The following is a 57,671-nucleotide window of genomic DNA, read 5'->3' as shown; positions in this document are numbered from 1 at the left end:
AGTCGCGGCCGGCGGCGGATTCACCTGCCCCGGCCGCGTCCAAGCACCCGGGCGCGGTTCCCGAGGCCGACCGGCCCGCTCTGCTCGGCAAGGGTTGGAAGTCCTCCCAGGACGTCGCCTGGACCACCAGTGGCGACGCGGACGGTTTCCATCTGCTGTCCGCGGCCGGCTCGGCGGGCTACGCCTGGAAGAACCTGGCCACCCTTGCCGAGCCCGGATTCGACGCCGATTCCTGGATCGGCAACGCCTGTGTGACCGGGACCGGCCGCTACGCCGTCGTCGTCTACGCGCCGCGTACCTTCACCAACAAGTCCGAACTCATGGCCCGCGGAGGATTCACCGCCGTGGTCAACATGGCCTCCGGTGCGGTCCGCAAGCTGCCCGTTCTCACTTCTCTGTCCTACTACAACCCGGGCTGCGGCAGCGGGGACACCGCGGTTCTCACCCAGTCCGGCACCGAGGAGCGGCCCGGTACCCGCCTGCTGCGTCTGGACGCCCGTACCGGACGCACCCAGGACCCCGTCCGCGTCGAGGGACAGGTCACCTCGGCCGTCCCCGGGCCCGGAGGCACCACCCTGGCCGCCCGCGGTGCCCAGGTCGTCTCGCTCGACACGAGCGGCCGGGCACGCACCGTGACCCGCACCGACGGCGTCCCCTTCCGGCTCACCCCGGACGCACACGGCGGCCTGCTCTGGCTCGACCGCCGCGGCCAGGACGCGACGGCCCGTCACCTCGGCGCCGGTGCGCTGGCCCGCCCCGACGCGGGGAAGGCCCGGCCGGCCACCGTCGCCACCGGCCCGCTCAGCCGGCTCGGTGTCACGCGCAGCAGCACCACGGTCTACGTCACCGGCCCGAGCACCGCCCCGCCGAGCACCGCCCCGGCCGGCGTGGGACGCCTCCCGGACGCGGGCAAGGACGCCCAGGTCTCCACCCTGGGTACCGCGCTCGTCTCCCACCAGCGCTGGGCCGACGGCAAGGGCACCCTGCTGCAGCCCGGCGAGTCCGGCACCGCGCGCCCGGTCGACCTGGACCTCACCGTGCGCACCTCCGGCAGCCGCACCACCTTGCGGGCCGTCACCGAGACGGTCTCCTCCCGGCACGCGGCCCAGGGACGAGCCCAGTCCCCCGGCCTGCACGCCGCCGCGCCCGGGGCCAGTGGCAAGAAGGCGGCCGTGAGCGCCCTCGCGAGTTCCCCGACCGATCCGGTCGAGGACGAGCGGACCTGCTCGGTGCCGCGCAACGACCCGGCCAACCAGGCGATGCAGCCCAAGCCCCGGCAGGTGGAGTGGGCCGTGGACCAGGCGGTCCAGGGCTATCTGAACACCCACATATCCCGGCCCGCGAACTGGAAGAACCTCGGTATGCCGGCGTACTCGCCGCAGAGCCTCTTCCTGAACCCCGCTCTGGAGGGCGGTGGCCGGGCCATGGCCCAGGTCATGCTCGGCGTGACCACGCAGGAGTCGAACATGTGGCAGGCCGGCCGTGAGGCCGTGCCCGGTGTCACCGCCAACCCGCTCATCGGCAACTTCTACGGCATCGACCTCTACGACGGCGACAGCTCCAACGACTGGGACATCGACTTCGCCGACGCCGACTGCGGTTACGGCATCACACAGGTCACCGACCACATGCGGATGGCCGGCCGCGAGGACGGCCACGGCGGGGCCGCCTGGGACTACCAGAAGCAGCGCGCCGCGGCCCTCGACTACACGGCCAACATCGCTGCCGGTCTGCAGATCCTGGTCTCCAAGTGGAACGAGACCCGTGCGGCGGGCATGATCGCCAACCACGGGACCAACGGCCGTCCGGAGAACTGGTACTTCGCCCTGTGGGCGTACAACTCGGGCTTCCACCCCGACCAGGGCGACGGCAGCCCCTGGGGCCTGGGCTGGGCCAACAACCCCGCCAACCCCGAGTGGGACGCCGGACGGCTGCCCTTCATGGAGAACGCCGCGGGCGGCGAGGACGCCAGCGCCGCCGCGCACCCGCAGAACTGGCCCTACCAGGAGAAGGTCCTGGGCTTCGCCGCCCACCCGCCGTCCTTCCTGGAGTCGCCCGGTGTGATGGTGCCCGCCTTCCGGCCCGCCACCTGGAACGGCACGGAGGAGAGCGTCTCCACGAAGGGCAGCGCCCTCTACAACCGGGCGCACCTCAAGGCCCCGGAGGACGCGTTCTGCGAACCGACCTCCAACGACTGCTTCCCCGGACGGATCTCCGACTCCGCCGGCAACGACAACGGATCCTCGGGCCCGTGCGGGCGCGAGGACTTCATGTGCTGGTGGCACAAGCCCGTCACCTGGAAGACCGACTGCGCCGACACCTGCGGCTACGAGTTCCTGCGCTTCTCCACCAGCATGGGCGAAGAACCCGACGGCACCGCCTACCCGCCCGCCTGTACCGTCTCGGGCCTGCCCTCCGGCGCCGAGATCGTCGACGACGTGCCCCGCGGAACCGCCGTGCACCGGCCCGGCTGTGACAACAGCGGCTGGACCGACAGCGGAAGCTTCTCCTTCGACTTCGGGAACAACGGCAGCGAGAGCGTTTATCCGTCCAAGGTCGACCTCCACCAGCTCGGCGCCGGATTCGGCGGCCACTTCTGGTTCGGCCACACCCGTCAGGACGATGCCAAGGGCAAGCGCCTGAAGATCACCGGAACCTGGAAACTGGACCACACCCTGGACAAGGACGCCCGGGTCTGGGTCCATCTTCCCGACCACGGCGCCCAGACGACCAAGGCCGAGTACCAGATAAAGACGAAGAACGGCTGGTCCACGAAGACGGTGTCCCAGCCCGGCAGCAGCAACCGCTGGGTCAACCTGGGCGCCTTCAGGACCAAGGGCATCACACCGGAAGTGAAGCTCAGCACCGTGACCGCGGACGGCACGGGGGACCAGGACGTCGCCTTCGACGCCGTTGCCTTCGAGCCGGGCAACTGGAAGACGGTGCCCGAGCTCGTCATCCCGGAGGCGGACGAGAACGCGCCCGACCCCGAGTGGCTGGACACCGACCGCGAGAAGCAGCCGTCACCCGACGGCGTCATCTCCACGGCCGCACGGTCCGCGCTGCCGAAGGAGGACTGCCGCAGCACCGACCGCCCGGGCGTCACGCAGTGCATCACCCTCGACCCGGACATCGACCAGTACGCGAGTCGTGACCAGCAGCGGTCTCTCGACCGGGCCGCCGCGCTGGACACCCCGCTGGTGTCCTGGTGCGACGACCCCGACGTCTCCGGCTACACCATCACGCGCCGTGAGGGCTGCCACAAACTGGCCGTCCTGATCAACTGGGTGGTCGACGGCAAGCCCTTCGGGACCGCCGTCTTCCTGGTGCGTCAGGAGATGCTCCTGGAGAACAAGGGGAGCTGGCGCGAGAAGCTGTTCGTGAGCGCCCTCTCCGTGGACGCCACTCTCGGTCCGGTCACCCTGGAGTACTGGGACTCGACCTGCAGCCCGAACTGTGACACCGCCTTCGGGACATGGACGGCCCCGAACGTCTGGGAACCCGTCATCGACACGCACGTCACGTCTGCCCAGCGCACCTTCACGTGGAAGACGCCGACCTCCGGCACCTCCGAGGAGTTCGACCGGGGCGTCTTCCTCGGGTTCGGTGCCGCCGCTCCCGAGGCTGCCGGAGCGGTGAAGACCAAGGACCCCAGCTGGGTGTTCTGGGAACAGGTCCGGTGCGACAACGGCGTGGTCATCAAGAACTCGACCGGCTGCGTCTTCGCCAAGCACATCCCCGTATGGCAGACGAACACCAAGCGCTATCCGGCCGCGGCCGCGTACTACTGGCTGCTCCGCGAGGAACTGGCGTCCCACCCGGGCAGCCAGGCCCGCAAGTCCCCCATGCACCGGCTCACCGACACGGCGGCGCAGGCACACAACCGCGACACCGTCTGCAACAAGACCGGTGAGGGCAAGTGGACCATCCACGACGACGCGACCGGAGACACCCAGGGCCGTCAGTGCGACGAGTTCCCCTTCGCCGCCACGAGGGAGAGCGGAGGCCAGTGGCTGCCTGTCACCAACGGCGGAGTCTGCGCACAGCTGTACGCCAAGCAGCAGCCGGACAAGACCTGGCGGCTGTTGGACGACGACCGCTACGACCCGCCGACCTGGACCGAACCGTGCGGACGGGCGACCATGCCCGGAAAGCAGAACGGTGACGCGGGACGCGGTCCGGGGCTCAGCGGCTTCTACACCAAGGCCCGTCTCGCCGACGGGGACCCCTTCTACATGGAGGTTCCCGGCGTCGAGGGCTGCACCCTGACCGACGTCTGCACCATCCGCTCCTCCTGACCCGTACGCCCACGAGCGCGCCGGCGGTCCCGCACCACGCGGGGCCGCCGGCGTCGTCGTGCGGTCAGCCGAAGCGGAGGTCCCAGACGACGTGCGGCAGAGCGTCCCCGGGTTCCTCGACACGTGGCACGGTCTTCACCCCGCTGCCGGTCACGAGAGCCGATCCCGTCCGCAACGCCTCCAGGACCGCACCGAACATGTGGGACAGGCTGTCCCACCGCTTCACCCCGTTCACCCCGACCGACGGGTCCACCTCCAGGACCGACCCGTAGTCCCCGCCCGGCCGGTGATCGACGACGAGCCGGCCCCCGGTGTGGTTCATCGCCACCGGCAGCCATCGCTCGTCCGCCTCCAGACCGACGATGAACTCCTCGTCGCCGTCCTCGACGGCCCGCTCGACCTCCTCCACCATGTCCGCCAGCCCCTGCGCCATGCCGGACACGCCGAGGAGCGGGAAGTCGTGGGGGACGAAGGCGCCCGCCGCCGGGACCGGATCACGCTGTGAGCCGTCGTGCACGGACAGCCAGACCAGTACGTCCTCGTGGACGGGGAAGCGCCCGGCGGCCAGGGCGGCGGCCCGCTCCGGATCCGCCGGGGGCATCAACTGCCGGTGGTCGCCCGGAGCGTGCTCCGCCAGCCACAGATCGAGGTCGGCCAGGATGCTGCGCAGTTCCACGGGTTGTGTCCTTTCGTCGGGAGCGTGCCGGAGCGCGGACGCTCTTCGCGTGGCGGCCCGGTGCCCCAGTCTCCCGGAGGCGCCGGCGGCCCGGTCCGGCCGACTCCATTGATCACGGAAATAGCTACACTCGGTCGTGATGATCGGAGGTGCCTATCAGTGGCCCAGAGCAATCAGGGCAACCGCCCCAAACAGCCCAGCCTCTCGCAGCTGCGCGCCTTCGCGGCCGTGGCGGAACATCTGCACTTCCGGGACGCGGCGGCAGCAATCGGGATGAGTCAGCCCGCGCTCTCCGGGGCCGTCTCCGCGCTGGAGGAGGCACTGAGTGTCCAGCTGATCGAGCGCACGACGCGCAAGGTGCTGCTCTCGCCCGCCGGGGAACGGCTCGCGGTCCGGGCCCGGGCCGTGCTGGAGGCCGTCGGCGAGCTGATGGAGGAGGCCGAGGCCGTCCGGGCGCCCTTCACCGGAGTGCTCAGGCTCGGCGTGATCCCGACCGTCGCCCCGTATCTGCTGCCGGCCGTGCTGCGCCTGGTCCATGAGCGCTACCCGGACCTCGACCTCCAGGTGCACGAGGAGCAGACGTCCTCGCTGCTGGAGGGGCTGGCCGCCGGACGGCTGGACCTGCTGCTGCTCGCGGTGCCGCTCGGGGTGCCCGGCGTCACCGAGCTGCCGCTCTTCGACGAGGACTTCGTCCTGGTCATGGAGCGCAGCCACTGGCTCGGCGGCCGGGCCGACATTCCGCGCGAGGCGCTGCGGGAGCTGCCGCTGCTGCTGCTCGACGAGGGGCACTGCCTGCGCGACCAGGCGCTCGACATCTGCCGCGAGGCCGGGCGTACGGAGGGCGCTCCGGTCACCACGACCGCCGCCGGGCTCTCCACACTGGTGCAGCTGGTGGCCGGCGGGCTCGGGGTGACGCTGCTGCCGCGCACCGCGGTGACGGTCGAGACCGCCCGCAACGACGCGCTGACCACGGGGTACTTCGCGGATCCGGCGCCCGCGCGGCGGGTGGCGCTGGGCATGCGGACCGGGGCGGCGCGGCACGAGGAGTTCGAGGAGTTCGCGGCGGCCCTGCGCGAGGCGATGGGGGCGCTGCCGGTCCGCGTGGCGACGGCCGGCCGGAGCTGATCGGGGGTCCGGCCGGCCGTCGGGTGAGGGGCGCTACTCGCTCCGCAGCCCGTCGGGGCGCATCATGCGCCACAGCAGGGGCAGCGAGAGCAGGGTGACCAGGAGGATGACGGCCGCCCCTGCCCCCGCCAGGGGCAGGAACAGCAGCCAGTCGGACACCTGCTTGCCGACCATCCAGCACAGCGTGGCGCCGAGGGCGAGCCCGCCGGCCACTGCCACCGCGAGCCCGATGACCACCGGGACCGCGGTCTGCCACAGCACCGACCAGCCGAGCGTGGTCCGCCGGGTGCCGAAGGCGACCAGGACCGACAGCAGCCGCTTGCGCTCGCGCAGCTGCTCCAGCTGGGAGACCAGCATGGACGCGGCGATCAGCAGCAGGGTGGCGGTCGCCCCGGCCCGCAGCCCGGTCTGGATGCTCGCGTACTGGCGGTCGCGCTCCACCGAGTTCATGGTGACCAGCCGCATGCCGGGGTCGAGCCGCGCGGCCGTGTTGCGTACGTACTCGGCGGCGTCGGGGACGCTGTCGTCGATGCGGATCTGCGAGACGGTGGCCGCGCCGGGCAGGGTGCTCGCGTCGATCGCGCCCGGGGTGACCATGATCCCCCAGCGGTTCTCGCCGAGCGGGTCACGGCGGCTGACGACCGTCCGGGAGTCGGCCGGCAGCGTCCAGCGCAGCGACCTGCTCCCGTCGCCCGAGTCGAACTGCACTTCCTTGCCCTTGCGGGCGGCCTTGTCCATCCAGTCGCTCATCTCCTTGTCGCCCGCGGGGTGCACCACGAAGGTGTCCCCGTCCCGGCAGGAGCCGATCCGGGCGACCTCGCGCAGGGTTGCGCAGTCCCCGACGCTGAGCGAGGTGGTGGGCGGGATCTCGTCGGCCGTGTACTTGCCCGGCTTGGTGACGTAGGCCTCGACCATGCCGATCACCTTGGTGACGCCCTTGGTGGCGCGGAACTCCTCGATCGTCCGCAGGGCCGCGTCCCCGGTGACGTGCTCGGACGAGGCGTAGAACTGGGCGCGGTCGGTGTCCTGCCCGGTGACCCTGTTGAAGTCGGCGTTCATCGCGGCGAACAGCATCTGGAGGGCCACCGCCCCGGCGACGGCGACGGTGACGCCGCTGACCGCGCGGGAGGCCGCCCCGCTGTTCAGCTGGAGCCTGCGGACGGCCAGCTGCCAGGGCACCGGGCCGCCGCGCAGCCCCTTCACACAGGCCTCGACCAGCCAGGGCAGCAGCAGGGCGAGCCCGACCAGGACCAGCACCGCGCCGATGGCGATGGGGTACGGATTGACGCCGTACGGACCGACCTTGCCGGTGATCCCGAACACGGCGAGCCCCGCGACCGGCAGCAGCAGCCGCCACCACAGCCGCCGCGTGCGGCCGCGGCCGGCGCGTACGACCCCGAGCGGTTCGATCACCACGGAGCGCATCGCGGCCAGGGTGACGAGCACCGCGGTGAGCGGCACCGCCACGGCGATGAGCACGCACAGCCGTACGTCGGGGGCGAGGTCGGCGGGGAAGGCGCTGACGTCCCACACCTCGACGTGGCCGATGAAGTGGCGTCCCGTCAGGAAGAGGACCAGTCCGATGAGGAGGCCGAGCACGGCGCCGAAGAGTGCCTCGCCCGCCGCGATCCGCCGGGTCATCCGGATGTCCGTACCCACCAGCCGCAGCGCGGCCAGGCGGCGGTCCCGGCGGTCGCCGCCGAAGCGCACGGCGGTGGCGATGAAGATGGCGACCGGGGCCAGCAGCACCACGCAGACCATGATGACCAGCACGATGAGCAGCGGCGAGAGGGGCGGGGCCGGGTCGGGGTCGCCGTAGCCGACCACCCGGTGGCCGCCCGCGGCCGTGGTCAGGGTGTCGCTGCCGCCGTAGAACCAGAGTTCTCCGGGGGAGAGCAGGCCGGCGTCCGAGATCGTCCCGGTCACCTTGTACGGCAGCCGCTCCTTGAGCAGGGCGTTGGCCGGGGAGTCCAGGAGGTCCTTGAGCGCGGGGGAGACCACCATCTCACCGGGGGCGGGGAGGGAGTCGAGCCCCGGCGGGAGCACCGGGTGCGCGCCGTCCGCGCGCATCAGATAGCCCCTGATGGAGCGGTCGTGGTACTCGGTCTCCGCGTTGATCCGCAGGACCGTGGTGTCCGACTTCTTCGCCTGGGTGTCGGGGAAGTCGGAGATCCGGGTCTCGCTGCGTGCCTGGTCCCGCTCGGACCGGGTGTGCACCAGATGCGGGACGGAGGCGGCGAGGAGCAGGAGCGTCACGCCGAGGCCCACCCCGACGGCGGTGAGCAGGGTGCGGGTCCAGCCCTCGCGGCCGCCGGCGGCGGCGAAGCGGATGCCGAGCCCGAGGTCGCGCAGCCAGGCGGGTGTGCGGGAGGGGCGGGGCTGCGGCACGGCAGGACCGGCCGGGGCCCGCTTCTGGTCGAGCAGCGTCATACGGAGTGCTCCAGGTCGTGGGCCCGGCCGTCGCGCACGGTGACGTCGCGGTCGGAGTAGGCGGCGACCCGGGCCTCGTGGGTCACCAGGACCACGGCGACGTTGGCCGACCGGGCGGCCTCGGTGAGCAGCTGCATGACCCGCTCGCCGTTGAGGGAGTCGAGGGCGCCGGTCGGCTCGTCCGCGAAGATCACCTTCGGGGAGGCGGCCAGCGCACGGGCCACGGCGACGCGCTGGCCCTGGCCGCCGGAGACCTCGCCGGGGCGCTGGGCGCCGATGTCGTCGACCTCCAGACGCTCCATCCAGGCCAGGGCGGTGCGCTCGGCGTCCTTGCGGCGGGTGCCGTTCAGCCGGAGCGGCAGCGCGACGTTCTCCGTGCACGTCAGTTCGGGCACGAGCTGGCCGAACTGGAAGACGAAGCCGAACTCGCTGCGGCGCAGGGCGCTGCGCTCGGCGTCGGACATCGCGGACAGCTCGCGGCCCGCGTAGGTGATGGTCCCGGAGTCGGGGGTGATGATCCCGGCGAGGCAGTGCAGCAGGGTGGACTTGCCGGAGCCGGAGGGGCCCATCACGGCGACGACCTCGCCGGGGTGGACGGAGAACGAGGCACCGTCCAGCGCGGGCGTCGTCCCGTAGGTCTTGCGCAGGTCGTGGGCGGCGAGCAGGGAGCCGGCGGGGGTCACGGGGCCACCACCTTCGCGAGCTGGCCGAGTCGCGCGGCGGTCAGTTCCAGCCAGCGCAGGTCCGCCTCCAGGTGGAACAGGGCGTGGTCGCAGATCAGCTGGTCGGCGAGGTCGCCCCGGCGCTTGCGGTCGGTGAGGATGCGCATCAGGCGCAGGTGCTCGGAGCGCTGGGCGTCCAGCACATCGGCGGCGCTGCGGCCGGTCATCATGGCCAGGACGACCTTGGTGTACAGGGTCGACTGGAGGTACGGCTCGGGCTTCTCGGGCTGGGCGAGCCAGGCGGCGACATCGGTGATGCCGGCGTCGGTGATGGCGTAGCGCTTGCGTTCGGGGCCGCCGCCGCTCTCCACGCCGTCGACCTCGACCAGGCCGTTCTTGAGCAGCCGGGACATGGTCGAGTAGACCTGTCCGTAGTGCAGGGGACGGTCGTGACCGAACTTCTCGTCGAAGGTCCGCTTGAGGTCGTAGCCGTGGCGGGGGCCGGACTCCAGGAGCCCGAGCAGGGTGTGGCCGATAGACATGCGAGCACTCTACATGGTGTGTATACCTCGCATGTATACCCGGGTGCGCACCCCCCGGGGAGGGCCCCGGGGGTGCGGTCAGCCGGTGTCCTGCGGCTCCGGGCCGGGGGCCGGGTCCGGAGCCTTCGGCGGGCGCCCCCGGCGGGCGATCGGCGCCGCCCCGCCCGGCAGCCGCCCCGCCTCCGCGAGCGCCCGCCGCAGCAGGAACTCGATCTGCGCGTTCGCGCTGCGCAGTTCGTCCGAGGCCCAGCGGGCCAGCGCGTCGTGCACCGCGGGGTCCAGCCGCAGCAGCATCTGCTTGCGCTGCTGCGGCCGGGACCGCGGTGCCCCGCCCCGGGGGGCTTCCTCCGTCACTGGTAGAGCGTGCCCGTATTGAGGACCGGCTGCGCGGCGCGGTCACCGCACAGGACCACCATCAGATTGCTCACCATGGCGGCCTTCCGCTCGGAGTCCAGCTCGACGATGTCCTGCTCGGCGATCCGGGTCAGCGCCATCTCGACCATGCCGACCGCTCCTTCCACGATCTGCTGCCGGGCCGCGACCACCGCACCGGCCTGCTGGCGCTGGAGCATCGCCGAGGCGATCTCGGGGGCGTACGCGAGGTGGCTGAAGCGGGACTCGATGATCCGGACGCCCGCCGCCTGCACCCGTGCCGTGAGCTCCGCGGCCAGCTTCTCGGTGATCTCCTCGGCGTTGCCGCGCAGCGAGAGACCGCCCTCCTCGTGGGCGTCGTACGGGTACTCGATCGCGATGTGCCGGACCGCCGACTCGGTCTGGGTGGCGACGAACTCCAGGAAGTCGTCGACCTCGAACAGGGCCTGCGCGGTGTCCTCCACCTTCCACACCACGATCGCCGCCAGCTCGATCGGGTTGCCGTAGGCGTCGTTGACCTTCAGGACGGCGGTCTCGTGGTTGCGGACCCGGGTGGAGATCTTGCGGCTGGAGGTCAGCGGGTTGACCCAGCGCAGCCCGTCCGCGCGGATCGTGCCGACGTACCGGCCGAACAGCTGGATGACCCTCGCCTCGCCCGGTGCGACCATCTTCACACCGCCCATGCAGAAGAACGAGGCGATGGCGAGCAGCACGCCCAGGATGCAGACCGGGACGCCCACCGCGTTGTTCCCGCCGCTCCCTATGACGCCTCCGACGATGGCGAGAGCGATGCCGACGATCACGCCGAGCACGGTCAGCAGCAGGCCGAGCCCGCCCCCGATGCTGTGCGCCGTCGTCTCGCGGACCTGCGGTTCCGGCATCTGCGGGGCATCCGGGACGAGGTCGGCCGCCGACTGCGCCGGAGTGTTCTGGTTGAGCGGTTCGGTCATGGAATCCCCCGTTACGTGTGGCTAGCGCGTCGCTAGCAATGTGATTACACATTAACCCTTCCGGCAACCCTGCGCACCTCTCGTGAGTCGGTTCCTTCAGGAACGGGTGCTGATTGTCACGTCCGGAAAACGTCGGATCGCCTGCTTTTTGGCCTTGTCAACGGTGTTAGCTGGCAGGTCCGAGCGGATCCGGTCGAGCAGAGAAACGGGAGCAACCAAGCGATGGGTCGAGCGGAAGCGCGACGAGCCCAGCGGCGGGCCGAGAAGAGCGGCATACGCAGGCTCTTCACCTGGCGGAAGATGCTGGGCACGGCGTTCGGGATCTGCCTGCTGGGCATGGGCGCCTTCGCCGTGCTCTACATGGTCGTCCAGGTGCCCGAGGGCAACGCCCAGGCCAGGCTGCAGGCCAACGTCTACAAGTACTCCGACGGCAGCCTGCTGGCCAGGACCGGCAAGGTCAACCGGGAGATCGTGGGCCTCGCGGAGATCCCGAAGGAGGTGCAGGACACCTTCGTCGCCGCCGAGAACAAGTCCTTCTACAGCGACAAGGGCGTCGACTTCAAGGGCACCGCGCGCGGTCTGATCAACACCGTGTCCGGCAAGGGCAAGCAGGGTGGTTCGACCATCACCCAGCAGTACGTCAAGAACTACTACCTCGACCAGGACCAGACGGTCACCCGGAAGCTCAAGGAACTGGTCATCTCGCTCAAGGTCGACCAGAAGAAGAGCAAGAAGGAGATCCTCGCCGGGTACATCAACACCAGCTACTACGGCCGGGGCGCGTACGGCATCCAGGCCGCGGCGCAGGCGTACTACGGCGTGGACGCCAAGGACCTCGACGTGGCGCAGGGCGCCTACCTCGCCGCGCTGCTCCAGGCGCCGAGCCAGTACGACTGGGCCGTCGCGGGCCCGAGGGGGAAGGCGCTCGTCAAGGAGCGCTGGAACTACGTGCTGAACAACATGGTCGAGGAGGACTGGCTGGACTCCGCGAAGCGCCAGAAGCTGAAGTTCCCCGTCCCGCGCGACCCCAAGCCGCTCAACGGGGTCGCCGGCCAGAAGGGCTACATCGTCGACGCGGCCCGCCAGGCCGTGCTGAAGCAGCTGGGCATCAGCGGCGAGCAGTTCGACCTCGGCGGCTGGACGATCACGGTCAACATCGACAAGAAGAAGCAGCAGCAGCTGGAGAAGTCGGTCGAGACCAAGCTGATCGACAAGCTGGACACCAAGCGGCGCAAGCTCGACAAGGACGTCCAGGCCGGCGCCGTGTCGGTGAACCCGAAGAACGGCGCGGTGCTCGCCCTGTACGGCGGACGCGGACAGAGCGAGCACTGGACGTCGAACGCCACCCGGCGTGACTACCAGCCCGCCTCCACCTTCAAGCCGGTCATCCTCGCCGCCGCACTCGACCAGAGGTCGCAGACCCAGGACGACGAGCCGATCACGGCCAGTACCCGCTACGACGGCACCAGCAAGCGCCCGGTCGTGGGTGGTGACAGGTACTTCGCCCCGGAGAACGAGGACGACCAGAACTACGGTCAGGTCACCGTCCAGACGGCGATGAACAAGTCCATCAACTCCGTCTTCGCGCAGATGGGCGTCGACGTCGGCATGGACAAGGTGATGCAGACCGCCGGAAAGCTCGGCATGGACGTGGAGGGGCTTCCGGCCGCGCCGGCGCAGACCCTCGGTTCCATGGGCGCCAGCCCGATGGAGATGGCCGGGATCTACGCCACGCTCGACAACCACGGCAAGAAGGTCACCCCGCAGATCGTGAAGTCGGCCGTGCACCAGGGCGACGAGCCGGTGAAGATGCCCGACGCGATCGGCGGCCAGGTGATCACCCGGCAGGCGGCGGACTCGGTGACCTCCGTGCTGACCGGTGTGGTCGACGACGGTACGGCCCATGGCGCGGTCCGCAACGCCGAGGGACTCTCCAAGCAGCAGATCGCGGGCAAGACCGGTACCTCGGACGACAACAAGTCGGCCTGGTTCAGCGGCTACACCCCCGACCTGGTCACCTCGGTCGGGCTGTTCGGTGAGGCCGCCTTCGACCGCACCGACGACGACGGCAAGAAGGTGAAGATGAACGCGCAGGTGCCCCTGAAGGGCGCGGGCGGGGGCGGCCGTGTCAACGGTGGTGGCTTCCCCGCCGAGATCTGGGCCGACTTCACCTCGCACGCCATGGGTGCGCCCAACGAGTTCGACCTCGACACCGACATGGGTGCCGCGGTCAGCCCGCCGCCGGACACCGGCTCGCCGTCCCCGAGCACCTCGCCCACCGCGGACCCGTCGCCCTCCGACGACCCGTCCACGCCGCCGCCCTCGTCCGAGCCGCCCTCCTCCAGCGAGCCGCCGGTGAGCCCGCCGCCGTCCTCGCCCTCGGGCGACCCGTCGAGCGAGCCGCCCACCGGCCCGTCGACGGAACCGGGGCCCTCGGCCACGATCGAGCTGCCGGACGTCTCCGGGGACCGGCGGCCGGAGAACGAGAACGACCAGTCGCGCTGACCGGCCGGCAACGGAACGGGCGGTGTGCGGGGAAGAGCCCCGCACACCGCCCGTTCCCGTACCCGGGACCCGCTGGAAATCGGCCATTCCGTCGGTCGCGGTGACGACCGATCCGTCGCTCTTCAGGGAAACCGCACAGGTTGTCACTGGTAGGCGCACAGATCCGTCTCCGAGAGAGCGCTTGCAGAAGTGGTCAATTTCCGCCTTCGTATATCTATGGAATATGCGTTCGACGTAGGGTCTGGACCAGTCCCACCAGGCTGAACCACCCGCGACGGTCCTTTCGGGAGCCGACCGACGAGGGTGCTCTTGTCATGCCCGTAACCAACAGGGGATTTTCACTTGAGAGCGTCCAGACATGCTCGTCGCGTGATCGCCGGCTTCGCGGCCACCGCGGTCCTGAGCGGGCTCATCCAGGCAGTCGCTGCCGCTGACAGCCCCCGCGCCTCATCGGCCATCGATGTGCCGCAGACCTCCGCGCCGAAGCCGGCCGCGCCGTCGGCGGTGCCCGGTGGTCAGCGTGCCCAGGTGCTGGGCAAGCAGTGGCGCCAGGCCGCAGACCGTGCCTGGACCACGAGTTCGGATGCGCAGGGGTTCCACATTCTGGTGGCCGAGAAGAGCAGCGGCTACGCCTGGAAGACCGCGGCCTCGCTGTCCGAACCCGGATTCGAGGCGGACGCGTGGATCGGCAACGCCTGCGTCACCGCCTCCGGCGATCGGGCGGTCGTGGTCTACGCCCCCCGCACGTTCACGAACAAGCCGGAGCTGATGACCCGAGGTGCGTTCACCGCCGTGGTCGACCTGAACACCGGTGGCGTGACCAAGCTGTCGGTGCATTCCTCTCTCGCCTACTTCTCACCGGGCTGCGGCCGCGACGAGCGGGCCGTCGTCTCGCAGTTCACCGACGACTCGTCCAGCGAGAACGCCACCCGGCTGGTCGCCATCGACGCCGAGGCCAAGAAGGCGCAAGCCTCGCTGAAGCTCGACGGCCAGGTGACGTCCGCTGTCCCGTACCAGGGAGGCATCGCCGCTGCGGACGGCTACAGCGTCGTGAAGATCGATTCCAAGGGGAAGCGGACCCGGCTCGCCGACACCACCGGCATCGCGTTCCAGCTCCGCACCGACCACGACGGTGGCCTGGTCTTCCTGGACCGGCGCAGTCAGGGCAAGGCCGCGGTCCGGCGATTCGTGGATTCCAGGAGCAGCACGCTGGCCACAGGCCGTATGGCGGACGTGGACCTGACGGCTTCGTCGGACGGCACGGTGTACATCACCGGTCAGGCGAAGAGCTCCGGCCGCCTGCCCGCCGCCGTGAAGAACCCCGGCGTCGCCAAGGAAGCCGTCGCCACCACTTCCGGGCAGGCTCTCGTCACGTCCAACTGGGCGAACGCCAAGACGTCTCCGGCAGATGCCGACGCCCTGTCGGCCCGGCCCGTGGCGGCGGAGATCACCACACTCTCCACCGGTCGCACCGCTCGCCTGGAAACGACCCCCGGCGAGGTCGCCCTCTCGCGGGGGAGGATCGACCAGGGCCGGGCCGCCTCCCCCGCCCTCGCCCCTGCCGAGGCGTCCCCGGCCCGTACGCCGAGCAGTGCGGCGGCTGCGGATCCGAACAATCCGGTCGAGGACGAGCGGACCTGCGCGGTCCCGCGCAATGACGTACGCAAGCAGGCCCTGCAGCCCACGCCCCGGCAGGTCGAATGGGCGGTCGACCAGGCCGTCACCGACAACCTGGACCAGTGGATCTCCCGTCCGGCGAACTGGAACGGCACCGGTGTGACCGCCTACAGCCCGCAGGTGCTCTTTCCGCTGCGCGCTCTGGAGGGCGACCCCAACGGGGTCCCGGACGGCAACGACGACTGGTACATCCCCTCGCAGATCCTGCTCGGCATCACCGCGCAGGAGTCCAATATGTGGCAGGCCACCCGGTACGCCGTCCCCGGCGTCACCGCGAACCCGCTCATAGGCAACTACTACGGCATCAAATACGCGGCCGACGGCGATCAAGGCGACGCGTGGGCGATCGACTGGACCAAGGCCGATTGCGGCTACGGCATCACCCAGGTCACCGACGGCATGCGCAAGAGCGACACCCAGCTGACGACCGCCCAGAAGGAAGCGGCTGCCCTCGACTACACGGCCAACATCGCCTACGGCGCCGACATCCTGGCATCGAAATGGAATGAGACCAGCAAAGCGGGCATGACGGTCAATGAGGGGCAGCCGAAGTACATCGAGAGCTGGTTCTTCGCCCTGTGGGCCTACAACTCCGGTTTCCACCCGCAGTCCGAGGCTTCGAGCAACAGCGGCAAGTGGGGGGTCGGCTGGACGAACAACCCGGCCAACCCGCTGTGGAAGGAGAGCCGCACTCCCTTCCTGGAGAACGCGAGCGGCGCGGACGACTACTCACACGCCGCGCACCCGCAGGACTGGCCTTACCAGGAGAAGGTCATCGGCTGGGCTGCCCGGCCGATCTCGGCCCTGTTCAAACCCGGTGACATGCAGGCGGGATACCGGGCCGCCTGGTGGAACAGCAACGCGTACCGCACGTCCGCGAAGCCGCCCACGATCCTCTTCTGCACCGAGGCCAACGACTGCGACCACACCAAGGTTCATGACGGCTCGTCGAACAAGACCGGCGAGGGGCCGTGCAAGCTTCCCGGCGACCCGGACGAGAAGGACCCGCTCTACCTGAAGTGCTGGTGGCACGACAGCGTCAAGTGGAAATTCTGTGATGCCGGCCAGTGCGGCAATCCCGTTCACCGGTTCAACAGCGCCGACTATCCGGAGCAGCCCAACGAGAACTCCTCCTATCCACCGGTCTGCGACGCGGGCCTTCCCTCGGGAACCCTGGTGGTCGACGACGTGGCCAACGGAACCGCGCCGGCCGGCCAGAGCGGGCACAAATGTGATGTCTCCAGATCGGCAGGTACGTTCTCCTTCACCTTCGCCAGTCACAACGCCACCTATCCGGGCAAGATCGATCTGCACCAGTTGGGTGCCGCCTACGGCGACCACTTCTGGTTCTCCCACACCCGCAAGGCATCGGACACCGACGGAGCCCGTCTCCTGACCACCGGCACCTGGTCCCTGGGCTCGGGTCTGAACGACTGGGTACGCATCCTGGTCCATCTGCCTGATCACGGAGCCCACACCCAGCAGGCGATGTACGAGATCGACACGGGCAGCGGCACCTTCACCCGCACCCGCTACATCAGCCAGGAACGCAAGGCCAACGAGTGGGTCTCGCTCGGTTCGTACAAGGTCAGCGGGAAGCCCCGCGTCCGGCTCGCGAACACCACCCAGGACGGCACCGGGGACGAGGACGTGGCCTGGGATGCCGTGGCCTTCCAGCCGCTGGGAGGCAAGCCCAAGCACGTGGTTGCCGTGCTCGGTGACTCCTACACCTCCGGCGAGGGTGCCGGCGACTACCTTCCGGAGACCAACAAGGACCATGGCACCAAGCAGTGGAACGCCTGCCGTCGCAGCAAGAACGCCTGGGCTCGCAAGATGGTGCTCCCCGGCATGTCACAGCCGGTCGGCACCAGCGTGGACCATTTCAGCAGCGACGTGGAACTCGGATTCGCCGCCTGCTCAGGAGCGATGACCAAGAACGTCGCCTACGTTCCGTCCGGCAACTCGCCGCAGAAGTTCGGCGAAGGCCAGTTCAACGAGGTGCTGCAAGTCGACTCCGGGGTGCTCAGCAACGACACCACCCTGGTCATGCTGACCCTCGGCGGGAATGACGAGGGCGGCTTCGCGAACGCCATGTCGCAGTGCATATTGCCCACCGACTGCGCCACGGACAGCTTCCTGCCGGAGAAGAAGGCCATCATCGACCGTATGATCCCGGATCTGACCTCGGTTCTGGAGAGCATCGCGACGAAGGCGCCCAACGCGCAGATCGTCCTGATGGGGTATCCCGAACTGCTGAGCCGGACGGTCAAGTGCACAGGCTCCCTGTGGCTCGACATGACCGAGGTGGAGGCCCTGGCCACCCTGGTCAACTACGCCGATGCCGAGCAGAAGAAGGCGGTGGACACGCTGCGGACCGGCTCCCAGAAGCTCAAGGTGGAGTACGCCAACCCGGTCGACGCGTTTGTCGGCCATGGTGGCTGCGACGACCCGGAGTGGATCAACAAGGTGGTCACCGGGCCCAACGGCGATGGTGACTTCCACGACGGCGACCCCGCTGCGCAACCCGGGGTGTGCCTGTGGGGCGTCGGCGACGGGGTGTGCATCAGCCGCGAGTCCTTCCACCCCAAGGGCGCCGGCACCACCGGTTACGCGGATGTCATGCGCAAGCGGCTCGGCGAGATCGGATATACGGGATCCTGACCGGATGAGCCAGGATTCCACACCGCGCACCCGGTCACGCGTGACCGGGTGCGCGGTCGCCGCGGCCGCCACTGTCGTGGCCGTGATAGCCGCAGCCCTCTGGATGGCGTTCGCCGTGTCCAGCTTCCTCGACGAACCGGAAATCCCGGCCCCGGAAAAGCTCGGCAAGCAGGTCGGCCTGACGGAGTACCGCCTTCAGCAGGCGTTGAGCGACGGAAAGGTGACCGACCAGGAGATCGCGAAGGCGGCAGGGGGCCCCTGGACGGTCACACGGAACGATGCCGGGACCCGGGTCGTCGTGGGCTACGAGCCGGGACCGGCGTGCTACCAGTTCGAACTGCCACCCTCACCGGGCCCGACGGCGACCGTGCGGCGTTCCCCGGTCGACCACTGTCCGGCTCTCATCAACAAGCCGGAATAGCCGGATCGTCGCCAGACGTGGACTGCCACACAAGGCGACCCGGCTCAGCCGCCGTTGACCTTCTTCGCGACCCGGTCGCCGAGGTCCTGGTCCACGTTGCGCCAGTACTGCAGCGCCCGGTCCAGAACCGGACGGCTCACCCCGTCCAGGAGATGGCCGGAAATGTTCGACACCAGCCGCTCGCGCGCCGCGTCGTCCAGGACCTCGCGCACCATCGTGCCCGCCTGGCCCCAGTCGTCGTCGTCCCGGCGCAGGGTGTACGCCTCGTGCACCATCTCGCCCGCCGTCGACCAGCCCGCCGGCTCGCCGAAGCGCGCGAGGTCCGCCTCCGGACCACCGTACGAGTTCGGGGCGTAGACGGCCCCCGTACGCGACGGCTCGTACCGCATCGGGCCGTCCTTGGAGTACGAGTTGCGCGAGAAGCGCGGCCGGTTCGGCGGCAGCTGCGCGTAGTTCGCGCCGATCCGGTACCGGTGGGTGTCCGGGTACGAGAAGAGCCGGCCGAGCAGCATCTTGTCGGGCGACGGACCGATGCCGGGCACCAGGTTCGACGGCTCGAAGGACGCCTGTTCGATGTGGACGAAGAAGTCCTCGGGGTTCTCGTTCAGCGTCATCCGGCCGACCTCGGTCAGCGGGTAGTCGCCGTGCGGCCAGACCTTCGTCAGGTCGAACGGGTTGAACCGGTAGTCCGGGGCGTCGTCGAACGGCATGATCTGCACGGACAGCGTCCAGCTGGGGTGGTCGCCGCGCTTGATCGAGTCGAACAGGTCGCGGCGGTGTACGTCACCGTCCGTCCCGGCCATCGCGTCGGCCTCGTCCTGCGTGTAGAAGTCGATGCCCTGGTCGGTCTTGAAGTGGTACTTCACCCAGAAGCGCTCGCCGCCGGCGTTCACCCACATATAGGTGTGCGAGCTGAAGCCGTCCATGTTGCGGTAGGTCTTCGGGATGCCCCGGTCACCCATCAGCCAGGTCACCTGGTGGGCGGACTCGGGGGACAGCGTCCAGAAGTCCCACTGCATGTCGTGGTCGCGGACCCCGCTGTCCGGTCGGCGCTTCTGCGAGCGGATGAAGTCCTGGAACTTCATCGGGTCCCGTACGAAGAAGACCGGCGTGTTGTTGCCGACCATGTCGTAGTTGCCCTGCTCGGTGTAGAACTTCAGCGCGAAGCCGCGCGGGTCGCGCCAGGTGTCGGGGGAGCCCTGCTCACCGGCGACCGTGGAGAAGCGGGCGAGCATCGCGGTCTGCTTGCCCGGCTGGAAGAGGTCGGCCTTGGTGAACTGACTGACGTCGTTGGTCACCTGGAAGATGCCGTAGGCGCCCGAGCCCTTGGCATGGACCACCCGCTCGGGGACCCGTTCACGGTTGAACTGGGCCATCTTCTCGATGAGGTAGTGGTCCTGGAGCAGAATCGGGCCGTCGGCTCCGACGGTGAGCGAGTGTGCGTCGCTCTCCACCGGGATCCCTGCGTTGGTGGTGGTGTAGGGGGCGTTCCTGGTCCTGGGTTCCTCGGTCACGAGCGTCCTCCCGTCGGTGGGGGTTTCGGTCAGGTCGCGTCATGCACGACTGAAGTCAACTCCGCGCGAAGGAGGACGGCAACATTTGGTCACCGTCCGTGACGGCCCGGCGACCGCCCGGCCGGGCCGTCCTCGGTCATTGCCCCCGGGTCGGCATCTCGAACCAGACGACCTTGCCGGTCGACAGCCGGGTCGCACCCCAGCGCCGGGCCAGCCGGTTGACCAGGAACAGCCCCCGGCCACCCTCGTCCATGTCCCGGGCCCGGCGCTGCCGGGGCAGCTGCGGGGCGTCGTCGCCGACCTCGCAGCGCAGGATGTCGGTGCGCAGCAGCCGCAGCGTCACCGGCCGCTCCGCGTACCGCACGGCATTGGTCACCACCTCGCTGACCAGCAGCTCGACCGAGTCCGAGAGGTCGTCGAGCCCCCACCGGCTGAGCGCCCTGCGGGCCAGCCTGCGGGCCCGCCCGGGGGCGGAGTCCTCCGGTTCCAGGAACCAGTACGCCACGTCGCTCGGGGCGATCCCGTCGAAGCGGGCGGCGAGCAGCGCGATGTCGTCGTCCCGGTCGCCGGGACCGAGCATGTCCAGCACGTCGTCGCAGAGGGCCTCCAGCGGCGGCGAGTGGTCGGGGCCGGTCAGCCGGGCGGTGGTGGCGAGCCGCTCGCGCAGCTGCTCGATGCCGGTCCAGACGTCCCGCAGCCGCGACTCCACCAGACCGTCGGTGTAGAGGAGGAGCGTGGCGCCCGCCGGGGCATCCAGCTCGACGGCCTCGAAGTCGACCCCGCCGACCCCGATGGGGGCGCCGGGCGGGACCCGCAGCACCTCGGCGTGGCCGCCGAGGTGGAGCAGGACGGGCGGCGGGTGGCCGGCGTTGGCGATGGTGATGCGGTGCGCGACGGGGTCGTACACCGCGTACAGGCAGGTCGCCATGCGGTCGCTGCCGAGCCGCTGGGCCTGCTCGTCGAGGTGGTGCAGGACCTCCTGGGGCGGCAGGTCGAGCCCGGCCAGGGTCTGGGCGGTGGTGCGCAGCTGGCCCATGATCGCGGCGGAGGTCATGGAGTGGCCCATGACATCGCCGACGACCAGGGCGACCCGGCTGCCGGGCAGCGGGATCGCGTCGTACCAGTCGCCGCCGACCCGGGCCGTCTCGGCGGCCGGGAGATAGCGGGAGGCGAGCCGGACCCCGGTGGGCTGGGGGAGCGAGTCGGGCAGCATGGTCCGCTGGAGCTCGTCGGCGATGTAGGCCTCGCGCCCGTAGAGCACGGCCTTGTCGATGCCGAGGGCGGTGTGCGTCGCCAGCTGGGCCGCGACCAGCAGGTCGTTGGCCTCGAACGGCGGGCGCTCGGTGCCGCGCAGGAAGACCGCGGCGCCGATCACCCGGCGCCTGCCGCGCAGCGGGGCCAGGATCGCCCGGTGGCCCGAGGGCACCGTACGGTCCGCGCCGAGCAGCTCCGGCAGGGCGACCCGGGCGGCGGCGGAGTCGCCGAAGACCGGCCGCACCCCGCGCAGCACCTCGGCCAGCGCACCGCCGGCCCGGACCTCGCACAGCTCGGCGGCGGGCGTCAGATCGGCCTGCGGGTCGAGGGCGGGCAGCCGCAGCCGCTCGCTCTCCGGGAGGTTCTCGGTCTCCTCGTCGGTCAGCCGCAGCCGGTCCGAGCGGCGCAGCCGCAGCACGAACGGGTTGACGGGCCGCTCGTCGCCGACCGGCAGCGGGTCGCGGAGGTAGACGAGTATGGCGTCGGAGAACGTCGGCACACTGGCCCGGCACAGTCCCAGCACGATCTCGTCCAGGTCTATGCCCCGGGCGATCCGCCGGGTCGCTGCCCCCACGAAGCGCAGCCGGTCGCCCTCGCGACGGGCAGCCGCCTGCGGGTCCTGGCCCGCCGCGGGGCCGGTGCCGGCCACGGCCGGATTCGGTCCCTTGGCCGGGGCCGGGATCGCCGCGGAGGCGGCGGCAGCCGCCGAGGCGGCATCCCGCTGCCGGGGCCGGGTGCGTTCCTGCGACCGGGCGGCGAGTGGCTGCCGGCCTTCGTGGGAGGTGGGGTGCTCCGTCACGCGTGGGGTTCCGTCCGTCCGGGCCGGTTGTATGAGGCAATCACCTCGTGGGGCGCTACTGTGCCCCGCCAAGAGCGGCAATAACAACGGCTGACTCCGCCTGCCCCGGCCAACGGGGCCGAAACCGGATGTCTGCGCGGGGTGTCGGTGACAACGTTTCCGGAGGCGTGGCGGCGGACAGCGAGCACGTCTCCACCCCCTCGTAGTGGCTCATGCGATGCGGGCAACTCGTGCTGCTCGTACGGCTGATGCGGTCCATGAAGCGTGCGGCGGGTGCGACGACCCGGTGACTCGCGGTCAGGTCGTGTGCCGCACCGGCCGGTTGGGGATCGGCCGCCTTCCTCGGGACGATCCTACGTTTGCCCCCCTGGGGTGCATCAAGGGTCTCATGACGTCATGGCGGAGGGGGTACGGTCCCAGTCATCCGGCAGCCGGTTCCAGTCGTCGGGCAGGACGGGCACGCGCCAGTGCGGATCGGGCCGCCAGTCCTCCCAGCCGTCCCGGAACGGCGTCCCCCAGTCGCGGATGACGCCGACCGCCGCGCGCCCCGCCGCCCGTACCTGCCGTGCGACCTCGGGCGTGATCAGCCCGACCCGCTGGGCCTGGTCGAACTCGTCCTCGTCGCGCCAGAGCCAGCTGCGGTCCGGGTAGACGGAGATGTCGAGGAAGTGGTCCTCGGAGTCGATGCCGCCGGCCCAGCGGGTGCGCGGCTCCTCCAGGTTCACGTACCAGCTGCGGAACTGCCAGCCGCGCTCCCAGAACAGCCAGACCGACCAGGGCTCGCCGGGCCGGGCCAGCTTCAGCACCCCGTTGCCCAGCCAGGGCGAGCGGGCGGTGGTGCGCGGGGCGGTGTACCGGGTGGCGAGCGGCTCGGCGTGCACGTCGGTGCCGTTCGCCAGCACCGGCTTCACGCACTCGGTGCCGGGCGCCACCCAGACGGCGAGCAGTTCCTCGGTGTCCTGGACGACCGTGACCGGACGGCAGATGTGGAACGGATACGGAGTCCCGCCGGCCCCGGGGCCGCGCCCGCGCGGTCCGTTGCCGCGGTAGCGCCACAGGATCTGATCACCCGGCGCCCAGCGCTCGGTCCCTCCGGTACCTGTCATGGAGAGATCTTAGAGGGGCCTGCAATCGGGGGGCGGCCCCTCCGGGCGAGCGCGCCGCCCCGTCGCAGCGGCGCACGTCACGGGCGGGTCATACGCAACACGTCCAGGGCCTCGTCCAGCTGCTCCACCGTGAGGTCGCCGCGTTCGACGTACCCCGACTCCAGCACCACCTCGCGGATCGTCTTCCGCTCGGCGAGGGACTTCTTGGCGACCTTCGCCGCCTCCTCGTAGCCGATGTACTTGTTCAGCGGGGTGACGACGGACGGGGAGGACTCCGCGTACTCCCTGGCCCGCTCCACGTGCGCGGTGATCCCGTCGACCGTGCGGTCCGCGAGCAGCCGGGAGACGTTGGCGAGCAGCCGGACCGACTCCAGCAGGTTCTTCGCGATGACCGGGAGCATCACGTTCAGCTCGAAGTTGCCGGCGGCGCCCGCGGCGGCCACCGTCGCGTCGTTCCCCGTCACCTGCGCGGCGACCATGAGGACGGCCTCGGGAATGACCGGATTCACCTTCCCCGGCATGATCGACGAGCCCGGCTGGAGGTCGGGGAGGCTGATCTCGGCCAGTCCGGTGCGCGGGCCCGAGGCCATCCAGCGCAGATCGTTGGAGATCTTGGTCAGCGAGACCGCGATCGTCCGGAGCTGGCCGGAGGTCTCCACCAGGCCGTCCCGCGCGCCCTGCGCCTCGAAGTGGTCGCGCGCCTCGGTGAGCGGCAGCCCGGTGACCCGGGCGACCTCGGCGATGACGGCGGCCGAGAAGCCGGGCGGGGTGTTGATGCCGGTGCCCACCGCCGTACCGCCCAGCGGCAGCTCGGCGAGGCGGGGGAGCGAGGCGTACAGCCGCTCGATGCCGTAGCGGATCTGCGCGGCGTACCCGCCGAACTCCTGGCCGAGAGTGACCGGTGTGGCGTCCATCAGATGGGTGCGGCCCGACTTCACGACCGCGGCGAACTCGACGGACTTGCGCTCCAGCGAGGCCGCCAGATGGTCCAGGGCGGGGATCAGGTCGCCCGTCACGGCGCCGGTCGCGGCGATGTGGATGGAGGAGGGGAAGACGTCGTTGGAGGACTGCGAGGCGTTGACGTGGTCGTTGGGGTGGACCTCGCGGCCGAGGCGCTCGGTCGCCAGCGTCGCGATCACCTCGTTGGTGTTCATGTTCGACGAGGTGCCCGAGCCGGTCTGGAAGACGTCGATCGGGAAGTGCGCGTCCCAGCGGCCCCCCGCGACCTCCGCCGCCGCGTCCTGGACGGCGTCCGCGATCTCCGGGTCGAGGACCTTCAGCTCGGCGTTGACCTTGGCGGCGGCCGCCTTGATCCGGGCCAGGGCCTCGATGTGGGCCCGCTCAAGGCGCTGCCCTGAGATGGGGAAGTTCTCCACGGCCCGCTGGGTCTGGGCCCGCCACTTCGCGCCGGCCGGGACCTTCACCTCGCCCATCGAGTCGTGCTCGACCCGGTAGTCCCCGCCGGCCGCGATGTCGTCGTTCCGGACCGTTTCGTCACTCATGTGCGTTCAACCTCCTGAAAAAGATGAGCACTTGTCTTGTTCTATGTATTCCCAAGTGGCCTACCGACCAGTAAATACCGGGGGTAACCACAACCGCGGGAGGCGCAATGAGGCGCACGAGATACCGACTGAGATGTACGGTCGCGGCCGCCGCCGCCATGGCGGCCGCGCTCGGCGGGACGGCCGCCGCCGGACCGGCGACAGCCGCACAGCCCGGTACCACCAGTACCGCATCCACCGCCCTGCCGCCGGAGCTGGAGGCCGTCCGCGCCGCGGAGGCCACCCGGCTGTACGGCGACCCGGCCGAGCGCCCGCTCGCCGAGCGCAAGACCGGACTCATCTCGCTCGGCGACAGCGAGATCTCCGGCGAGGGCGTCGGCACGTACGAGGCGGGCACCAACGGGCCCGACAACTGGTGCCACCGCTCGCCCGACGCCGCCATCCACCGCACCGGGATCCCGGCCGACGTCACGTACAACGTCTCCTGCTCGGGCGCGTACACCGGAAACATCGTCATCGGCGGCTCCAAGCAGTACGCCGACGAGCTGGTGCAGAGCGACAGCCTGGCCATCAAGGCGCGCAACACCCGCATCAAGATGATCGTGCTGGTGGCGGGTGCCAACGACGACCTCCAGTTCGGCCCGGTCATGACGGACTGCGTCGAGCGCTGGGTCCTCATCCAGGGGACCTGCCGGCCCAAGTACGAGGGCGGCTGGCAGGCCCGCGTCGACGGACTCGTCCCCAAGGTCGAGAAGACCGTGCGCGACCTGCGCACGGTGATGACCGGCGCCGGTTACGCCGACAGCGACTACAAGCTCGTCGTCATGGGCTACCCGAGCCCCATCGGCCCGGACTTCTACGACAACCCGAACTTCCCCGGCAAGCTTCCCGGCGGCTGCGCCGGATACGACTCCGACGCCGCCTGGGGCCGCAACACCGCCGTCCCCGCCTTCGAGCGCGGCATGCGCAGGGCGGCCGCCGACACCGGAGCCGTCTACCTCGACAACTCGCGCCTCTTCCACGGCCACGAGGTGTGCAGCGAGTCCACCTGGGCCCGCGGTCTCTACATCGACCTGTCGCACTTCCCGCCGGACTCCAACTCGGTGCGCCAGTCCTTCCACCCGAACGCGGCCGGCCACGGCGCCTTCGCCGCCTGCCTGACCCAGATCTACAACTCGGGCCTGCGCGAGGCGAGCTGCGCCGACCCGGCGAGCACCGGCAAGCCGGTCCTCCAGCCCGCCGCCTGGGACGACCTCTTCGAGCCCGTACGCGGCGAGGCGACGGGCAGCTGCCTGGACGCACCCGCCTCCGTCACCCGCAACAACACCGGCGTCACCGGGTGGGAGTGCCACGGCGGCCGCAACCAGGGCTGGTGGTACGACTCCGCCACCAGGACGCTGCGCACGCAGCTGAGCCACGACCGCTGCCTGGACGTCCCGGGCGCCGACTACCGGGCCGGCGCCGCCCTGATCCTCTACAACTGCTCGGGCGCCGCCAACCAGCAGTTCGTCCAGCAGTCGGGCACCCTGCGCCCGGCCGCCTCGACCGGGCTCTGCGCGACCCTGGCGGGGGCCCATGACCCGCTGCGGCTCCAGCCCTGCGACGGCAGCGCGAAGCAGCGCTTCGCGTAACCGCTCAGGCGTGACGGGGAGGGGCGCACGCCCCTCCCCGTCACGCCCCCTCAGCCGGACGTCACGAAGGCGCCCAGGATCGCCGCCAGGTGCCCCGGGTCGTCCGCCCCGCACAGCTCGCGCGCGGAGTGCATCGAGAGCCCCGGCACGCCCACGTCGACGGTCTGCACGCCCAGCCGGGCCGCCGTCAGCGGGCCGATCGAGGTGCCGCACGGCATCGCGTTGTTGGAGACGAACGGCTGCCAGGGCGCGCCCGCCCGCTCGCAGGCCGACGCGAACACCGCGATCCCGGTCGAGTCCGTCGCGTAGCGCTGGTTGACGTTGACCTTGACCGTGGGGCCGCAGTTGGGCAGCGGCTGGTGGCCGGGATCGTGGCGCTCCGCGTAGTTGGGGTGCACCGCGTGCGACATGTCGGCCGAGACGCAGAAGGCGCCGGCCAGCGCCCGCGACCAGTCCTCGGAGCTGCCGCCCCGGGCCGTGACGGACCGGCTCAGGACCCGCTCCAGCATCGGGCTCTGCGCGCCCGTGTCCGAGCCGCTGCCGACCTCCTCGTGGTCGAAGGCCGCCAGGACCGGGACGTACGCGGGCTCCTCGGCGGCCGTCGCGGCGGCGACCAGGGCGGTGACCCCGGCGTGCACCGACACCAGGTTGTCCAGCCGGGGCGCGACCACGAACTCCCGCTCCGCGCCCAGGTACCCGGGCGGCTGGATGTCATGGAGCATCAGGTCCCAGCCCAGCACCTCGTCCGGGTCGGCCTCCGCCGCCGCCGCGACCCGGCGCAGCAGCGCCCCCTCCTCGGCGTCGCCGAGCGACCAGATGGGCGCGATGTGGCGCTGGCGGTCCAGCGCCAGACCCTCGTTGACGGAACGGTCGAGGTGGATCGCCAGCTGCGGCACCCGCAGCAGCGGTTCGTCGATCTGGATGAGCCGGGAGTCGGTCCTGCCGCCGGGGCCGCGCAGCGCGAGCCGGCCCGAAATGCCCAGGTCGCGGTCGAGCCAGGTGTTCAGCGGCACTCCGCCGTAGATCTCCACCGCGATCTGCCGCCAGCCCGCCGATCCGGTGTCCGGGGTGGGCTTGATCCGCAGGTTCGGCGAGTCGGTGTGGGTGCCGACGATCCGGAACGGCGTGTGCGCCGGCGCGGACTCGGGGGCGTACCAGGCGATCAGCGCGCCCCCGTGGACGACGAAGCTGCCGCCGGTGGTGCCCGTCCAGTCGTCGGTGCCCCGCAGTTCGCGGAAGCCCGCCTTCTCCAGCCGCTGGGCGGCGCTCGCCACGGCGTGGTAGGGGGAGGGGCTGGCCCTGATGAACGAGAGCAGGTCGTCTGCGTGGCTGCGGTGGGGAACCGGCGTCATGCGGTGTCCGCCTTTCCGGAGTGGAACGGTGAGGGTGGGCTGCCGTACGGGATCGGACGGCGGGTACGACGGGGGTCGACCGGTACGACGTGGCCGGGGGGTGCGACGGGTGCGCCCGGGAACGGCGGCTGCGCGAGAATGGCTGGATTCCGTCGTACGCGGAATGCCCGGCCCCGGCCCGTCACGGCGGCGGGGGCGTCGGCCGCGCCCGGCGCGGCGCCGCCGTCCGGACCAGGAAGACGGCGGCGACCACCAGGGCCGCACCGTGCGACCAGCCGACGACCGTCAACGGGCTGTAGTGGTCGAGCGCCGCCGCGACGAGGATCATCCCGGCGCCGAAGCCGAGGTTCTCCACCGTCGCCGACAGTCCGAAGGCATGGGCCCGCGGCCCGGCCGGCAGGGTCTGCAGATGCGAGGTGTACGCGACCTCGGTGAGCCCGTCGGCGGCCCCGGCGACCAGGGCGATCACGGCGGTGGCCACCAGCGGGAAGCCCGCGAACGCCAGGATGAAGGCCCCGGACATGACACAGGTGCCGTACCCGAAGCCGCGCGCCCCGACGGACCGGCCCGTGCGCCGCCCGTACCGCTGGATCACCTGTTGCGCCGCGATGTTGCCGAGCGCCCACAGACACCAGAAGGCGCTGACGAACACGGCGGGCCGCGCGGCGTCCAGCTCGCTGGAGTGGACCGGCAGCGCCGCGTTGTGCGAGGAGGAGCCGAGCGCGTCCACCCCGCGCAGCACCACCATCAGCGCGAGCCCGGGGACAGCGGCCAGCGCGACGAACGCGACCGGCATCCGCCGCCGCGCCCTCTCCGTCCCGCCGCGCGCCTCCTCGTCGGCCCGCCCCTTTCCGCCGCCCGCGATCGGCAGCAGGGCCACCGTCACCGCGCAGGCGGCGAAGGTGCCCAGGTCCACCACGAACGCGGCGGTGTACCCGACCAGCGAGACGACGACACCCGCCGACGCGAAACCGGCGACCATGGCCAGCGAACGGCCGGTGATGGACAGCGAGTTGGCCCAGGAGCGCCGCTCCTCACCCACCATCTCCGGGATCGAGCTGCGCAGCGCCACCATGAACAGCGTCCCGCAGGAGCCGACCACCACGGACACGGCGACCAGCGAGGCCGTGCGCAGCCCGGCCGGCGCGAAAACCAGCAGCAGCATCACGGCGGCCTGCGCGATATTCGTCCACAGCATCACGCTCTTTGCCGAGAACCGGGCGAGCAGACCGCCCGCGCCCAGCCCGGCGACAAATCCGGATCCCAGCCGGACGGCCATGAACAGCCCCATCGCCAGCGCCCGGCCCGTCGTTTCGTAGACGAACAGATTGAGCGCCACCATATTCAGGAACGTGCCGTACGAAGAGACGGCGTAGCCGGCCACCAGGAATCGGTAATACCGCTCCCCGCGGGGGGAGTCGGCCGATTCGCCGGGCGGCCGCCCGAGGGAGTGGTCGGTGCCGTGAGTCACCTGTTCATGGTCGCCGGGATACCCGAACTCTCCGCCGTCCTCCCGTATGCACAAAGGTAATCTGCATACTTGTGAAGGACGATCATTCCAGCCCACCGCCCTGTGATTGCCGCGAATCGTCGTCGAACGGCCAAGAGGGGGGAGACCGCCCGCCGGACCAGCCGTGCAGGACGGCGCTCGCCTCCTACCGGCGTGCGCTGGTCGCGGGGGGCCTCCCGCGCGAGGAGGTGGCCGGCTGTCTGCGGGCCCTCCATCTGATGGTGACCGACCGCGACTCACCGGGCTTCATGGTCCCCGTCCCGCCGGAGACGGCCTCCTACGCCGCGCTCGCCCCGCTCCAGGAGGCGATACTCGAACGGCGCCGCACCCTGCGCGCCACCCGCACCACCCTCGCCGCCTTCGAGGCGCTGTACGCCGACGTGCACCGGCAGGAACAGCCCGCGCTCACCCGGCTCTCCGGGGAGGCCGTCATCAGCAAGGCGCTGGAGGCCGGGGTGGCCGGCTGCCGGGAGCAGATCCGCACCGCCCAGCCCGGCGGCAGCCGCCCGGCCGGGGTGCTCCGGGAGGCGCTGACCCGGGACCTGGGCAACCTGCGGCGCGGCATCCGCCAGCGGACCGTCTATCAGCACACCGTCCGCTCGGACCGCACCACGCTCTCCTACATCGAGCAGGTCACCGCGGCCGGGGCCGAGATCAGGACGCTCGCCGAGGTGACCGACCGGGTGATCGTCGTCGACCTCGACCTCGCCTTCGTGCCCTTCTCCGACGAGCCGCACCAGGCGCTGCTCGTCCAGCACCCGGCGCTGGTGCGCTTCCTGGCCCGCGGCTTCGACGAGGCCTGGGCCCGCGCGGTGCCGGTCCGGCCCGAACGGGCGCCGCTGCGCACCCCCGTCGTCACCTCCGACCTGCAACGCGCCATTCTGCAGGCGGTGGTCAACGGTGAGACGGACGCCTCGATCGCCCGGCGGATCGGGATGAGCCGGCGCAGCGTCGCCGAGCACATGCGCAAGGTCTCCGAGCAGCTGGGCAGCACCAGCCGCGCCCAACTGGGCTATCTCGTCGCGACGTCGGGGCTGCTCGACGGCTGAACCCCGGCCGGAGGACGCCCGGCCGGGGTTCAGCCGGGACGGGTCAGCCGAGGCCGGGACCGCGCACCGGGATGCTGGTGAACGTCGGCGCCGGGGCGGGCTCGGTGAAGAAGTCGTTGCCCTTGTCGTCGACGACGACGAACGCGGGGAAGTCCTCCACCTCGATCTTCCAGACCGCCTCCATGCCGAGCTCCTCGTACTCGACGACCTCGACCTTCTTGATGCAGTCCTGGGCGAGCCGGGCCGCGGGACCGCCGATCGAACCGAGGTAGAAGCCGCCGTGCGCGTCGCAGGCGTCGGTGACCTGCTTGGACCGGTTGCCCTTCGCCAGCATCACCTTGGAGCCGCCCGCCGCCTGGAACTGCGCGACATAGCTGTCCATCCGGCCGGCCGTCGTCGGGCCGAACGAACCGGAGGCGTACCCCTCGGGCGTCTTGGCCGGACCCGCGTAGTACACCGGGTGGTCCTTCAGGTACTGCGGCATCTCCTCGCCCGCGTCCAGCCGCTCCTTGATCTTGGCGTGCGCGATGTCGCGCGCCACGACCAGCGGGCCGGTCAGCGAGAGCCGGGTCTTGACCGGGTACTTGGTCAGCTCGGCGAGGATCTCGTCCATCGGGCGGTTGAGGTCGATGCGCACGACGTCACCCGCCTCGTCGAGGTGCTCGTCGGTGGTGTCCGGCAGGAAGCGGGCCGGGTCCTTCTCCAGCTGCTCCAGGAAGACGCCCTCGGCGGTGATCTTCGCGGTGGCCTGGCGGTCGGCCGAGCAGGACACGGCGATGGCGACGGGCAGCGAGGCGCCGTGCCGGGGCAGCCGCACCACGCGCACGTCGTGGCAGAAGTACTTGCCGCCGAACTGCGCCCCGATGCCGATCTTCTGCGTCAGCTCGAAGACCTTCTCCTCCAGCTCCTTGTCCCGGAAGCCGTGCCCGGTCGGCGAACCCTCGGCGGGCAGCTCGTCCAGGTAGTGCGCGGAGGCGTACTTCGCGGTCTTCAGCGCGAACTCGGCGGACGTACCGCCGACGACGATCGCCAGGTGGTACGGCGGGCAGGCCGCGGTCCCCAGCGAACGGATCTTCTCCTCCAGGAACTTCATCATGGAGGCCTCGTTGAGGACCGCCTTGGTCTCCTGGAAGAGGAACGACTTGTTGGCCGAGCCGCCGCCCTTGGCCATGAAGAGGAACTTGTACGCGCCGCCGTCGGTCGCGTACAGCTCGATCTGGGCCGGGAGGTTGGAGCCGGTGTTCTTCTCCTCCCACATGTTCAGCGGGGCCATCTGCGAGTAGCGCAGGTTGAGCTTGGTGTACGCGTCGAAGATGCCGCGCGACAGCGCCTCCTCGTCACCGCCCGAGGTCAGCACGTTCTGCCCGCGCTTGCCCATGACGATCGCCGTACCGGTGTCCTGGCACATGGGCAGCACACCCGCGGCCGCGATGTTCGCGTTCTTCAGCAGGTCGAGCGCGACGAACTTGTCGTTGGACGACGCCTCGGGGTCGTCCACGATCCGCCGCAGCTGCGCCAGGTGGGCGGGCCGCAGATAGTGCGAGATGTCGTGCATGGCCTCGGCGGCCAGGGTGCGCAGCGCCTCCGGCTCGACCTTGAGGAACGTACGCCCGTCGGCCTCGAAGGTGGACACACCCTCGGCGGTGACCAGACGGTACGGCGTGGTGTCCTCTCCCAGGGGGAGCAGATCGGAGTACGCAAACTCTGGCATTACGGCCATTCCTCACTCGGCAGACAGCGGCTGACCACCCTTGGGCAGCGCACCCACCAGGGTAGGACCCCGCACCGGCGCCGACCCTGTGAGGTAAGGCTCACCCGGTTCTCGCGCCCCGGAGCCCCGCCGCGCGCCGCCGCCCCCTAGTCGCGATCTATCGCGTTTGGGTACGCTGGGCCGGTGGACCTCGAAAAGCACCCCCAGCAGCCCACCGCAGCGGCGGAACCCGACGGCATCCGCGCCTCCGACGCGGACCGCGACCGGATCGCGGACATCCTGCGGGAAGCGATGGCCGAGGGCCGGCTCACCGCCGACGAGCACGCGGAGCGGGTCGATTCCGTCTACCGCGCCAAGACCGTCGGCGAACTCGAACCGCTGGTACGGGACCTGCCGGCGCCGGGCGGCAGCACACGGCCGGCCGTCGGTGCCCCGTACGCGCACACCCCCGCCGAGACGTCCGGCCCCGCCGACAACCTGGTGGCGATCTTCAGCAGTTCCACCCGCAAGGGGCGCTGGCGGGTCGGCGGGCGCACGAACGCGTTCTCACTGTTCGGCAGTGTGGAAATCGACCTGACCGAGGCGCTTTTCGGCCAGCGGCTCACCGTGATCAACGCGACCTCCGTCTTCGGCAGCGTCGAGATCCGGGTTCCCGAGAACATCTCGCTGCGCGGCAGCGGAACGGGCATTTTCGGCAATTTCGAAGTCGTCACCCTGGAATCCGCCGATCCCGAGGCCCCGGTGGTCGTCGTCAACGGATATTCGGTGTTCGGAAGCGTCGAGGCAAAGCCCAAGCGCGGCAAGTTCATTGCCGATCTCCAGGACCGGCTGCGCAAACATCTCGGCCACTGACGGCCGCGCGGGGCCGCGACGGAGTGCGGAAGAGGAGTACGGCACGGGGTGCCCGGTGAGGCCGAAAAGGGGCTCGACCGTAATTCCGCACTCCGGACCTGAGTACCACTCAGTGCATAGGCGCGCGCACAGCGGGTAGGGAGTGCTGCATCGTCTCTTCTCGCTCGCGAAGCCGTCGTCAGGAGTGGACCGTGCTGCAACTGCCGCATCAGCCCCTGCAGGTCGCCGCCGTTCCTCCCCAGCGGACCCCCGCTCGGGAGGACCAGGCAGGCCCCTGGCACTCGGAGGCGGTGTGCCGCCGGGACGAAGCCGGGCTGTTCTTCGCCCCGTCGAAGGAGCCGACAGCTGCCCGGCTCTCGCGCGAGGAGTCCGCGAAGCGGGTCTGCGCGCGCTGTCCGGTCATGGTCGAGTGCCGGGAACACGCCCTCATGCAGCCCGAGCCCTACGGCGTGTGGGGCGGCCTCACCGCCGCCGAACGCCGTGTGGCGCTCGCCCGCCGCAGGCGCCGCGAGGCGGAGCTCAAGGCCTCCGGCGCCACCGACCGCGTCGCCGCGGCCGGCTGAGCCGGATCCGGACCCGCGAAGAGGCGCCCCCACCGCACATGGGGGGCGCCTCTTCGCGCGGATCGGGCGGGTCCGCCGCTCCGGTCTGCGGTGCGGCTGCGTCGCGGCTACTTCGCGCGGTCGAAGTCGATGGCGCTGTAGGCGCGCAGCTTCGACAGCCGGTGGGTGGAGTCGATCTTCCGGATGGTGCCGGACTTGGACCGCATGACGATCGACTCGGTGGTCGCCGTCTCCGCGCGGTAGCGCACCCCGCGCATCAGCTCGCCGTCCGTGATGCCGGTCGCCACGAAGAACACGTTGTCCCCGCTGACCAGGTCGTCCGTGGACAGCACCCGGTCCAGGTCGTGCCCGGCGTCCAGCGCGCGCTGCCGCTCGGCCTCGTCCTTCGGCCAGAGCTTGCCCTGGATGACACCGCCGAGGCACTTTATGGCGCAGGCCGAGATGATGCCCTCGGGCGTGCCGCCGATCCCCATGAGCAGGTCGACGCCGGTCCCCTCGCGCGCGGCCATGATCGAGCCCGCGACGTCGCCGTCGGAGATGAACTTGATCCGGGCGCCCGTCTCCCGGATCTCCTTGACGATGCCGTCGTGGCGGGGGCGGTCGAGGATGACGACGGTGACGTCCTCGGGCGTGGAGTTCTTCGCCTTGGCGACGCGCCGGATGTTCACCGAGACGGGGGCGTTGATGTCGACGAAGTCGGCGGCCTCGGGGCCGGTGACGAGCTTGTCCATGTAGAAGACCGCGGACGGGTCGAACATCGTGCCCCGGTCGGCGGCGGCCAGCACGGCGATGGCGTTCGGCATGCCCTTGGCGTTCAGGGTCGTGCCGTCGATGGGGTCGACGGCGATGTCGACCTCCGGCCCGGTGCCGTCACCGACGCGCTCGCCGTTGAACAGCATGGGGGCCTCGTCCTTCTCGCCCTCACCGATGACGACGATGCCGTTCATCGACACGGTGGAGACGAGGGTCCGCATGGCCTTCACGGCGGCGCCGTCGGCGCCGATCTTGTCCCCGCGGCCGACCCAGCGCCCGGCGGCCATGGCGGCGGCCTCGGTGACCCGGACGAGCTCCAGGGCGAGGTTGCGGTCGGGAGCCTCCGGGGAGACCTCCAGCTGGGACGGCAGATGATGCTCGGACATCGGAGCGCACCTTTCTGTACGACGACGACCGGATGAGGGTGATGTGACTCTATCGCCACGCCGATAAAATGAGCAGACCGGGTCACGGATGAGCGGCCGTCCGGCCGGTGCGGCCGGTTCGCCGCCCCCGGTTCGGTGCCGTGCGGCCTGATGCGACGATGGACCCGTGGCAAGCAAGCGAGGCAAGCAGACCGTGCGGGACATGTTCCTGTCGTTGGCGGTGATCGCCGCTGTGGCGTTCGTCGTCTACCTCTTCATTCCGCACGACGACAAGGCCGACCCGGTCAAGGCCGTCGACTACCGCGTCGAGCTCCTGACCGCGCGGCGCGCGGCCCCGTATCCGGTGGCGGCCCCCGGCGGTCTGGGGCAGGACTGGAAGCCGACGTCGGTCCGGTACGACGGTGCGGCGGGCGACAGCTGGCACCTGGGCTTCCTCGACCCGGACGGCAAGTACGTCGCGGTCGAGCAGTCCACGGCCCCGGCGGGGAAGTACGTCACCGAGGTCAGCCAGAAGGCGAAGGACACCGGCCGCACCCAGCAGGTGGCGGGCGAGACCTGGCACCACTGGGAGGGCCCGAAGTACGACGCCCTGGTGCGCGAGGACAAGGGCGCCACCACGGTCGTGACCGGGTCCGCGTCGACGGCGCGGCTCGCGGAGATGGCGGCGGCGCTCAGGACGTCCTGACGCCGGCGGTCGTGCGGCACGGGGAAGGCCCCGGAGCAGGTGCTCCGGGGCCTTCCCCGTGTATGTGTCCGTCCGCCCCGGGGGCGGCGGCGGTGCTCAGACGGTCTTGACGACCTCGTCGAACGACAGGCGCGGCGAGCGCGGGAACCAGGCGTCCTCGCCCGGCTTGCCGATGTTGACGACCATCAGCACGTTGTGGTCGCCGTCCAGGAACTCCTTCTCGATGCCCGCGGCGTCGTAGCCGGTCATCGGGCCGGCGGCCAGGCCGGCGGCGCGGACGCCGATGATGAAGTAGGCGGCCTGGAGGGCGCCGTTGAGCGCGGCGGCCGACTCACGGACCGGGCGCTCCGAGAAGAACATGTCCTTGGCCTGCGGGAAGTGCGGCAGCAGGGCCGGGAGCTCCTCGTGGAACTCGTTGTCCGTGGCCAGGATCGCGACCAGCGGGGCGGTCGCGGTCTTGGGCTGGTTGCCCTCGGCCATGTGCGGGACGAGGCGGGCGCGGGCCTCCTCCGAGCGGACCAGGACGACGCGCAGCGGCGACTGGTTGAAGGCGGTCGGCCCGAACTTGACCAGGTCGTAGATCGCCTGGACCTGCTCCTCGGTCACCGGCTCGTCGGTGAAGGTGTTGGCGGTGCGGGCCTCACGGAAGAGGAGGTCCTGGGCGGCGGGGTCAAGAACGAGGGACATCGTGCGTATTACCTTCCGGACGTACACGGGGGGAGCGGGCGACGGCCGCGGGGGGCCGGGCCACGACGATCACGGTACGGGAGAGGTAGGTTAACTTTCAACTAAAACGGAAGCGGAGTGACCCACTCCACAGAACTCCACGGCGTGGGGGTCTTGAGAGAGGGGCCGTGCGTGTGCGTCGTGCGCCCGCGGGGGTCTCCCGCGCATACGGGACGGCCCGGGCGGGCCGCCCACACGTCAGCCCGCGTCCGCCGCCCCGTCCTCGTCGTCGTCCGGGCCCGCCAGTGCCGCGTCCAGCCGGGCGCGCGCACCTTCCAGCCAGTGCCGGCACACCTTCGCCAGCTCCTCGCCCCGCTCCCACAGCGCGAGGGAGTCCTCCAGCGAGGTCCCGCCGGCCTCCAGCCGGCGCACCACCTCGATCAGCTCGTCGCGCGCCTGCTCGTACCCGAGCGTGCCCGTCGCCGCAGCCGTCGTCGTCCCGTCGTCCGTCATGCGTTCCACCCTATGTGTCGGCTTGTCCGTCGGTCCCGGCCCCGGCCGGGCTCCGGGGGCCCGTCCGCCGCCCCCGGCCTGCTGCTCACTCGGCGACCCGCACCACGAACTCGCCCCCCGAGACCCGCGCCCGCAGCGCGTCCCCCGCGGCGCCCGCGCCGGCCGGGTCCCGGACCACATGCCCGTCCGCCCGCTGGAGCACCGCGTAACCCCGCTCCAGCGTCGCGGCGGGGGAGAGCGCGACCACCCGGGCCAGGGTGTGGGCCAGCTCCGAGTCCGCCCGGTCCAGGTGGTGGCCCAGCACCCGCCGGCCGCGCCCGATCAGCGCGTCGACCTCCGCCTCGCGCTCGTCCACCATCCGCTGCGGGTGCTCCATCGAGGGCCGCGCCAGGGCATGGGCGAGCCCCCGCTCCTCCCGGTCGAGCAGCCCCCGTACGGTCCGCAGCGCGCGGTCCCGGAGCTGCTGGACCCGGTCCAGCTCCTCGCCCACGTCCGGTACGACCTTCTTCGCCGCGTCCGTCGGCGTGGACGCCCGGACGTCCGCGACCAGGTCGAGCAGCGGGGAGTCCGGCTCGTGGCCGATGGCCGACACCACGGGGGTGCGGCACGCCGCCACCGTACGGATCAGCTCCTCGTCCGAGAACGGCAGCAGGTCCTCCACGCTGCCGCCGCCGCGCGCCACCACGATCACGTCCACGTCCGGCAGGCCGTCCAGCTCCTTGACGGCCCGGACGACCTGGTTCACCGCGTGCACCCCCTGGACGGCGGTGTTGCGCACCTCGAAGCGGACGGCGGGCCAGCGGCGGCGTGCGTTCTCCAGCACATCGCGCTCGGCCGCCGAGGCCCGCCCGCAGACCAGTCCGATCAGCTGGGGCAGGAAGGGCAGCGGCTTCTTCCGGTCGAGGGCGAACAGGCCCTCCGAGGCCAGCGACTTCTTCAGCTGCTCCAGCCGCACCAGCAGCTCGCCGATGCCGACCGGCCGTATCTCCGTGGCCCGCAGCGAGAGCTGGCCGCGCGGGGCGTACCACTCGGGCTTCGCCAGGACGACGACCCGCGCCCCCTCCGTCACCACGTCGGCGATCCGGTCGAAGACCTGCCGGTAGCAGGTCACGCCCACCGAGATGTCGTGCGAGGGATCGCGCAGGGTCAGGAACACCACGCCGGCCCCCGGCCGCCGGGACAGCTGGGTGATCTGGCCCTCGACCCAGACCGAGCCGAGCCGGTCGATCCAGCCGCCGATGAGCCGCGACACGTCACCGACGGGCAGCGGGGCTTCCGGGGAAGTGTTCAGAGCCATGCGAGCGAGCGTATCGGCCCCCACGGACAACCCGCCGCCCCCGCGACGGGGGAAGCCCTCCGGGCTCAGGACCCCGCCTCACCCACCCCCCGGTGCCCCCTCTGGACCGCCAGCACCACCAGGCCCACCGCCAGCCAGCACGCGCCCACCACCTGGGCGCTGCCCGTCGCCTCCACGATCACCGCGATCAGCACCCCGGCCCCCACGACCGGCATCACGACATGCCGCCACCAGCTCGGCGGACCCTCCATCCGCCGCACCACGAACCAGCCGACCACCGAGGCGTGCAGCAGGACGAACGCCGTCAGCGCGCCCACGTCCACCACCGACACCAGATGGTCCAGCCCGTCGTCGCGCCGGGCCGCCCACACCGCCGCCACCAGCGTCACGACGGCGGCGATCAGGATGGCGATCCTCGGCACGCCCGAGCGCGGGTCGACCCGCGACAGCAGTCCGGGCAGCCGGCGCTCCCGGGCCATGGCGAACAGCAGCCGTCCCGCGGCCGCCTGCCCGGCCAGCGCGGCGAACGCCGCTCCGATCGCCTTGCTGACCGCCACCAGGTCGTGCAGCCAGGTGCCGACCGCCGCGTCCACCGTGTCGTAGAACGCCGAACCCTGGGCCGCCGGATCGGCGGTCAGCTCCGACGAGGTCATCGGCTCCAGCAGCGCGGCCAGATAGGACTGCGCCACGAACAGCACCCCCGCGAGCACCAGGCAGAACAGCACGGCCCGCGCCACCTTCTCCGAGCCGCCCGTCACCTCCTCGGCGAAGGAGGCGATGGCGTCGAAGCCCAGATACGACAGCACCGCCACGGACACCGCCCCCAGCACCGCCGTCGTGGAGAACCCGGAGTCCCCGGTGAGCGGCGTCAGCCAGCCGCGCTGCGCCCCGTCGCGCACGAGCACCACCACCGCGGACACCAGGAACACCAGCAGCACCACGATCTCCATCGCGAGCACCGCGAAGCCGACCCGGGCCGCCGCCCGTACGCCCCAGAGGTTGAGCAGGGTCGTCAGGACCACCGCCAGCGCCGTCCACACCCACCGCGAGACCTCGGGCACCAGGGAGTTCATCGCGATGCCGGAGAAGAGATAGGCGACGGCCGGGATGAGCAGGTAGTCGAGCATCGCCATCCACCCGGCGATGAACCCGGGCCCCTCGCCCAGCCCCTTGCGGGCGTACGCGAAGACGGAACCGGCCAGCGGGGCGACCCGCACCATCTGGGCGTAACTGAAGGCGGTGAAGGCCATCACGACGGTCGCCGCGATGTACACCAGCGCGACCGCGCCGTCCGACTTCGCGTCCAGCGTGCCGAACACGCCGACGGGGGCCATCGGGGCGATGAACAGCAGCCCGTAGACCACCAGGTCCCGGAAGCCCAGGGTCCGCCGCAGCCCCGCCCGCCCGGCGGTGCTGCCGCTGGTGGAATCCGTACCGCTGCCGGCCATGGGCCCTCCGTTGGTCGTGTGAAGATCAGTCTCGCGACCGCCGGGGCCCCGCGCGCGTTCGGTACGGCCTTACGATGGGACGCATGACTGCTACGACACCCCGACGCGTCCTTCTCGCCGCTCCCCGTGGCTACTGCGCGGGCGTGGACCGTGCCGTGATCGCCGTGGAGAAGGCCCTGGAGCAGTACGGCTCCCCGGTCTACGTACGCCACGAGATCGTCCACAACAAGTACGTCGTACAGACCCTGGAGAAGAAGGGCGCGATCTTCGTCGAGGAGACGGCGGAGGTCCCCGAGGGCTCGATCGTGATGTTCTCCGCGCACGGCGTCGCACCGACCGTGCACGAGGAGGCGGCCGAGCGCAAGCTCGCCACGATCGACGCGACCTGCCCCCTGGTCACCAAGGTCCACAAGGAGGCCGTCCGCTTCGCGCAGGACGACTTCGACATCCTCCTGATCGGCCACGAGGGCCACGAGGAGGTCATCGGCACCTCCGGCGAGGCCCCCGAGCACATCACCCTGGTGGACGGCCCCGAGGACGTCGCCAACGTGGAGGTGCGCGACCCGTCCAAGGTCGTCTGGCTCTCGCAGACCACGCTCTCGGTCGACGAGACGATGGAGACGGTCGGCGCGCTCAAGGAGAAGTTCCCGCTCCTGATCTCGCCGCCCAGCGACGACATCTGCTACGCCACGCAGAACCGCCAGATCGCGGTGAAGCAGATGGGCGCCGATGCCGACCTGGTGATCGTCGTCGGCTCGAAGAACTCCTCGAACTCGGTCCGCCTGGTCGAGGTCGCGCTCGGCGCGGGCGCGGGCGACTCGCACCTGGTGGACTCCGCCGACGAGATCGAGGAGGCCTGGCTCGAAGGCGTCTCCACGGTCGGCGTCACCTCCGGCGCGTCCGTGCCCGAGGTCCTGGTCGACGGCGTGCTGGCCTGGCTGTCCGAGCGGGGCTTCGAGGACGTGGAGATCGTGAAGGCGGCCGAGGAGTCGATCGTCTTCTCGCTGCCCAAGGAGCTCCGCCGGGACCTGCGCGCGGAGGCGGCGGCCCTGACGGCCGAGTAGTACGCCCTCCGTATCGCCTCCGGGTTTCCGTTCCGGGAAGTGGGCGGGGCCCGGTGCCCGTACCGTGGATCACATGGAGATCTTCGGCGTGGACATCGGCGGATCCGGGATCAAGGGTGCTCCCGTGGACCTGGACCGCGGAGACCTGGCGCAGGAGCGCCACAAAGTACTCACCCCGCACCCGGCCACCCCCGAGGACGTGGCCGGGTGCGTGGCCGAGGTGGTCGGCCACTTCGACTGGCAGGGCCCGGTGGGCATCACCTTCCCCGGCGTCGTGACCGGCGGTCTCACCCGTACCGCGGCCAATGTCGACAAGGGCTGGGTGGACCTGGACGCCCGCACCCTGCTGGGCGACAAGCTGGGCCTGCCGGTCACGGTGCTGAACGACGCGGACGCGGCGGGCATCGCCGAGATGACGTTCGGCGCGGGCCGGGGCCGCAAGGGCACGGTCATCATGCTGACGTTCGGTACGGGGATCGGCAGCGCGCTCTTCGTCGACGGCAGGCTCGTGCCCAACACCGAGCTCGGCCATCTGGAGCTGCACGGCCACGACGCGGAGAAGCACGCCTCGACCAAGGCCAAGGAGGACGAGGACCTCAGCTGGCACCACTGGGCGCACCGGGTGCAGAAGTACCTGGCCCATGTGGAGATGCTGTTCTCGCCCGAGCTGTTCATCATCGGCGGCGGGGTCAGCCGCAAGGCCGACAAGTTCCTGCCGCTGATCGAGCACGTACGGGCCGAGATGGTCCCGGCCGAGCTGCAGAACAACGCGGGCATCGTGGGCGCGGCGATGGCGGCGGCGGGCCGCTGAGAGCGGGCCGGGCCGAGAGCGGGCCGGGCCCTGTCGGTCATTCCCGTCGTTGCCCGAAGCGAGGCAAGCGAGGCAAGCGAGGCGGACGGGAATTGCCGGGCAGGCCCTAGCGCTGGGAGGGGCGGCGCGGCGCGCGTGCGGCGGGACGGGCGGCCGGGGCGGGCTGCCCGGCGGGCCGGGCGGTCTGCGCGGCGAGCAGCATCCGCCGCTGCCGGGCCCGCATCAGCCGGACCTTCCGTACGGTCGCGATGAGACCGGCGACGAGCGTGCCGCCGTACAGCCAGCCGGCGTGGACGGCGAGGGCGGTGACGACGGCCATGGTCTGGCCGCCGAAGCCGCCCGTGCCGCCGGCGATCGGGATGATCCCGACGGCGAACGCGATCGGCACGCTGATCGGCGCGGTCACCAGGTCGGCCGGCCGCACCCAGAGCGCGGTCAGCGCGCTGACCGGCAGGAACAGCACTCCGAACACGGCGGACGAGCCGTCGAACAGCAGCCAGTCCGCACAGGCCAGCACGAACATGGTGGCGGCGGCGAACAGCCCGGCGCCGATGCCGGTCAGCCGGGGATTGGGCAGCCGCCGCAGGGCGAGCACGGCGGGAGCCACCGGGCGCCCCCGGCCGGCCGGGGTGCTCATCACCCGGTAGACGGTGGCGCCACCGGTGCCCTTGGCCCCCTTGGCTCCCTTGGTCCCCAGCGGGGACAGAGGGGTCTGCGGGGTCTGCCTGCGCTGCGGGGGACGTGTCCTGTGCTGCTCCACCGGGACAACGTAGGTCGCCGGGCGGGAGGAATCAGGTGCGGGACACGCGCTTTGGCCGACCTTGGGGATGAGTTCGATGCCACACGGCCCAACGGGAACCGGATCGGCACCCGTGACTGCCCGCCCCCGCCCGCCCGTAAACTGGAGAATCGGCCCACCCGGGTCCGCCGTCCATTCGAGTCCGCCCCACCCCCTAGGGAAGTCGCCACCGTGTCGCTCACGATCGGAATCGTCGGTCTGCCGAATGTCGGCAAGTCGACCCTGTTCAACGCCCTGACCAAGAACGACGTGCTGGCGGCCAACTACCCGTTCGCCACGATCGAGCCGAACGTGGGCGTCGTCGGCGTCCCCGACCCCCGCCTGAACACGCTCGCGAAGATCTTCGGCTCGCAGAAGCTGCTCCCGGCGACGGTCGACTTCGTCGACATCGCGGGCATCGTGCGCGGCGCGAGCGAGGGCGAGGGCCTGGGCAACAAGTTCCTCGCGAACATCCGCGAGTCGGACGCGATCTGCCAGGTCATCCGCGCCTTCAAGGACGAGAACGTCGTCCACGTCGACGGCAAGGTCTCGCCCAAGGACGACATCGAGACGATCAACACCGAGCTGATCCTCGCCGACCTCCAGTCCGTCGAGAAGGCCATCCCGCGCCTCACGAAGGAGTCCCGCCTCCAGAAGGAGAAGGTCGCGGTCCTGGCCGCGGTCGAGGAGGCCCAGAAGATCCTGGAAGCGGGCGACACCCTCTTCCACGCCGGCATCACGGCCTCCACGGAGAAGGGCCGCCTCCTCCACGAGCTGCACCTCCTGACGACCAAGCCCTTCCTGTACGTCTTCAACGTCGACGAGGACGAGCTGGTCGACGAGGACTTCAAGAACGAACAGCGCGCCCTGGTCGCCCCCGCCGAGGCCATCTTCCTGAACGCCAAGATCGAGTCCGAGCTGATCGAGCTCGACGACGACGAGGCCCTGGAACTCCTCCAGTCGATGGGCCAGGAAGAACCCGGCCTCGCCACCCTCGGCCGCGTCGGCTTCGACACCCTCGGCCTGCAGACCTACCTCACGGCAGGCCCGAAGGAAACCCGCGCCTGGACGATCAAGAAGGGCGCCACGGCCCCCGAGGCGGCCGGTGTGATCCACACCGACTTCCAGAAGGGCTTCATCAAGGCGGAGATCATCTCCTTCGACGACCTGGTCGAAACCGGCTCGGTGGCCGAGGCCCGCGCCAAGGGCAAGGCCCGTATGGAGGGCAAGGACTACGTCATGCAGGACGGGGATGTGGTGGAGTTCCGCTTCAGTCTATGAATTCCACGACGTTGCTGACGTGGTGGAATCCATAGCCAAAGTACGAGTAACGGACGGGGCGAGGATTACTTTGCCTTGGCTCCGTCGGCGGTCTGCTGACCGCCCTCGGTGTTGCCTCTCCCGAAAGCGCGCAGGTTCGGGAATTCTCGGATACGGTCTCGCTTTGCCCTGCGCGTCCAGGGCGGGTTGACGGGGGTCTGCGCGCAGGTCCGCCGCGCATGCAGCCGGACAGCCTCTGCCGTCATATGGCCCGGCCCGGGTGGTGGCGGACGCGCTTTTTCAAGTACTGCGAGGCCGATAAGGTTGGCGATCGCGTCGCGGTAACCGGAGAAAGTTGCCGATGTAGGGCAAACGGGCCAAGGGTGACGTCCACCCCCCGTTTGCCGCTCAGGACCCTTTCGTGCAGTCAGGCTCCTGAGGTAGGCACGCTCCAGGCTTCGCGGCCTCGGCTTTTCTCGCGGCCGAGCTCGACCAGCCACATCTGCGCTCGTAGCGTTCATTGACGAGATGCGGGACCTCTTCGGCGGTGTCGAGCCGATCTGCACCGTGCTGGCAGCGCATGGCATTAGCATCGCCCCTCCACCTGCTACGCCGCCAAGAAACGCCAATTGGTGCCCTCGCCGCGAACCGTGCGGGACGAGGAACTCAAGGAAGAATCACGGAGGTCTACCAGTCCAACTACCGGGTCTATGGCGCCAGGAAATTCCAAAGACAGTTCAACCGGCAAGAATATAAGGTGCCCCGCTGCGCGATCGAGCGTCTGATGCGCGAGAACGACATCGCTGGCGCGGTCCGCGGCTACCTGTAGTCGGGGTGTTGACGGAGTTGGCTGCGGTTGTACTCGACCTCGACGTAGCGAAAAACGTCGACCCGGGCGGCCTCGCAGGTCTCCCACATGGTCGTCCCGATCTCCGCTTTCAGGATGGCGAACCAGCTTTCCGCGGCGGCATTATCGTAACAAGAGCCAACTCGCCCCATCGACTGCCTCGGCGCAACTTGCTTACTTCGCTGCGGAATTCGTCCTTGCTGCCGCGATCCGTATGCATGACGCAACCCTGCTCCAGGCCGCCACGCCCGGCCGCCATACGCAAGGCGGCGACCGGCAGTGCGGTGGTGGTCGGCCATCGCCCAGCCGGCCACCTCCCGCGTTGCGAGATCGATACAGGCCGCCAGATACAACTTCCCTTCCAGCGTGCTGAGTTCAGTCATGTCGCCGACGAGTCGCATCCCGGGCCGGGGCGCGGTGAAGTCCCGGCCGATCAGGTCGGGCGCGAACACCGCCCGCTTCGCCTGCTGGGTCAGGACCCGCCGCCGACGACGGGTGATCCCGACGATCCGGTGCTTGCGCATCAGTCGCTCGATCTTCTTGGAGTTCACCACTTGCCCGGCCCGGCGCAGGGCGGCGTGGATCCGTGGGACCCCGCTCCGCAGTGGTCAAAGCCCCGGCGGGTCCCTCACCGCGGTCGACCTTCGCCTGCTTCACCCACCCGCGCAACCCTTCGGGGTTCACGCCCAGATCCCTCGCGACCTCAGTGACCGTCTTCTCCGACGACAACGCCAGCGCGACGGCATCACGCTTGAACTCCGCCGTGTACCGCTTGCTCTTCTTACTCACTACCTGTGACTGCTTTCTCCGGGACCTTCCGTCCCAATATCAAGCTGTCCAGGTCAAAGAGGGAGCTTCATATCTCCTTCTCCAGCAATGGGCGAGGCGTGCCGCGTAATGTTGTGGCACGCCTCGCCCGTCATTCGACGTGTTACCCGAGGGGGAAGGAGGTCGCGACCCAGCCGACTCCCACCAGGACTGCAAATACTCCGACCAATCGAAAAGTCCTGGCCGTGGCGCGCCCGGTATTCATGAAATCGGCGTAGAAGGAGTAGAGGCGGTTCGCGATCCTCCCGAAGTCCCCGATGAGGGAAACACCGAAGATGATCAGGAGGATTCCGACGATCAGGCTGAACATTCTCAGACCTTTCTCAATCTTACCGTGTGAACCATGTACCGCTCCATGTCTGGTTTACGCCGGCATACCCCTCGTACTCCAGACCCACGCCGATTCCCATCTCAAGTGTGCGTACCTGCTCCCCGTGTGAGTTGTACGTACCGATGGCGTGCTCGTGGTTGATCGTACCGCCGACGCCGCTGAAGACGGAGGCTCCGACGTCGCGACCGTACCCAGCGAATTGGCCGATGTCGTCCGCGTTGCTGCGGAGCATGGAGACGTCGCCGCTGAATCCGAACCCGGCGCCGCCGACGCCGCCTGAGCGCGTCCATCCGAAGTCCACGGATCCGTCCGGCTTTTTCGTCATCACGACGCAGGCGGAGTCCCGTCCGCGACGTCTTATTGATCAGAAACTCATTGGGTTCACTGAACCTCTTTCATCCTGTGCCGTGGGGATGAAATGGGCTGGTCAGATGCGGTGACGTGGCGAAGCCCCTCGTCGTTGGTGTGGTGATCTCACTCAACACGCCGACGGCCGGGGGGCTTCGTTGGTTCCGTATCCTTCCACGCTCGATGTCCCGTACGAGCTGGTCGAGCATGTCTCCTGGCTCATCTACACCCGAAGGTGTGAACTTCGCACACGCTGGCGGAAGTTGAGCTGCTTCAAGCAAGCGCTGCTGACACTGGCCCATCTACGGAAGAACGAGACGTTCGCACAAGTCGGTGCCGGGTTCGGGGTATCGGAGGCAACGGCCTGGCGCTACGTCGACGAGACACTCGAAGTCCTGGCCTCCTGGGCGCCGGGTCTGCACGAGGCTCTCGTCGGGCTCGGCGAAGGAGACTTCGTCATCGTCGACGGCACGCTCATCCCCACCGACCGTATCGCTGCGGACCAGCCGTACTACTCGCAGAAGCACAAGCAGCACGGCATGAATGTCCAGGTCGTCGCACGCCCGGACGGCACCCCACTGTGGTTCTCCCGCGCGACACCGGGCCGCACGCACGACCTGACCGCGGCCCGCGCGCACGGCATCGTCCAAGCCTGCCTCACCCGGCAGATCCTGGTCCTGGCCGACCGGGCCTACCAGGGTGCCGGCGCCACCTTCCGCACCCCCTACTACCACCACAACGAACAGCCCGAGCACTACCAGCAGTTCAACCGCGACCACGCCCGGCTGCGAGCTCCGGGAGAACGCGCCTTCGCACAGCTGAAGTCCTGGCGGCTGTTACAGCGAGCCCGATGTTCAACCCGGCGCATCGGCACCATCGTCCAAGCCATCCACACACTCATGACCTGCGACTATTCAGGATGAAAGAGGCTCACTGAGCGTTTTCAGCGTTGCCTCTCCAGGGTGAGGACGGCTTTGGTGATGACGGTCATGCGGTTGGGGCTGATGCGGGATCTGCGGAAGATTTGCCAGGACTTGAGCCGTGCCATGCCGCGTTCGACGGGTGCCCGGGCCTTGACCCCTGATCCTGGACACACGAGACACTGGATCCTGAGGATCTGAGAACGGACATCTCGTGGTCATGAAGAACTACCCGCCGGAGTTCAAGGCGGACGCGGTCGCGCTGTACGAGTCGCGGCCGGAAGCGACGATCAGGTCGGTCGCGGCCGATCTGGGGATCAACCCGGAGACCCTGCGGAACTGGGTGAGGGCAGCCGGGGTGAGCCGTCCCCGAGGACGACGGACGCAAGAACCGGCCCAGCCGCCGGTACCGCTGGAGGCGGAGAACGCCGCCTTGCGAAAGAAGGTCCGCGAGTTGGAGGAGGAACGGGAGATCCTGCGGAAGGCGGCGAAGTATTTCGCCGGGGAGACGCGCTGGTGAACCGCTTCCAGTGTGTCGCCGACCTCCAGCGCCGTCACGGCGTGAAGCGGCTCTGCAGGATCCTCGGCGTCAGCCGCTCGAGCTTCTACTACTGGCAACGGACAGCCGCTGACCGGGCCGCCCGGCAGGTGGCCGACGCCCGCCTGGCAGCCCGGATACGGGCGGTGCACCAGGAATCGGACGGCACCTACGGAGCCCCGAGGATCACCGCCGAGCTCCGCGAGGAGAACGGTGTCGCGGTCAACCACAAGCGCGTCGCCAGGATCATGCGGGCGTCCGGGATCCAAGGGATCCGGTTGCGGCGCCGGCACCGCACCACCGTCTCTGACCCGGCCGCGGCCAAGGCCCCGGACCTGATCGGCCGCGACTTCACCGCGGACAAGCCGAACACGAAGTACGTCGGTGACATCACCTACCTGCCCGTCGCCGGCGGGAAGTTCTGCTACCTGGCGACCGTCATCGACCTCGCATCGCGCCGTCTCGTCGGCTGGGCGATCGCCGACCACATGCGCGCGGATCTCGTCACCGACGCCCTGGCCGCGGCGATCCGCACCCGCGGCAGCCTTGCCGGATCGATCATGCACACCGACCACGGAGCCCAGTACACGAGCAGGAGTTTCGCCGAAGCCTGCAGGTCAGCAGGGGTGCGGCGAAGTATGAGCGCGGTCGGGTCCAGCGCGGACAACGCACTCGCCGAGTCCTTCAACGCGACCTTCAAACGCGAGACCCTGCAAGGACGAAAGAGCTGGCCGACCGAGCGCGAGGCCCGACTCGACGCCTTCCGATGGCTCCACCGCTACAACACCCGACGCCGACACTCCCGCCTCGGACAACGACCACCGATCACCTTCGAAAACGCCCTCCGCCACACACCAACTACGCTGGCACAAGCCGCATAACCCGTGTCCAGAATTCGGGGTCAAGGCCCCCCGGGCTGCGGACAGGGCCCGGTTCCGGGTTCGGTCGGTGGGGGCGAGTTCCCCGCCTGGCGGGCGGCGCTTGGCTGTGGTGACCCAGTCGCCGGCACCGATGTAGGCCATGTCGGCGAGGACCGGGACGCCCTGGCGTTCGCAGATCCGAAGGATCCTGTGGGCGCGGGCGGCGGTCAGATCGTGGGTCCGGCCCGGCAGCGCGGGCGAGATCCACAGGATCTCTCCGGCTGGGTCGGTGACGACCTGCACGTTCACCCCGTGCCGCTTGTGCTTCGCCGAGTAGTCGGCCTTGCCGTCGCCGACGCGGTCGCACTCGGCGAGCGTGCCGTCCAGGAGGACGAATTCCGGGTCGTGCGAGCGCAGCGTCTTGAGCAGGCCCGGTGCCTGGTCGGCGAGCAGGCCGGTGACGGAGGTGACGTAGGCATGGGCGGTGCCGACGGATATCCCAAAGCCGGCGGCGATGCGGGCGAGAGTGTCGTGGCGGCGCAGGTACACGAGTGCGACCAGCGCACGACGGTGCGGCGAGTTTGCACCGGCGGTCACCCTCACGGATGACGATGAGCATCGCGACCCACTCGACCAGGGCGTGAGGCAGGTCGAGTGCGGCAGGATACGGAACCAACAGGGCTCCTGTGCAGCTGAGTTGAGACGTCGAACACCTCCCTCAACGGCGCGGGAGCCCTGTCCGTTGCGCACCCCGACCTTCACACCGCTCCGTCACCCGATCAGTGGCCACGCTGAAAACGCTCACTCGTCGAGGGTGTAGCGGACGTGCGGGGCTTTGAAGTAGCCGGTGATGATGTGGGGTTGGCGTTGTCTGCGGTGGAAGAACCTGCGGGTCTCGGCGGCGAGTTCGGTCCGGTTCCTGGCCCGGTGGGTGTGGGGCAGGTTGCGTTTGAGGTCGGCGTTGACGAGCTCGTCCGGGTTGAGTTCGGGTGAGTACGAGGGCAGGAAGTGCAGTTCGATCTCGTCCTGGTGGTCGGCGAGCCAGGCCCGGACGGTCTTCGAGCGGTGGGCCGAGTGCCGGTCGACGATCAGGTGGACCTTCCGGTCGAAGTGACCGACGATGCGGGCGAGGAAACGGCACATGACCGTCGCGTCGAACGACTCGGTGAAGACCATGAAGTGCATTCGGCCCTTGGTGCTGATCGCGGACATCGCGTTCACGGAGAACCGGTTCCCGGTGCGGCGGACCACCGGTGTCTTCCCCTTCATACCCCAGGTGCGGCCGGTGACCTGGTCCGAGCGGATCTCGACCTGGTCGGCGAACAGGATCTCGCCGTTATCGGCCTTCGCCCGGGCCCGGATCGCCGGCCAGGTCTCCTCGTGCCACGTCCGGACCGCTTCCGGATCCTGCTCTACGGCCCGCTTGTCGGGCCGCTGGAAAGTCAGTCCCCAGCGCTTGAGGTACTTGCCGACCCCGGGCTCCGTGGAGCGGACTCCGTACAGCTTGAAGATCAGCCGGCCTATCTGCGCCCGCGTCCACAGCTGGCCCGAAAGCCCCAGGCCGGACGGCGTGTGATCGAGGACGGCCTGCCGCACGGCGGCCTGCTCGGCCTCGGACAGAACCTGATGCTCCCCCGCGCGCCGGCCCCGCGGCCGGGACAGCAGCGCGTCCCGCCCGCCGGCCTGCCACCTCGCCCACCAGTTGTCCACGGCCCTGACCGACACCCTGAACAGAGCGGCAACCTCCACCCGGTCCCGGCCCTCCACCAACGCCGACACCGCCAGCAACCGCACAGCCTCCTGCGCGTCCGGCGACCAAGTCCGCGCGTCCCCCACCAGATCACTCACACGCCATCAACGAGCCTGAACCCAAAGCGTTTCGGATCAATAGAGGCGGGTGGCAGGATCGATCGCTCTCACCACGTGACCGCCCGAATGCCCTTCTCTACAGTTCCAGACAGAAATGCCACGGAAATAGCCCACATGCAAACCTGTTCGGTGATTCTCGCACACAGGCCAGACGATTCTGTAATGACTCATAACAAATTCCTGAACCCCTTCTGCCATAGTGCCCAAGATTTCTTCCCAATCTGGCGTCGAGACTTCTACGGATTTGATCCTCACGACGCCGACCGGCCCGATGTCCGGGTCGCGCACATAGTCGATGTAGCAGTAGTCCTCCCCAGTTGCCTGCTTCCCGGTCTCCTCTTCTACTGATTTTTCGATGACCTGGAAAGCCGCCCTGGCCATCGAGAAGGTTCGCGAGGTCCAAAGTTCACAAAAGACCTCCCCCGAGATCTCGCCGACTTCTCCGTATAGCTCGGACATCCATTCCAGAACTCCTTCCGGAAAATCGTCTCCCTGTCGCCATGCTGCTTGGAGCATCCTGTCTCGCCAGTCTGCAAAATTTGCCATACCCCGCCACCTTTCAAAGGGAGCGACCCGATCGCATCGAGTCTTAGAAAACACTGCGCCGCTGGGCGAAGAAGCGATTTTCGCAACCTTCCCCCAGCGGCGTACTCACGAGACTTCTCGGATCACTCCGCGAAGTCTCAGGTAAAGAGACCGTACACGTTCAGCGTTGGGTTCTTCACACATACTCTCTGCACGGTGAATTTTCCGCTGAATTCGACGTTGTCCGTCCAGTCGAACCAGAAGGTCATCCCCATGGCCCTGTACTTCCCGCGATCCGACTCCGGTCTGCCTCTCCCGTTTGGGACGCCCCAGGAGCCATGGAAGGTGTATGTGCCCGACTCCAGGTGGCCGTAGCTCTGATTTTTTGCGGCGTTGTACAGCGGAAGGACGATGCTGTACACGAACTTCAGCGATCCGTGCTTCTTCCAGATCGCCTTCAGTTTCACGTACCACGTCAGACTGCACTTCGACTTCGATGAGTTGCAGTTCCGACTGATTCCGATGGTGTAATTCTTTGTCGACTTCGTCTGGTTGCGGTATTTCAGCTCGCCACTGGTGTCCGACTGACCGATCGGGTCGGCGGGGTAGACGTAGGTGCTGGTGTTGCCCCCGTACACCGGATCGGTCTGGAGAAAGCGGCCGGTGGCGGGATCGTACATTCGGACACCCATGAGGGTGTAACCGGCGAGGCCGTCCGTGGCGCGCTGGTAGGCGCCCAGCGATCCGTACTTCGCTGCGGCAGCGGTGGGATCGAGCGGATTGCCGTACTCGTCATAGCGCTGGACGGTGGCGGTGGCGGTGTCCAAGTCCATCTGGACGGAGATGTCGCCGTGCAGGTTGGCCAGTTGGAGGACCACATCGCCGGTGGCACTGGTGGTGACGGCGAGGCCGCCGGTGAGATCCGAGACGTGGCGGCTGACCGCGGAAGTCGAGCCGGCGGTCGTGACCGTCCAGGAGGGAGTGTCGCAGCCACAGCTGTAGTGGTTCACCGTGGTGCTATTGGTTGACCACGTCGTGCCGCTGTCGCTAGTAGTCGCGGCGGTCGACGAGGCTAGGCGACCGGCGGCGTCCAGCCCCCAGGTGGTGCGGGTGTCTCCCGCGGTCTCGCTGGCGACCAGGTCATTGGCGTAGTAGGCCAGAGTGTTGCCATTCAGTTTGGTGGTGCGACCGAAGGCGTCGTACGTGTGGCCCTCAGCGGTGAGGCGGTTCGCTGTGTCGTACTGGTACGCCTTGGTAGAGGTGGTGGCGGTACCGTCCGCCCTGGCAAGGGTGGTGGTCAGCGAGGTGCGGTTGTCATCGGCGTCGAAGGCGTAGGCGCGCGAGGTTGTCGTGGTGCCGTCGTCGTCGTTGGCCAGGGCCAGACGCCCGGGGGCGTCGTACTCGTAGGCGGTGGACAGGGTCCCGCCATCGGTCTGGGTGTGGCCGGCCTGCTTGCCGTGGATGGTGTACGTCGCGGAGTCGGAGAGCACGGTGGTGCCTTCGGAGTCCGTGTAAGTCACAGAAGTCTGGCTGCCGGCTGTGTCGAACGTCCTGGCCAGGTTGTAACCACCGGGAAGGGACTCACCCGTGAGTGCGCCGTCGGCATCGTAGGAGACGGCCTTGGACGTCCCCGCGACCGAGTCGGTGACGGACAGCGCCTGGCCGGTTGTGTCGTCGTAGGTGTAGGACGTGGTGGAGGGCACCGAGTCGGATGCCGTCACCGGGCGGTCGAGAATGTCATAGGCGTAGGAGGTGGTGTTACCCACTCCGTCGCTGTAGGAGACCGTCCGGCCCAAGGCGTCGTACTCCGTGGTGGAGGTCTGCCCATTGGCGGTGGTGCTGGCGACTTGTCCAGTGGACTCGTCGTAAGTGATCGCGGTGGCCGGGGTACTTGTTCCAGCACCGCCGGTAACGGTCGTCTTGAGCGGACGCCCTGTCGGGTCGGCCGTGGTGGTAGTTGTGCGGGTCACCCCGTTGGCGGTCTCGGCCTCGGTGACGACCTGGCCCCACCGACCGTAGGTGTAGACGGTGGTGATGGCCTGATCCGGGCTGGTCCCCCCGCCGGTGATGGTGGCGGCCGGAGTCGTCTTGCAGAGCAGGCCGTCCCACTCGACCGAGGCGCAGGTTCCAGTGGTGTCCGCGTCGTAGTAGGTGTACTTCAGCGTGCCCGCATCCGAGCCGGTCGATCCGGGAGTGCGGGTGGTCGCCACCCGACCCGCGTCGTCGTAGACGGTGACCATGGTGGAGGACTCACCACCGCCGGTGGTGGCCAACACCGCGCCCGTGGACCAGTCGTAGGTCGTGGTCGTGGTCTCGGCATCGGCATCGGTGGCGTAGCCGGCGATGACCGCACCCGTGGTGGAGGAGGTGACCTGGTCGGAGACCGCCGCGTCGGCGGGGGCACCCTGATCGTAGGTGTAGGAGGTGTGAGCGCGCGCCTGGACGACCGTGCCGGCGGCCAAGGTGGACTCACTGGTGGAGCCGGTAAGCTTCTCGGCCAAGGTGATCTGGTTCAGTGGACCGTACTCGTCCGTCAGGCGGGTGCCGTCGGCGGAGTACTCCACCACGGTTCCCAGCTGCTGTGCTCGTTCAGCGGTGGACAGATCGGTCAGGCCGAGGGCAGCCAGTTCTGCCTCCGCGTCGGTGGAGGTGCCCAGGGCGAGCGCCCGGTTGGCGGCGGTCAAGCTGACAACCTCATTGCCGAGCAGGTCGTACCCGCTGGTGGTGATCGCACCACCAGGACTCACGTTATTGCTCTCCGCTCCGTTAGCGTTGAGGTAGCTGATCGTGGCCCGGCCGTAGTCCCCGGCCTTCAGGGCGCTTCCTGTGTTGGAGGCCGGAACACTGGTGGCGGGGAAGATCGCGGTGGCATCGGTCGGGGCCTCGTCCTGGGCCCACGTCGCGACGGTGTCCGCGTCCATCGGATACGGAGCCGAAGCACCGGAAAGTGGCACGTCGTAGACCACGGTGGTGGTCGCTGGGCCGGATACGGTGGACTTCGTGCCCTTAGCCAAAGCCGGGCGGGAGACCGACATGAGCATGCCCGCGCCGGCGGTCAGCGCGGATCCCGCCTTGCCGTAGGTGAAGGTCCAGGGCAGCTCACCGGGGCTGGTGAGAGCGATGACCCTGCCGTCGGCGTCGTAGCCGTAGTCCGTTTTCAGCGCAGGGCTGGTGCGGGGGTCCCATACCTGGCGGAGAATGCCGGACGCCGCATACGCGTAGGAGGCGACGGTCTCAGCAGTGGAGGTAGCGGCGCCGGGAGTGGTGGCCCACAGCTTGATCGCCTTGACCTGGCCCGTGTAGTCACCGAGTGTCGAGCCGGTGGCGGTGGTTGTGGAAGCGTAGACGTACTCCAGGATCCGGCAACCCTTGGTAGCGGGATCCGCTTGGCAGGTGGACGCCTTGACCGCACCGGTTGGGGAGATCACGTACCGGGGACGGGCGAGGGTCTTGCCGCCGGCGGTCACGGTCTCGGAGACGGTGGTGACTGTGGTGTCGTCGACCGCTGTGGCAGAGGAGGACAGCGTCCAGGTCAGCGCCGCGCTCGCCGCTCGGGTGAACACCGTGGTGTTGGCCTCGGTGTCGGTGAGCGTGAACTTCGAGCCGCTGAGCGTGCCGGTGAGCGTCTTGCCCTCGGCCCCGGTCTGCGGAGCCCAGCTGCCGTCCGATTTGATGGTGAAGGCAACAGCACTTCCGTCGGCGCTGAGCAGTTCCACCGAGGTATCGGAGGTCTTACGTATCTGGGTGAAATCGCTTGCTTCGCTGGTGACGGACGAAGTCCAGCCAGGGCCGAAGATGTCTGCCTGCCCCTCGGTGTCCGTGTTGTTGGCGCGGGAAGAGTACGTGCGGCCTACGCTCGCGTCGAAGGCCGAGGCGTCGGCGCCCGTCAGCGTGAAGTCGCCTGTGAGCTCGTTGACCTCTCCAGGCCCGACAGTCGTGGTGAGCGCGGTGCCCGCGTCACGGTCCAGCGTGGCTTCGACCGTCTGGGTGTAACCGGTAGTGGTGCCGTCCGTGAATGCGGCGCGCAATCCGATCACGCCGTCCTCGGCCAGTGTGGAGACCGTGTTCCATACGAGCTTGGGGGCTTCTCCATTGGTGACCTTGACCGGCCAGCCGGTGACCGTGTCGCCGGATACGGTGACGTCGGCGACCGGCACGGTGTGCCAACCATCGGACTCACCGCGGCGGTACTGCCAGGTCACCCCGGTGTAGGAGGCTTTGCCCTTGGCGGACAGGGGAAGGCGGCGAGCGGTGGCGTCCCCGTCGGACGGAGCTGTGACAGCTGATCCGTCGGCACCGACTCCGAAGCTGTAGGCGGTGGGGTCTCCTGGCGAGACGTTGCCGCCGGAGTCGACGGTCTTGGCGTAGAGCGTGTGCCAGCCGTTGTCAGGGGTGATGCTCACGGTCAGGGCGTCACCACCGGAACCATTGGTGGTGTCCAGCTTCTTGGTGGGCACCGCCTTGTTGTCCAGGCCCCAGAAGTATCCGGCTCCGTCCGTCGATTCCGTGTTCAGCGTGCAGTTCACCGCTGCATCGGACTTGGCCGACCAGCTGTTCACGGCGTACTTCTCACAGCTGATGGCGGGTGCGACAGGCTTGCCGGTGTTCAGCTGGAACGTGGTGTACCCCGACCAGGATCCGTAGTCCGTACCGTCATGCGCCCGCGCACGGACCCGCAGGGCGGCACCGGCGGGAAAGTCCTTGTCCCCGGGTACCGTCAGAGTCGCGGTTGAACCGGAGGTCACGGCCGCCGAGGATCCGGTGTACGTGTACGTGGTGTTCGCTGCTGCCGGGTCGGGCGTGACCTCGAACTCGGCCTTGGTCTTGGACCCGTCTGGGTCCGTGACCTTCGCAATTAGCGTGGGATTCAAGGACGTGACGTACCGCTTGCCGTTGTAGGCATTAACCTGCGCCGGTGCGATCGCGTTCGAGGCCGGTACGGCCGGGTAGGAGTTGTACGTGACGGTGAGATGAGGTTCGCTGGAACCGTCGCCCGAGACGTAGTTCGCCGAGCGGAACCGCCGCCAGGTGGTGGAATCCGTCTCACTGGTGCCCGCGACGCGAAGGCCGTAGTTGGCCGCACCGCCCGCCCAGGACTGCACGATGGCGTCGACGTCGAAGTTGACCGTGCCGGCGGGGCAGGACGAGTTCCATCCAAGAGCGGCCTTGTTCGTCACCGCCCCGGTTGCCGTGGTGGCCGGCTGCGCCGCCCAGGTGATTGCGGAGGACGACCAGTCAGCGGTGACCTGGCGCACCTGCGTGCCGGCCCCCGTGGTGGCGCAGGTGGAGGAGTAGTCCGAGTACAGGGCAAGGTTGGTGTCGGTGATGTGCTTGCCCTTGAACGCAGTCACATCGAACTTGAGGTACGAGCGGGCTTTGGTCGTGCCCGCGTCGTAGGTGCCCGACTTCAGCTCCGTGGAGGAGACCTGCGAGTCGTTGTAGTTGGTTGCCACCCAGGTGTCTGTGGACGCCGCGAGGGTTGAGGTGGGATCCACAGTGACGGGGTACGTCAGATCCTTCTCGAAGTACTCGGGGTCCGGGGACAGCACCAGGGTCTGCGAGCCGTCCTCGGCCGTCTCGACGGTGGTCTTCACCTCGGCGAGGTGCTTCGACTCGCCCGAGCGCTCGTCCTTGGAGGAGTCCCACATCATGGGAGCCGGAGCCTCGGCCGCGAGCTTCCCGTCGCTGTCCTTCAGGAGCAGCCGGCCCGAACTGGCCTTCGACAGTTTCAGGCCCTTGGCCTCGATCGGAATCCTGTAACTCAGCGGCTCCACGGGCGCCTTGCTCAGCAGGACGTTCTGGGCGAAGCCCTGCGACAGAGCGGTGACGGTCAGTATCTGTCCGTCGCCTATGTCGTACCGGGCGGTGTCGTCCTTCACTGTCGGAGTCGGGAGCTTCTCGTCCCAGCCCATCGCGAACGACTTCTCGCCGTCGGAAACCGACGCCAGCTGGGTGTCACCACCGTCGGAGACCAAGATGTCGGCAGCCGCCACATCCGGTTCCAGCGCGGCGCCGGTGTCCGAGAGCGACGTGTCGATGTCCTGCCACTGGCCGGAGTCGTTCTTCTGCCGGACCGGCCCCGCATAGCCGGTGGTCTGCAACTCACCACTGGGCAATGCGTACGTGGTGGCCGTCTCTGTGCGCTCCGAGATCGCCTCGATCTTTCGCCCCTGGGCGCGCGCCATCAGCAAGGCGGCAGCTACAGAGTCCGCCGACGTCGCGGCCGCCTTGCCATCCTTCGAGCCGGTGGACACCAACTGCTCAACACTGGGTGCAGCAAGGGCGGTTGCCGCTCCGAGTGAGACGAGGGCGGACTCAGCCGCGAGGACAGCAGCAACCCCGAGGGCTATGCGTCTCAGCATCGCCGGTGGCGATGCTGCCCCTCCCAGGCGGACTGTGCCGCCCCTGAACTTCTTCATCACGTTCCTTACGCAGATGTGGAGTGATCGTGATGTTGGCACGTGCACTGAGTGAAGAAGTCGCAGGAGGGTAGGAGCCCCTGTCTGACAAGGTGCTTCACGAGCGGCGGCATATCGATTTTCTACAGATTTGGCATCTTGCATATCGTTACCAATAGGGATGTAGCGGTCCCCATGACTTGTGAAGACTTCCCTGAGCAGGCGTCGCCAAGATGTGATCATCGAGAGTCCCCCGCAGTTGGAAAGCCGCACCGGAAATGCACCGATCCCGGGCGGGCGTGGTGGCAGTGGGGGAAGTCGGAGCAGACGGCCGCCGATTGCCCTTGGCGACGCCATCTTGGGCCCTCCAGGGCCGGGTGAAGGGTGCGTCGATCTCTCCCTTTGGCCCGTGCGCGAGTGGGACTGCACGTTCACCGTAAGGGGTGGTTTGGTCAATTTATCCTTGCTTGTCTGGAGGAGAGGGAGCACGGTTTCGGTGCTGGGTGAATCAGGGAGGACTGCGCTCGGCGGACGGTGGCTGGAGTGGTGAGGTCCCTAAGCGGAGCACGCGCCGGGCAGGACGGGTCGCTGACGCGGATCGCCGTGGGCTGGTGCGCCGCAGGGAAAGCGATCCAGCGACCTGCCTTGCTCTTGGCATGAGCAGAGGAGGCGTGGGTGGCCAGCGTTTTCCAGAAGTGCAAGCGGGATGTCCGGGACCCGAGCTATCCCTGCGAACGCCCGAGGTGCGGCCACAGGTGGACGGTGCGATATCGGGAGCCGGGCGGCAGGCGGGGCCGGCAACGGGAGAAGTCGTTCTCTCGGAGGGTGGGGCCGGACGGTGCGGACGCCTTCGTCGTCCACGTCGAGAACGACAAGAAGTCGGGCACCTTCCTGGACCCCGCTCGGGGAGCCGTGCGCCTGCAGGTTTGGGCACAGGAGTGGGTCGAGAGGCGAGCCATCGGTGACACGACTCGCCGCAACTACGAGGGCTTCATTCGCAACCACCTCGTGCCGCGCCTGGGACATAGGACTCTGGCCAGTCTGGCGCGACGCGACTTCGAACAGTTCGCCAAGAGCCTGCACGGATCGGGTGCGGGCCTGGCGGCTTCCACGGTCAACGATCGTATGCTCGTGGTGGCCGCCATGTTGGAGGCAGCCGTAGTCGACAAGCAGATCCCGGACAACCCCGCACGGGGGGTTCGGATATCCCGAGCGAGGCCGGCAGCAGCGGATGAAGACAAAATCCCGACGCCGACGGAGGTCGACCTCATTGCGGCGCATATATCGCCGCCATACCGGCTCGCTGTCTATTTACAGGCGGGCACTGGCCAGCGTCCAAGCGAGGCCCTCGCCTTCTCCACCGAAGGTCGACGGTCCGGATTCG

General features: G+C 69.4%; 41 protein-coding genes and 4 pseudogenes (2 of these 45 running past the window's edge). 17 read left to right on the top strand and 28 right to left on the bottom strand.

Going from position 1 to position 57,671, the window contains the following annotated elements; all coding sequences use genetic code 11:
* Positions 1 to 4,298 carry the 3' portion of a golvesin C-terminal-like domain-containing protein gene (locus RLT58_RS12780; protein ID WP_311310519.1) on the top strand. 37 nt of this gene lie to the left of the window's left edge, so 4,298 of the gene's 4,335 nt are visible here — the last part of the coding sequence; its start codon lies off the left edge, out of view; the stop codon is at positions 4,296 to 4,298.
* A 64-nt stretch (positions 4,299 to 4,362) separates the two neighbouring features.
* Here the strand turns inward: RLT58_RS12780 and RLT58_RS12775 are convergent, their stop codons facing one another.
* Positions 4,363 to 4,974: an SMI1/KNR4 family protein gene (locus RLT58_RS12775; protein ID WP_311310518.1), complete on the bottom strand. Its 612-nt coding sequence runs from the start codon at positions 4,972 to 4,974 to the stop codon at positions 4,363 to 4,365.
* Positions 4,975 to 5,133: 159 nt separating this feature from the next.
* Here RLT58_RS12775 and RLT58_RS12770 point away from each other — a divergent pair, with 159 nt between their 5' ends.
* Positions 5,134 to 6,099 (top strand): hydrogen peroxide-inducible genes activator, encoded by a 966-nt coding sequence (locus RLT58_RS12770; RefSeq protein ID WP_311310517.1) that lies wholly within the window; start codon positions 5,134 to 5,136, stop codon positions 6,097 to 6,099.
* Between the two features lie 33 nt (positions 6,100 to 6,132).
* Here RLT58_RS12770 and RLT58_RS12765 read toward each other — a convergent pair whose 3' ends face one another.
* The 5 genes from RLT58_RS12765 to RLT58_RS12745 all read right to left on the bottom strand — a co-directional run bounded on the left by RLT58_RS12765 (position 6,133) and on the right by RLT58_RS12745 (position 11,055).
* Positions 6,133 to 8,529, bottom strand: a complete 2,397-nt coding sequence (locus RLT58_RS12765) for an ABC transporter permease (protein WP_311310516.1) — start codon at positions 8,527 to 8,529, stop codon at positions 6,133 to 6,135.
* A complete protein-coding gene (locus RLT58_RS12760) occupies positions 8,526 to 9,212 on the bottom strand; it encodes an ABC transporter ATP-binding protein (RefSeq protein WP_311310515.1) in 687 nt (228 codons plus the stop codon). The genes RLT58_RS12765 and RLT58_RS12760 overlap by 4 nt, the downstream gene beginning before the upstream one ends.
* On the bottom strand, positions 9,209 to 9,733 hold the full coding sequence (locus RLT58_RS12755; RefSeq protein ID WP_311310514.1) for a PadR family transcriptional regulator: 525 nt from the start codon (positions 9,731 to 9,733) through the stop codon (positions 9,209 to 9,211). The genes RLT58_RS12760 and RLT58_RS12755 overlap by 4 nt, the downstream gene beginning before the upstream one ends.
* A gap of 78 nt (positions 9,734 to 9,811) precedes the next feature.
* Positions 9,812 to 10,087, bottom strand: coding sequence for a type II toxin-antitoxin system antitoxin (locus tag RLT58_RS12750; protein ID WP_311310513.1), 276 nt, complete (start codon positions 10,085 to 10,087; stop codon positions 9,812 to 9,814).
* A complete protein-coding gene (locus RLT58_RS12745; RefSeq protein ID WP_311310512.1) occupies positions 10,084 to 11,055 on the bottom strand; it encodes an SPFH domain-containing protein in 972 nt (323 codons plus the stop codon). Before RLT58_RS12745 ends, RLT58_RS12750 begins: the two co-directional genes overlap by 4 nt.
* A gap of 222 nt (positions 11,056 to 11,277) precedes the next feature.
* Here RLT58_RS12745 and RLT58_RS12740 point away from each other — a divergent pair, with 222 nt between their 5' ends.
* The 3 genes from RLT58_RS12740 (at position 11,278) to RLT58_RS12730 (ending at position 18,319) form a co-directional block, all read left to right on the top strand.
* A complete protein-coding gene (locus tag RLT58_RS12740) occupies positions 11,278 to 13,560 on the top strand; it encodes a transglycosylase domain-containing protein (RefSeq protein ID WP_311310511.1) in 2,283 nt (760 codons plus the stop codon).
* Positions 13,561 to 13,929: 369 nt separating this feature from the next.
* Positions 13,930 to 17,898: an SGNH/GDSL hydrolase family protein gene (locus tag RLT58_RS12735; RefSeq protein WP_311310510.1), complete on the top strand. Its 3,969-nt coding sequence runs from the start codon at positions 13,930 to 13,932 to the stop codon at positions 17,896 to 17,898.
* Positions 17,899 to 17,902: 4 nt separating this feature from the next.
* Positions 17,903 to 18,319: a hypothetical protein gene (locus RLT58_RS12730; RefSeq protein ID WP_311310509.1), complete on the top strand. Its 417-nt coding sequence runs from the start codon at positions 17,903 to 17,905 to the stop codon at positions 18,317 to 18,319.
* Positions 18,320 to 18,363: 44 nt separating this feature from the next.
* Here RLT58_RS12730 and RLT58_RS12725 read toward each other — a convergent pair whose 3' ends face one another.
* The 4 genes from RLT58_RS12725 to RLT58_RS12710 all read right to left on the bottom strand — a co-directional run bounded on the left by RLT58_RS12725 (position 18,364) and on the right by RLT58_RS12710 (position 24,494).
* Positions 18,364 to 19,833 (bottom strand): catalase, encoded by a 1,470-nt coding sequence (locus RLT58_RS12725; protein WP_311310508.1) that lies wholly within the window; start codon positions 19,831 to 19,833, stop codon positions 18,364 to 18,366.
* Positions 19,834 to 19,969: 136 nt separating this feature from the next.
* Positions 19,970 to 21,886, bottom strand: a complete 1,917-nt coding sequence (locus RLT58_RS12720) for a SpoIIE family protein phosphatase (protein WP_311310507.1) — start codon at positions 21,884 to 21,886, stop codon at positions 19,970 to 19,972.
* 386 nt (positions 21,887 to 22,272) lie between these two features.
* Positions 22,273 to 22,992 (bottom strand): cytidylyl-2-hydroxypropylphosphonate hydrolase, encoded by a 720-nt coding sequence (locus tag RLT58_RS12715; protein ID WP_311310506.1) that lies wholly within the window; start codon positions 22,990 to 22,992, stop codon positions 22,273 to 22,275.
* A gap of 77 nt (positions 22,993 to 23,069) precedes the next feature.
* Entirely contained in the window at positions 23,070 to 24,494 is a 1,425-nt protein-coding gene (locus RLT58_RS12710; RefSeq protein ID WP_311310505.1) for a class II fumarate hydratase, read from the bottom strand.
* A 107-nt stretch (positions 24,495 to 24,601) separates the two neighbouring features.
* On the opposite strand from RLT58_RS12710, the gene RLT58_RS12705 reads away from it, so the two are divergent.
* A complete protein-coding gene (locus RLT58_RS12705; RefSeq protein ID WP_311310504.1) occupies positions 24,602 to 26,125 on the top strand; it encodes a ricin-type beta-trefoil lectin domain protein in 1,524 nt (507 codons plus the stop codon).
* 50 nt (positions 26,126 to 26,175) lie between these two features.
* On the opposite strand, the gene RLT58_RS12700 is transcribed toward RLT58_RS12705, so the two are convergent.
* Positions 26,176 to 27,477 carry a M18 family aminopeptidase gene (locus tag RLT58_RS12700; RefSeq protein WP_311310503.1) on the bottom strand — a complete coding sequence of 434 codons (1,302 nt, stop codon included), beginning with the start codon at positions 27,475 to 27,477 and terminating at the stop codon, positions 26,176 to 26,178.
* 181 nt (positions 27,478 to 27,658) lie between these two features.
* The gene (locus RLT58_RS12695; RefSeq protein WP_311314501.1) at positions 27,659 to 28,861 is read right to left on the bottom strand and encodes an MFS transporter; all 1,203 of its coding nucleotides are present in this window, start codon (positions 28,859 to 28,861) and stop codon (positions 27,659 to 27,661) included.
* 158 nt (positions 28,862 to 29,019) lie between these two features.
* On the opposite strand from RLT58_RS12695, the gene RLT58_RS12690 reads away from it, so the two are divergent.
* Entirely contained in the window at positions 29,020 to 30,036 is a 1,017-nt protein-coding gene (locus tag RLT58_RS12690) for a LuxR C-terminal-related transcriptional regulator (protein WP_311310502.1), read from the top strand.
* A 43-nt stretch (positions 30,037 to 30,079) separates the two neighbouring features.
* Here RLT58_RS12690 and RLT58_RS12685 read toward each other — a convergent pair whose 3' ends face one another.
* The gene (locus RLT58_RS12685) at positions 30,080 to 31,756 is read right to left on the bottom strand and encodes a fumarate hydratase (protein WP_311310501.1); all 1,677 of its coding nucleotides are present in this window, start codon (positions 31,754 to 31,756) and stop codon (positions 30,080 to 30,082) included.
* A gap of 174 nt (positions 31,757 to 31,930) precedes the next feature.
* Here RLT58_RS12685 and RLT58_RS12680 point away from each other — a divergent pair, with 174 nt between their 5' ends.
* The gene (locus RLT58_RS12680) at positions 31,931 to 32,599 is read left to right on the top strand and encodes a DUF1707 SHOCT-like domain-containing protein (RefSeq protein WP_311310500.1); all 669 of its coding nucleotides are present in this window, start codon (positions 31,931 to 31,933) and stop codon (positions 32,597 to 32,599) included.
* A gap of 191 nt (positions 32,600 to 32,790) precedes the next feature.
* Positions 32,791 to 33,162, top strand: coding sequence for a WhiB family transcriptional regulator (locus tag RLT58_RS12675; protein WP_311310499.1), 372 nt, complete (start codon positions 32,791 to 32,793; stop codon positions 33,160 to 33,162).
* A gap of 107 nt (positions 33,163 to 33,269) precedes the next feature.
* On the opposite strand, the gene glpX is transcribed toward RLT58_RS12675, so the two are convergent.
* Positions 33,270 to 34,301 (bottom strand): class II fructose-bisphosphatase, encoded by a 1,032-nt coding sequence (gene glpX, locus RLT58_RS12670; RefSeq protein WP_311310498.1) that lies wholly within the window; start codon positions 34,299 to 34,301, stop codon positions 33,270 to 33,272.
* A gap of 166 nt (positions 34,302 to 34,467) precedes the next feature.
* Between glpX and RLT58_RS12665 the strand changes: the two genes are divergently transcribed.
* Positions 34,468 to 34,986 (top strand): DUF4245 domain-containing protein, encoded by a 519-nt coding sequence (locus RLT58_RS12665; RefSeq protein ID WP_311310497.1) that lies wholly within the window; start codon positions 34,468 to 34,470, stop codon positions 34,984 to 34,986.
* A gap of 96 nt (positions 34,987 to 35,082) precedes the next feature.
* On the opposite strand, the gene RLT58_RS12660 is transcribed toward RLT58_RS12665, so the two are convergent.
* The 4 genes from RLT58_RS12660 to RLT58_RS12645 form a co-directional block, all read right to left on the bottom strand.
* Positions 35,083 to 35,673, bottom strand: coding sequence for a malonic semialdehyde reductase (locus RLT58_RS12660; RefSeq protein ID WP_311310496.1), 591 nt, complete (start codon positions 35,671 to 35,673; stop codon positions 35,083 to 35,085).
* A 237-nt stretch (positions 35,674 to 35,910) separates the two neighbouring features.
* Complete coding sequence (locus RLT58_RS12655; protein WP_311310495.1) at positions 35,911 to 36,165, bottom strand: exodeoxyribonuclease VII small subunit; 255 nt, start codon at positions 36,163 to 36,165, stop codon at positions 35,911 to 35,913.
* Between the two features lie 85 nt (positions 36,166 to 36,250).
* Positions 36,251 to 37,462 carry an exodeoxyribonuclease VII large subunit gene (xseA, locus tag RLT58_RS12650; protein ID WP_311310494.1) on the bottom strand — a complete coding sequence of 404 codons (1,212 nt, stop codon included), beginning with the start codon at positions 37,460 to 37,462 and terminating at the stop codon, positions 36,251 to 36,253.
* 65 nt (positions 37,463 to 37,527) lie between these two features.
* Positions 37,528 to 38,910: an APC family permease gene (locus tag RLT58_RS12645; RefSeq protein WP_311310493.1), complete on the bottom strand. Its 1,383-nt coding sequence runs from the start codon at positions 38,908 to 38,910 to the stop codon at positions 37,528 to 37,530.
* 74 nt (positions 38,911 to 38,984) lie between these two features.
* Between RLT58_RS12645 and RLT58_RS12640 the strand changes: the two genes are divergently transcribed.
* Positions 38,985 to 39,974 (top strand): 4-hydroxy-3-methylbut-2-enyl diphosphate reductase, encoded by a 990-nt coding sequence (locus RLT58_RS12640; protein WP_311310492.1) that lies wholly within the window; start codon positions 38,985 to 38,987, stop codon positions 39,972 to 39,974.
* 73 nt (positions 39,975 to 40,047) lie between these two features.
* Positions 40,048 to 40,785 (top strand): polyphosphate--glucose phosphotransferase, encoded by a 738-nt coding sequence (gene ppgK / locus RLT58_RS12635; protein ID WP_311310491.1) that lies wholly within the window; start codon positions 40,048 to 40,050, stop codon positions 40,783 to 40,785.
* 106 nt (positions 40,786 to 40,891) lie between these two features.
* On the opposite strand, the gene RLT58_RS12630 is transcribed toward ppgK, so the two are convergent.
* Positions 40,892 to 41,422 (bottom strand): DUF6542 domain-containing protein, encoded by a 531-nt coding sequence (locus RLT58_RS12630; RefSeq protein ID WP_311314500.1) that lies wholly within the window; start codon positions 41,420 to 41,422, stop codon positions 40,892 to 40,894.
* A 333-nt stretch (positions 41,423 to 41,755) separates the two neighbouring features.
* Between RLT58_RS12630 and ychF the strand changes: the two genes are divergently transcribed.
* A complete protein-coding gene (gene ychF, locus RLT58_RS12625; protein ID WP_311310490.1) occupies positions 41,756 to 42,844 on the top strand; it encodes a redox-regulated ATPase YchF in 1,089 nt (362 codons plus the stop codon).
* Positions 42,845 to 43,403: 559 nt separating this feature from the next.
* The gene (locus RLT58_RS36100; RefSeq protein WP_399131408.1) at positions 43,404 to 43,652 is read left to right on the top strand and encodes an IS3 family transposase; all 249 of its coding nucleotides are present in this window, start codon (positions 43,404 to 43,406) and stop codon (positions 43,650 to 43,652) included.
* Here the strand turns inward: RLT58_RS36100 and RLT58_RS12615 are convergent.
* The 4 genes and pseudogenes from RLT58_RS12615 to RLT58_RS12605 all read right to left on the bottom strand — a co-directional run bounded on the left by RLT58_RS12615 (position 43,643) and on the right by RLT58_RS12605 (position 45,154).
* A complete protein-coding gene (locus RLT58_RS12615; protein ID WP_311314499.1) occupies positions 43,643 to 44,254 on the bottom strand; it encodes an IS3 family transposase in 612 nt (203 codons plus the stop codon). The genes RLT58_RS36100 and RLT58_RS12615 overlap by 10 nt on opposite strands.
* A gap of 25 nt (positions 44,255 to 44,279) precedes the next feature.
* A pseudogene (locus RLT58_RS36095) lies at positions 44,280 to 44,459 on the bottom strand (transposase); the annotation flags it as partial.
* Between the two features lie 142 nt (positions 44,460 to 44,601).
* Positions 44,602 to 44,808 (bottom strand): hypothetical protein, encoded by a 207-nt coding sequence (locus RLT58_RS12610; protein ID WP_311310489.1) that lies wholly within the window; start codon positions 44,806 to 44,808, stop codon positions 44,602 to 44,604.
* 19 nt (positions 44,809 to 44,827) lie between these two features.
* Complete coding sequence (locus tag RLT58_RS12605) at positions 44,828 to 45,154, bottom strand: hypothetical protein (protein WP_311310488.1); 327 nt, start codon at positions 45,152 to 45,154, stop codon at positions 44,828 to 44,830.
* A gap of 140 nt (positions 45,155 to 45,294) precedes the next feature.
* Between RLT58_RS12605 and RLT58_RS12600 the strand changes: the two are divergent.
* Positions 45,295 to 46,100: pseudogene (locus RLT58_RS12600) on the top strand (transposase family protein).
* A gap of 20 nt (positions 46,101 to 46,120) precedes the next feature.
* Here the strand turns inward: RLT58_RS12600 and RLT58_RS12595 are convergent.
* Positions 46,121 to 46,249 (bottom strand): annotated as a pseudogene (locus RLT58_RS12595) (IS5/IS1182 family transposase); the annotation flags it as partial.
* A 62-nt stretch (positions 46,250 to 46,311) separates the two neighbouring features.
* Between RLT58_RS12595 and RLT58_RS12590 the strand changes: the two are divergent.
* Positions 46,312 to 47,516 (top strand): IS3 family transposase gene (locus tag RLT58_RS12590; protein ID WP_311309275.1). Its coding sequence is split into 2 segments (ribosomal slippage): positions 46,312 to 46,603 and positions 46,603 to 47,516, totalling 1,206 coding nucleotides; the frame shifts between segments, so codons are not numbered across the junction.
* Here the strand turns inward: RLT58_RS12590 and RLT58_RS12585 are convergent.
* From RLT58_RS12585 to RLT58_RS12570, 4 genes and pseudogenes are all read right to left on the bottom strand, one after another.
* Positions 47,406 to 48,171, bottom strand: a pseudogene (locus RLT58_RS12585) (transposase family protein); the annotation flags it as partial. The gene RLT58_RS12590 and the pseudogene RLT58_RS12585 overlap by 111 nt on opposite strands.
* Before the next feature lie 125 nt (positions 48,172 to 48,296).
* Positions 48,297 to 49,283 carry an IS630 family transposase gene (locus RLT58_RS12580; RefSeq protein WP_311314498.1) on the bottom strand — a complete coding sequence of 329 codons (987 nt, stop codon included), beginning with the start codon at positions 49,281 to 49,283 and terminating at the stop codon, positions 48,297 to 48,299.
* 96 nt (positions 49,284 to 49,379) lie between these two features.
* Positions 49,380 to 49,910, bottom strand: coding sequence for a hypothetical protein (locus RLT58_RS12575; RefSeq protein ID WP_311310487.1), 531 nt, complete (start codon positions 49,908 to 49,910; stop codon positions 49,380 to 49,382).
* A gap of 137 nt (positions 49,911 to 50,047) precedes the next feature.
* On the bottom strand, positions 50,048 to 56,308 hold the full coding sequence (locus tag RLT58_RS12570; protein ID WP_311310486.1) for a DNRLRE domain-containing protein: 6,261 nt from the start codon (positions 56,306 to 56,308) through the stop codon (positions 50,048 to 50,050).
* Between the two features lie 804 nt (positions 56,309 to 57,112).
* Here RLT58_RS12570 and RLT58_RS12565 point away from each other — a divergent pair.
* On the top strand, positions 57,113 to 57,671 hold the start of the coding sequence (locus RLT58_RS12565; protein ID WP_311310485.1) for a tyrosine-type recombinase/integrase. It continues 719 nt past the right edge of the window; the window shows 559 of its 1,278 coding nt (coding positions 1–559); the start codon lies at positions 57,113 to 57,115; its stop codon lies off the right edge, out of view.

Source organism: Streptomyces sp. ITFR-16 (assembly GCF_031844705.1).
GTDB lineage: Bacteria > Actinomycetota > Actinomycetes > Streptomycetales > Streptomycetaceae > Streptomyces.
Note: the sequence above shows the minus strand (reverse complement) of the source record. Positions and strands in the feature narration are given on the sequence as shown.

Coding starts and splice junctions, on each gene's coding strand:
- ppgK (WP_311310491.1), top strand. CDS start 40,048: ATGGAGATCTTCGGCGTGGACATCGGCGGATCCGGGATCAAGGGTGCT.
- RLT58_RS12660 (WP_311310496.1), bottom strand. CDS start 35,673: ATGTCCCTCGTTCTTGACCCCGCCGCCCAGGACCTCCTCTTCCGTGAG.
- RLT58_RS12605 (WP_311310488.1), bottom strand. CDS start 45,154: ATGACGAAAAAGCCGGACGGATCCGTGGACTTCGGATGGACGCGCTCA.
- RLT58_RS12645 (WP_311310493.1), bottom strand. CDS start 38,910: ATGGCCGGCAGCGGTACGGATTCCACCAGCGGCAGCACCGCCGGGCGG.
- RLT58_RS12630 (WP_311314500.1), bottom strand. CDS start 41,422: ATGAGCACCCCGGCCGGCCGGGGGCGCCCGGTGGCTCCCGCCGTGCTC.
- RLT58_RS12685 (WP_311310501.1), bottom strand. CDS start 31,756: ATGGCCGTAATGCCAGAGTTTGCGTACTCCGATCTGCTCCCCCTGGGA.
- RLT58_RS12655 (WP_311310495.1), bottom strand. CDS start 36,165: ATGACGGACGACGGGACGACGACGGCTGCGGCGACGGGCACGCTCGGG.
- xseA (WP_311310494.1), bottom strand. CDS start 37,462: ATGGCTCTGAACACTTCCCCGGAAGCCCCGCTGCCCGTCGGTGACGTG.
- RLT58_RS12715 (WP_311310506.1), bottom strand. CDS start 22,992: ATGACAGGTACCGGAGGGACCGAGCGCTGGGCGCCGGGTGATCAGATC.
- RLT58_RS12730 (WP_311310509.1), top strand. CDS start 17,903: ATGAGCCAGGATTCCACACCGCGCACCCGGTCACGCGTGACCGGGTGC.
- RLT58_RS12700 (WP_311310503.1), bottom strand. CDS start 27,477: ATGACGCCGGTTCCCCACCGCAGCCACGCAGACGACCTGCTCTCGTTC.
- RLT58_RS36100 (WP_399131408.1), top strand. CDS start 43,404: ATGGCATTAGCATCGCCCCTCCACCTGCTACGCCGCCAAGAAACGCCA.
- RLT58_RS12570 (WP_311310486.1), bottom strand. CDS start 56,308: ATGAAGAAGTTCAGGGGCGGCACAGTCCGCCTGGGAGGGGCAGCATCG.
- RLT58_RS12705 (WP_311310504.1), top strand. CDS start 24,602: ATGAGGCGCACGAGATACCGACTGAGATGTACGGTCGCGGCCGCCGCC.
- glpX (WP_311310498.1), bottom strand. CDS start 34,301: ATGTCCGAGCATCATCTGCCGTCCCAGCTGGAGGTCTCCCCGGAGGCT.
- RLT58_RS12710 (WP_311310505.1), bottom strand. CDS start 24,494: ATGAGTGACGAAACGGTCCGGAACGACGACATCGCGGCCGGCGGGGAC.
- RLT58_RS12740 (WP_311310511.1), top strand. CDS start 11,278: ATGGGTCGAGCGGAAGCGCGACGAGCCCAGCGGCGGGCCGAGAAGAGC.
- RLT58_RS12575 (WP_311310487.1), bottom strand. CDS start 49,910: ATGGCAAATTTTGCAGACTGGCGAGACAGGATGCTCCAAGCAGCATGG.
- RLT58_RS12640 (WP_311310492.1), top strand. CDS start 38,985: ATGGGACGCATGACTGCTACGACACCCCGACGCGTCCTTCTCGCCGCT.
- RLT58_RS12755 (WP_311310514.1), bottom strand. CDS start 9,733: ATGTCTATCGGCCACACCCTGCTCGGGCTCCTGGAGTCCGGCCCCCGC.
- RLT58_RS12765 (WP_311310516.1), bottom strand. CDS start 8,529: ATGACGCTGCTCGACCAGAAGCGGGCCCCGGCCGGTCCTGCCGTGCCG.
- RLT58_RS12745 (WP_311310512.1), bottom strand. CDS start 11,055: ATGACCGAACCGCTCAACCAGAACACTCCGGCGCAGTCGGCGGCCGAC.
- RLT58_RS12610 (WP_311310489.1), bottom strand. CDS start 44,808: ATGTTCAGCCTGATCGTCGGAATCCTCCTGATCATCTTCGGTGTTTCC.